The organism is Marinomonas epiphytica, assembly GCF_054780655.1.
On sequence record NZ_BAAGVX010000039.1, the window covers coordinates 57672 to 115342 of the forward strand.

Here is a 57671-nt window from a genome sequence, read left to right on the forward strand (position 1 = left end):
AGAACCCATACCACACATGCTGTATGAGCCTACTTGGCAAAATTGGTGAATCCCCGTATAGCCACCCAAAATAACATTATTGCCTACTTTCACATGGCCAGCTAAAGCCACATAGTTGGCCAAAATATTATGGTCGCCGACTATACAGTCATGGCCTACATGGGTGCTGGCCATAAATAAGTTGTGACTACCAATGCGAGTCACCCCTTGATCTTGAATGGTACCGCGATGGATAGTGGCGTTTTCGCGAATGACATTATGATCACCAACAACCAATTTTGTTGGCTCACCTTTGTACTTTTTATCTTGGTTTGCTTCTCCAACCGAAGCAAACTGATAAATTTCATTATGTGCACCTATCTCAGTATGGCCGTTTATCACCACATGAGATTTTACCTTGGTGTTAGCCCCAATGCGCACATCAGGGCCGATCACCGAAAAAGGGCCTATCTCGACACTGGGGTCGATTTCAGCCTTTGGATCAACAATAGCTGTTGGGTGTATTGCCACTATACTTTCCTGTCTGCACACAAAATAGTTGCGGAACAAGCAAGCTCACCGTCTACGGTCGCTTTACATTCGAACTTCCAAATACCGCGCTTTTCAGTCAAAATTTTAGCTTCCAGTTGTAATTTATCACCTGGTACAACAGGACGCTTAAAACGTAGGTTATCAGAACCGACAAAATAATAAATAGATCCGTCTTGAGGCGTCTTATCCATTGTTTTAAAACCTAGGATTCCCGCAGCCTGTGCCATTGCCTCAATAATTAGTACACCAGGCATTACTGGGTGATCTGGAAAGTGACCATTGAAAAAAGGCTCATTTACCGTAACATTTTTGTACGCAACGATGGACTCACTAATGTTAAGTTCTGTCACACGGTCAACCAATAAAAACGGGTACCTGTGGGGTAAGTATTGGCGAATTTCCTTTACGTCCATCATTTAATTTCAACCTTATCTAATAACTTATTAACTTGCTTTTTTAATTGCAAAACTTGTTTCGCTGTTTCGTCTATGCGGCGTAAGCGAGCCACAGTGCGGCGCCACTTTGAGCTTGGTTCCATTCCCGTACCCGAAGAATAAGATCCAGGCTCAGTAATTGAATGACTAATAAGACTTAAAGCGGTGACATGCACTCGGTCTGTTAAAGATAGATGACCAGCAATACCAACACCGCCAGCAATAGTGCAAAACTGCCCTATCTCAACACTACCCGCTATTAAAACACCACCCGCAATAGCGCTATTATCCCCAATTATGACGTTATGAGCAATTTGAACTTGATTATCAATTTTGACCCCATTGCCAATTTGGGTATTTTCGATCGCGCCACGGTCAATGGTGGTATTCGCGCCGATTTCCACTTGGTCGCCAATGGTCACAGAACCCAGTTGGTGAATCTTCTGCCAACCATTTGATTGGGGGGCGAAACCAAAGCCGTCGGCGCCAATCACCGCACCACTGTGGACAATGCACTGCCTCCCCACACAAACATCGTGATAAAGGGTAACGTTAGGATAAAGCTGACACCCTTCTCCAATTTGACTCCCCCGCGAAAGGACACAACCAGCACCAATGGTAGAACCTGCACCAATAACAACATCGTCGTCTATTACAACGTTTGGGCCGATGACTACCTGCTCACCAATGCTCGCGCTGGAGGAAATCACTGCCGAGTCATGAATTCCCTGCCAACAAACAGTAGTGGGAAGGTAAAGCTGGGTAAGCTGAGCGAAGGCCAGATAGGGGTTAGCCACAACAATGGCATTATTGGTTTGTTTAGCAAGATCTAAGGATTTGACTAAGACAGCACCTGCTGAAGATGTGGCAAGCTGGCTTGCATATTTAGGGTTAGCTAAAAAACTTAATTGTTTAGCATCAGCTGACTGTAGTGTACCTAAGCTTTCAATCATCCATTGAGGGTCACCATATACTTCCCCCTGAACCTTACTTGCCAGCTCTGCCAAACTATAACCCATACAATCAGTTATCCTTGTTAATTTGTTTTACTAGCTCATTCGTAATATCGACATTAGCACCAGCATAAATACTGACTTGACGATTCAGCACTAAATCTAAACCTTGAGCTTCTATTAATGCCTTTAAAGCGGCTTCACCTTGAGGTAACAAAGATCTCAGCGCTTTTTGCTTATCTTGAGCAAGAGCTTGGCGCATTCTTTGAAGCTGTTTTGAGTAGTTATCTCTTGCGTAATTAAAAGCAGTTTGACTCTTTTGCTTGTCTTCCGCACTCATGGTTAACGCATTACGGTCAGCTTCTTCTTTCATGGCCGCTAGTTTCTGCTGAAAGTCTTTCGCCGCACCCTCTATTGTCGTTTCTTGCATTTGCAAATCTTCAACAATGGGTTGACCTATTTTACTACTCCATAAAGCTCTTTCGAAATCCACAACAGCCACTTCTGTTGCTTGTACACTACCGATTAACAGTAAGCAAATAAACGCGGCGTAAAGCTTTTTCATGTTATATCCTTGTTTATAATAGTTTAATTAAAAAGTAGTACCTAACTGAAATTGGAAGAAATCAGTACTGTCGCCTTCTTTATCATTAATCGGTCGAGCGAAATTAAAGGACAGAGGAGCAACAGGCGTGATCCAAGTCCAGCTTAGTCCAACGCTGTAACGAATCTCACCTAAATCCACACCTTCCTCACAATTTTCATTCCCGGTGAAACAGTGGTCTGTAAAGACGTTACCAGCATCTAAGAACAATGAGGTTCGAACAGAGTTATGATCTTCCACCATGGGTAATGGGAAGATTAATTCTGCGGTTCCTGTAATCAGTATATTACCACCAAGAGCAGAAGTGTCTGTATCATCATCGTCATATGAATTCTGCGGCCCTAACGAAGAAGATTCAAACCCTCTTACACTTTGCGAACCACCAGCAAAGTAGTTTTCAAAGAAAGGTAAAGCATCTGTGTCGCCATAGCCAGTGCCATAGCCTAAACGGGTCTTCAAGCGGAATAGCCATAAATTAGAATTACGAATATTCCAATAACGTTGAGAGGTTAATCCTAATTTTGCATATTGCTGATCACCTGCAGGGGTAGCGACCTGTAAGCTAGCACTTGTTGAATAACCATTGGTTGGCAAGATACCACCAATTAAATCGTTATCACTCCAAGTTAATGATGCAATAATGTCATCATAATTATTGCCATTCGTCTCAACATAATCGCTGGTTTCATTAGAAGGGTCATAGCCAAGATTTACCGTAGTTTCTTTTACTGTAACGCCAAAGGTTAATCGTTGGGTACTCGAAATTGGGTAGCCATAAGATAAGCCTACACCGATGCGATCAAGGTCGTAATCTTCCACATCATCGTCGTCATGGTTACTGGTTTGGTAAAAAGCCTGCACACCACGACTTACCCCGTCTACCGTGAAATAGGGGTTGTCATAAGAAATGGAGTAATCTTCTGAGGAATCTGAACGCGAAGCATTGAAAGAAAGCTTATTACCTGTCCCTAAGAAGTTTCGCTTGGACACACCAAAACCTAAAACCGTGCCGTCTTCTTGTGAATACCCTACACTAGCCTGAATACTGCCTGAAGCCTGTTCTTGTACAACCACATCTAGATCTACTTGATCGGTTGTCCCTGGCACAGGGCGAGTTCGTAAATCAACACTGGCGAAGAAGCCTAAACGTTCTATACCACGTTTAGAGGCTTGAATATCTGAATGGCTCGCCAACGCCCCTTCAAACTGGGTCATTTCACGACGCAACACTTCATCTTGGGTTTCGCTGTTACCACTAAAATTAATACGGCGCACATAGACCTTAGGACCAGGGGCAATCTGATAACTTAGGTCCACACTAAGATCGTCGTGCTTATTTGGAATAACATTAACGTTAGCAAATAGGTATCCGCTGTCACCTAGCTCGGTAGAGACATTCTCAATGATCTCGGTCACCTGACTGCGAGAAAAGACATCCCCTGCTTTTTGGTCAATATGTTGCCAAATTCTATCTTCTGTTATCGGTAAACTACCACTCAACGATACATCATTTATGTGGTATACCTCTCCTTCATCGACATTAATAACAACATATACATTTTCTTTGTTAGGCGACAAGCTCACCTGACTAGAAACGACATTAAAATCAAGATAACCGCGATCCAGATAAAAGCTTCTTAACTTTCCGATATCCCCGTCAATTTTCGCTTTAGCATATTCATCAGCTGAACTAAATGGATTCCAGGACCCTGTTCCTGACTCAAAGTCTTTAGTAAGCTCTTCATCAGGGAAACTGTTATTACCCACTATATTGATATGGACAATTTTAGCCGTTTCACCTTCATCAATATCCAAGGTAATGGCCACTCGATTACGAGGCATTTCTTCAAGTTGCAAATTGACCTTCGCACTATAACGGCCAAGGGCAAAGTATTGACGCTGCAACTCTTGCTCTATTTGGTTTAATGTCTGGGGCTGATAAATTTCCCCTTGCTCAAGTCCAGAAAGCTTCAAGCCTCGTTCTAGATCCTCTGTACTAATCAAATCATTACCTTCAATGGTTAGTAAACCAATTGAAGGGCGCTCAGTCACATCAAAAATGAGTAAGTCATTGTCTTCATAGACATCAACGTTACTAAAGTAGCCTGTTTCAAACAGACCATTAATGGCTTGATAGACGTTGCCAGAGTCATACTCTTGCCCCTGTTGAAAACCAATAATATCGAAAGCTCGCTCTGATGGCATTTGCACCAAGCCATCAATACGTACATCTTTTACATTTTCTGCCAAACATTGCGCACTTACCAAAGCAACCAACAGCGCTGAAACAAACTTCACATATACCTCTCTACAAGCGGGCAATATCGTTAAATATGGCGATAGCCATTAAAGCAAACAATAACGAAGCACCAATTCGGTAAGCCAACCCCTGCACTTTTTCAGAAACAGGTTTACGGCGCACCGCTTCAATACCAAAAAATAATAAATGCCCACCATCTAACATTGGAATGGGCAATAAATTCAGCACACCAAGGCTCACACTTAAATAAGCCATAAATTTCAAAAACGGCTGCACCCCAGACTCCGCAGAAGCACTGGCCACTTTCGCAATAGTAATAGGCCCAGACAGGTTATCAACAGAGATAAAACCTTGAACCATTTTTACAACAGAGGATACAGTTAATGAAACCATCCGCCAGGTTTGATTTATACCATAAACAACAGACTCAATTAGGCCGTAGTTGCGTTCTCTAACCAGGCTTTCGTCCCACTGAGGAGGAACCACAGCCAAACCAGCATACCCGATTTCCCTACCATCACGTTCCGTAACCAGGGGAACAAGCAATAACTCCCTTTCTGAGCCTTCTCTTAGCACCCTAACAGACAAAGTCTGTTGAGGACTTTGTTGCACGCGAGCAACCACTTCTGACCAGTTCCTCACGACCTTAGAGTCAATAGCGAGAACGGTATCCCCAGCTAAAAAGCCTGCTTTTGCAGCCGCTCCATTCTCCACCACTCTGGCAATCACAGGAACCAGCTCAGGTTGCCATGGGGAAATACCAAAAGCTTGAATTAAATTACTCGGCTCTTGCCCAACTAACCAACGCTCTAGCTGTACGTCGTCCTCTATCAAACCACTGACATTAGAAGCCTGATAACGAACATTAATAGCTTCACTTTTTCCAATCAAGCTCGCTAACACTAAATTTACATCTTCCCATGAATAAACTTTCTCTCCGTCAATGGAAACCAGCTCATCGCCAGCTTGAATCTGTGTTTGAGATATTGGAGAGTGGTCAAGGATTTGGCCAACTTTAGGTGCAAGAGACTGAATTCCCATCAGTGCAACAATTGCATAAATAGCAATCGCGAGAAGGAAATTGGCCAAGGGCCCAGCCGCCACAATCGCAATACGTTGCCAAACAGTCTTATTGTTGAAGGCTTGAGGCTTTAACGCCTCAGGTACCTCTGCTTCACGCTCGTCCAACATACGGACATAGCCACCTAGAGGAATAAGAGCAAGAGTAAACTCTGTTCCAGCTTTATTGACATAACGGTAGATAGGCTTTCCGAAACCAACCGAAAAGCGCAGCACTTTAACGCCACAACGGCGTGCAATATAGTAATGACCAAACTCATGAAAAGTAATCAGAACACCTAAGGCTACGACGATAGAAAGAATACTCTGGATCACGACAAGTTCCCTTCCGCAATAATTGATTGAGCTAATTGACGCGCAGATTGATCCGCTTCGAAAACACGATCTAATGAGTCGACAGGTTGCACATCATGTAACGCCAAAACCTTAGCGTTAACAGTGGCAATTTGTAAGAAAGCAATTTCTTGCTTTAGAAAAGCAGCGACTGCCACTTCATTAGCAGCATTTAGAGCAGCCATTGCGGTACCACCAAGAGTCCAAGCTTGTGCAGCCAAAGCAAGGTTTGGAAAGCGTTGCAAATCTGGGGCTTCAAAATTCAGTTGCGACACCTTTACCAAATCTAAGGCAGGCACCTGAGTGGTGACTCGATCTGGCCATGTCATTCCATACGCAATGGGAATCTTCATATCTGGGTTACCCATTTGCGAGATAACAGAACCATCTACATACGACACCATAGAATGAATAATGCTTTCAGGATGAACAACGACCTCTACCTCATCAGGGGTAACATCAAATAACCAACAGGCTTCGATTAACTCTAACCCTTTATTCATTAATGAAGCGGAATCAATAGAAATTTTTTGGCCCATTGACCAATTGGGGTGCTGGCAAGCTTGCTCAGGAGTGACTGTTGCCATTTCTTCTAGTGACCAAGTACGAAATGGCCCACCTGAAGCCGTTAAGATCACTTTAGCAACATCGCGCTTATGGGCCCCTACTTCGTTTTGAGGCAGACTTTGGTAAATCGCATTGTGCTCACTGTCAATTGGCAACAAGCAGGCGTTATGGGCTTTCACCTCGTCCATAAAGAGTTTACCGGCTGTGACTAGCGATTCTTTATTCGCCAACAATATACGCTTACCAGCACGGATACCTGCCAGGGTCGGTCGCAATCCGGCAAACCCCATAATAGCGGCCATTAACTGGTCTACTTGTTCATCTGCGGCAATGCTATCAAGAGCCTCATCGCCCCACTCAAATGAAATGGGCAAATCACCACATAAAACTTGCAGCGCATGACTGGCTTGCTCTGAGCCCATAACCACTCGCTGAGGCCTAAATTGCTCACATATAGCGGCCATTTTCTCAACATTAGAATGAGCCGACGCACTTACCAGCGTGAATTTATCAGGATGCTGCGCAATGATGTCTAGGGTGCTTTGGCCTATGGAACCTGTTGCACCGAGAATACAAACTCCTTGCATTACAACCACCCAACTAGATTCATCATAAGTACAAATAATGGCGCTGCGGCTGTTAGGCTATCTACGCGATCCATGACACCGCCATGACCAGGAATCAGCTGACTGGAGTCTTTTACGCCTTCATGTCGTTTAAACAAGCTTTCTGTTAGATCACCCAATACAGAAACAGAGGCGGTCACAAGCGCAATAACAGCCAATATAGGCCACTGCACACTCACACTGGTTAGCGAAGCAAACAAGGCGACACCTAGCTGAGTTAAGACAATTCCGCCAATCACGCCTTCCCATGATTTACCAGGACTGACATGCTTCGCTAATTTTCTTTTGCCAAATAGTTTGCCTGCAAAATAAGCTCCGGAATCGGCCCCCCAGATCAGCCCCATCAGCAAGAGCACCCAAACAACAAAAAGATCCGATTGTCTAAGTACAGCCAATGCGGCCCATGTGGTCACTAGCACAGCGGCACCAAAAAACAAGCGCACTAAGGCATGTTGCCAAACCAGCAAACTTGGATATTGAGTTACCCAGTAAAGAGCAAGCAACCAAAGCAAAGGCGCAATGTACAAACTGATCGAAGCTATTCCTGTGTTTAATAACACCAAACAGGTGCCACCAATAACCATACCATAGAGACAACGCCCTAACTGCGACACGACACCAGCAAGACGAGCCCACTCCCATCCCGCAACCAACACCACAGCAACAATGGCCAATACAAAATTCAACTCATCCAAAACAAAAACAGCACAGATGAATAGTACAGCCATTACGATGGCACTTAGGATACGGGGTAGTAACATGATTTATCGTCCACCAAATCGTCGTTGACGAGACCAAAATTTTTGTAAAGCCTGATCAAAATGAGACTGATCAAAATCTGGCCATAACACAGGAAGAAATACAAATTCTGAGTAGGCTGTCTGCCACAACATAAAATTACTGATTCGCTCTTCACCTGAGGTTCGAATAAGTAAATCAGGCGAGGGGAGGTCAGCTAAACACATTTGCTCTGCGAGCAGGGTTTCATTTATGTCTTCCGCTTGAATTTCACCGAGAGCCACTTTTTGGGCCAATTTTTGAGCCGCTTGAGCTATGTCCCATCGACCGCCATAATTTGCCGCAATCACCAACACCATGCCAGAGTTATCTTTTGTGGCCTCTTCAACCTTGGCAATCTGTTGCTGCAAAGCGGGACTAAAACCACCGACATCGCCCATCACCTGCAAGCGTATACCATACTCACTTAGACGCTTTTGTTCTTTTTTTAAAGAGCGCATAAAGAGACTCATCAAGGCGTCAACTTCTACCTTGGGACGAGTCCAATTCTCGCTCGAAAACGCAAACAAGGTAAGCACTTTAACACCCGCCTTCGCGGCAGCCTCAACGGTTCTGCGCACCGCCCCTGCTCCCGCAGTGTGCCCAGCGATACTCGGTAGATGTTTTTTCTTAGCCCAGCGATTATTACCATCCATAATAATGGCAATATGAGCAGGCACAGGAAGTGTATCATCCCCTATAGATGCCAGATCAGACATAGTATTACCCTATAGAATAAAAAAAACGAGCCAGAGGGAGCCCCCTCTAACTCGTCTTCTTCATTAAATTTCCATTAAGTCTTTTTCTTTCGCAGCAAGACGCTCTTCTACTTGCGCAACAAACTTATCAGTTACTTTTTGCACTTGATCTTGACCACGACGTTCTTCGTCTTCAGAAATCTCTTTTTCTTTTACTAGGTCCTTTAAGTTGCCATTTGCATCACGGCGTATGTTACGAATAGCGATACGACCGTTTTCCGCTTCGCTTTTAGCTTGCTTGAAATAGTTACGGCGAGTCTCTTCTGTTAACGCAGGCATTGGAATGCGGATAAGGTTACCATTTGTAGCTGGATTCAAACCAAGATCTGACTTCATGATGGCTTTTTCGATTTCAGGAACAAGGTTACTCTCCCATGGAGAAACCCCTAGGGTACGGGCATCTTCTACCGTGATATTAGCAACCTGACTAAGCGGTGTATCAGAGCCGTAATAATTCACTTTTACTGAGTCCAAAATACTCGGGTGCGCTCGTCCGGTACGAATTTTTTTGAATGCTGATTCTACAGACGAAACCGCTTTACTCATGCGCTCTTCAGCGTCTTTTAAAATTTCGTTTATCATAATTTCCTCACTTAATCAGAGTGCCTTCATTACCACCTACCATGATATTCACCAAGGCGCCCGGCTTATTCATATTGAAAACTCGAATTGGCATATTGTGGTCACGGGTTAGACATATTGCAGTCAAGTCCATGACGCCTAACTGTTTTTCTAAAACTTCATCATAGCCTAATGTATCATATTTCACGGCTTCTGGGTCTTTCATTGGGTCGGCGGAGTAAACACCATCTACTTTTGTTGCTTTTAACACCACATCAGCATTTACCTCAATACCGCGCAAACATGCGGCAGAGTCTGTAGTGAAAAATGGGTTACCGGTTCCCGCAGAGAAGATCAACACATCACCTTCTTTCATGAGTCGCATGGCACGACGGCGGTCGTAAGGTTCAACAATGCCCGTCATAGTGATTGCAGACATCACTCGTGTTGCAATATTTGCACGCTCTAACGCATCGCGCATAGCCAAAGCATTCATTACGGTTGCCAACATTCCCATGTGATCTCCCGTTACACGATCCATACCCGCTTGACTTAGAGCCTGACCACGAAAGAGATTACCACCACCTATTACAATACCAACCTCTACACCAATACCGCGAAGCTGACCGATTTCAAGGGCAATACGGTTTAATACTTTTGGGTCAATACCAAAGGCTTCATCCCCCATTAGGGCTTCACCACTCAACTTTAGAAGTATACGTTTGTAATTTGGATTTTTTTCGTTGGACATATCAACCTCCGGCAATGGTTTCTTTATAAGAATACCTTATTTAAGACCACAGACTTAACTAAAGTAATTCGCATATCATAAAAAGGGGCAGTAAACTGCCCCTTTTATTTTTCGTACAACAAAGAGTTGGGGCTTAGCCTTTAAGCTGTGCCGCCACTTCTGCTGCGAAGTCTACATCTTCAACTTCAATACCTTCACCCACTTCCAAGCGAACGAATGAAGTAACTGTAGCACCAGCATCTTTCACAAGTTGACCCACTTTGATTTCTGGGTTCTTAACGAAAGGTTGCTCTAGCAAGCTGTTTTCTGCCAAGAATTTCTTGATACGACCAACAATCATCTTATCAACGATTTCAGCAGGCTTACCCGCCATATCTGGCTGCGCACGAATGATCTCTTCTTCTTTCGCTAGGATGTCTGCAGGCATGTCTTCGCCTTTAACAACGCGTGGAGCAACAGCTGTCACGTGCATAGAAACATCTTTAGCTAATTCTGCATCACCGCCTTCCAACTGAGAAAGCACAGCAATTTGACCATTACCGTGTAGGTAACCGCCAATCAGACCACCTTCAATGATCACAGCACGACGTGGCGTGATGTTTTCACCGATTTTTTGAACCAAAGCTTCACGCGCCTCACCGATTTCACCAGCAAGCAAAGTTTCCATGTTAGTTTCTTTTGTTTCGAAAACAACATCAGCAACTTTGTTTGCAAAAGCAACGAACCCTTCGTCACGAGAAGCAAAATCTGTTTCAGAGTTGACTTCAACCAATACGCCGTAAGATGCATCGTCAGCAACACGCATAACGATAGTACCTTCTGCTGCAGTACGACCTGCTTTTTTAGCAGCCTTCATACCACTTGATTTACGAAGCTCTTCGATTGCTACTTCGATATCAGCGTTAGCAGCGACAAGTGCTTTTTTACACTCCATCATGCCTAAGCCAGTACGCTCACGTAGCTCTTTTACTAATGCTGCAGATACTGCGGCCATGTCAATTCCTCTTTAATACAATGCAAATTTAAAAAAGGAGGCAACAACCTCCCTTTTGAAACCATGACACTTTACGTGCTATTACGCTTCAGTAGTCGTTTCTGCAGCAGCTTCGCTTACTTCAACGAATTCGTCAGCGCTTCCAGCTGTTTCCGCACGGCCTTCTAATACAGCATCTGCGAAAGCAGAAACGTACAATTGAACAGCGCGAATAGCATCGTCATTTGCTGGGATGATGTAATCGATACCATCTGGGTTACTGTTAGTATCAACGATACCGATAACAGGGATACCCAATTTGTTTGCTTCTTTGATAGCAATACGCTCGTGATCTACATCAACTACGAACAATACGTCAGGCAGACCACCCATGTCCTTGATACCACCCATAGAAAGCTCAAGTTTTTCAAGCTCACGAGTACGCATCAAAGCTTCTTTTTTAGTCAGCTTGTCGAAAGTACCATCCGTCATTTGTCCTTCAAGGTCACGCAGACGCTTGATTGAAGTACGGATTGTTTTGTAGTTAGTCAACATACCACCTAACCAACGGTGGTTTACGTAAGGCATACCAGAGCGAATAGCTTGCTCTTTGATTGTTTTAGACGCAGCACGCTTAGTACCAACAAACAACACCTTGTTTTTGTTTTCAGCCATTTTCTTAACAAGCTCTAGAGCTTCATTAAGAGCTGGAACAGTATGCTCAAGGTTGATGATATGAATCTTGTTACGAGCACCAAAGATGAATGGCTTCATTTTTGGGTTCCAGTAACGAGTTTGGTGACCAAAGTGTGAACCAACCTGTAATAGGTCGCGCATAGAAACTGTAGGCATTTTACTTTCCTTTCATTTGGGTTATTTAGCTTACCAACTCAAAGCATCAGTCAAACAAGGTTTAAAGCAACCAATGACACCCCAGACACTTCTTTTTTATGTGGCAAGATCGTTAGTTTTTAATAGATTGTCACTTGGCTAACAAGATCGTTATTCAAGCGGGCGTTTTATACCACATCCCACCCAAAACAAAAAGACTTCGCCGTCACATTCTGCACTTAGCTTCTGTTTTTTCACCTAAGGTGGCGATAATCGCAGCTAAGTCATGTAGAATAGCCACCAACATTGATAGCATTAAATTAAGACAGTTTTATTATGAGTAATGAAATCCTACAAAAAGTCGAAGAATTGACCAAAGACGGTCGTTTAACCTGCCCAGCAGCAACACCACGCAGCGCTGCGACACGCTTTACAGATATCAGCGACATTGAGGGCATGCGCACGGCAGGTAAGCTGGCTGCAGACGTTTTGGTTATGCTTGAGGAATTCGTTGTACCAGGTGTTACGACAGAGCAAATAGACATTATTGCCCACAACTACATTGTTGGGACCCAAGGCGCCATTCCAGCGCCCCTGAACTACCACGGCTTTCCAAAATCATGTTGTACATCCGTTAACGATGTCATTTGTCACGGCATTCCAAACGACAAAGCTCTGAAAAAAGGCGATGTGGTTAACATTGATATTACCATCATTAAAGATGGCTACTATGGGGATACCAGCAAAATGTTCTTTGCAGGCCAACCATTGCCTCACGCAGAGCGTCTCGCCAAAATCACTCAGGAAAGCCTATACCTTGCGATCGATATGGTAAAACCAGGCGCACGACTAGGCGACATTGGCGCAGCCATCGCAGCTTATGCTCATAAACACCACTACTCTGTTGTAGAAGAATACTGTGGCCACGGCATAGGGACCACATTTCACGGCGAGCCCCAAGTAGCCCACTATGGAAAACCCGGCACAGGCTATGTACTTGAAGAAGGTATGACATTTACCATAGAGCCAATGATCAATGCTGGTAAAAAATCGGTCAAACACACAGGGTTAGACAATTGGATAGCCAAAACTAAAGATGGTCGCTTGTCGGCACAATATGAACACACTCTTTTAGTCACAACAGAGGGTGTGGAAGTATTAACTCGACGCCCTGAAGAAACGCGCTTTGCCTAGCAAAGCGCCAATTAGGCTGACACAATAATCAGCACAACATGGTTACTTTTCCTTAGCATTTTCCGAGGCATTTGATATGGGTTTCCCTGCTTTTCCAGACGCTCCGCCGCTATTAACACCTGAAGAAATAAAAACACTGTCAGATCCTAATTGTCCTATCAGCTACTATAAACAGGTACTCAAGGAGACAACCGACGCCTATAACGACTTATTTCATTCTCTTTATCCTATAGAAAAACTCGTTAAAGGCCTTTCCATCGTTTATGACGAAGCCCTAAAGGCTGTTTGGATCGCCAAAGGCTTAGATCAAGAAGCACAGGTGAGCTTAATTGCGGTGGGAGGATACGGACGCGGAGAGCTACACCCTAAATCAGATATTGACTTACTCATCCTCAGTGCTGATAAATCAGACCTCCCAACCGAGAAACTCGAAGCTTTTATTACGTTTTTATGGGACATCAACCTAGATGTTGGACATAGCGTGCGCACCATTGCGGAATGCGCCTCACTCGCCGCCGATGACATCACGGTAATCACCAATCTAATAGAGTCTCGCACCTTGTTTGGGCCGGAGCAGATTTTAAACGAACTCAAAGCTCAAGTTGATGTGCAACACATGTGGGATGGCCACTCTTTTTTTCAAGCCAAGCTAGAAGAACAGAAGCAACGCCACAACAAATACCAGAACACCGCTTACAACCTTGAACCTAACCTCAAAGAGTGCCCAGGTGGATTGCGTGATATGCAGGTTATTGATTGGGTAGCAAAGCGCCACCTGGGCACTCACAGACTAAGCCAACTCATTGAAGAAAACTTCCTGTCAGAAGAAGAATACGTGCAGCTAAAAGGTGCAGTGGGTCACTTGTGGCGTATTCGATGGGCCTTACACACCATAGCGGGGCGCAAAGAAGATCGACTGCTATTTGACCACCAAAGAACCCTCGCGAAGCTCTTTGGCTTTGATGACCTAGATCTAAAGCGTAATGTTGAACGCTTTATGCAAGGCTACTACCAAAGTGTTGCTGCAATTCAGCAGCTCAATGACCTATTGCTTCAACATTTTGAAGAAGCTTTTCTTCCTACTAACGCAGAAGAGAATGTCTTCATAATTAACGAGCGCTTCCAAGTGTTTAATAGTCAATTGGAAGCACGAAGAGAAAACCTTTTTCAAGACACCCCTTCTTGCATGCTCGAACTCTACGTTCTGTTTGGACAGCACGAGAATATTCAGGGCATTCGCGCTAACACCATGCGCCAATTACGAGACAACCTAGACCTAATTGATGACGACTTCCGCCAAGACAAGACCAACACAGATCTATTCTTAGAAATAATCGCCAGCCGCTATCGACTTACCAGCATTTTACGCTCCATGAAACACCTTGGCTTACTTGGTCGCTATCTCCCCGAATTTGGCGCCATTATTGGCCAAATGCAGCACGATTTATTTCATATCTATACGGTTGATGCACACACTCTACAGTTAGTAGAAAACTTACGTAGCCTCAGGCTTCCGGAGGCAAGGCAGACATTTCCTATATCTTCACAGGCCATTCGCCACATACCTAATGTAGAACTACTCTACATTGCCGGTTTATATCATGATATTGCCAAAGGGCGTGGCGGAGATCACTCGGAACTTGGTTGCGTTGACGCACAAGCCTTTTGTGAGCAACATGGCTTATCAAAGAGAGACACTGACCTTATCGTTTGGCTAGTGCGCAACCACCTCTATATGTCGGTTACCGCACAACGCAAGGACATTTCGGACCCAGAAGTCATCTGGGAATTTGCCAGTTTTGTGAAAGATCAAGAGCACCTTGATTATTTGTTCATTCTTACCGTAGCAGACATCAATGCAACTAACCCCACCATGTGGAATAGTTGGCGCGCCTCTCTTATGCGCCAATTATATTTGGAAACCAAACGCGCCTTACGACGCGGCTTGGATGCGCCAATTGATGCTGAAATGCTGAGCGATGAGCACAAACAACGTGCACTCGAAATTCTAATTGAAAAAAACATAGATCTCGTCGTTGCCGAGCAGCTCTGGCAAACCATTGAAGACGAATATTTTATTCGCTCCACGGGCGATGAAATTGCTTGGAACACAGAAGCCATTTTGGCTCACGCACCTAGCGAAAAACCCCTTGTGGCCATCACCCCGCTCGGAGGTCGAAATTTTTCTGGCGCCAGTAAAGTCTTTATTTATACCAAGATAAACAGACACTTGTTCGCCGTTATTACGGCTATTTTTGAGCAGCTTGGTTTTACCATTTTAGACGCAAAAATCAGTGTCACTAACACGCATTACTCGCTAGACACTTTTGTGGTGATGGATAGCGACGAGAACAGCACAGATTTACACCTAGATCAAACTCGCATTAACCTCATCCGTGAAACTCTTACCGAACAACTTGATGCCCCTAACTCTTACGCCAGCGTTGTACAACGTCATACACCACGAATTTTAAAGATTTTCAACTCCCCGGCAACTGCCCACTTCGTTAGTCAGCCAGAAGAAGTGTGGTCTGCTTTAGAAGTAACCGCGCCTGACCGACCTGGCTTACTGGCACTCATTGGTCAATTTTTTATGAATCAAAATATTATGCTTCATAAAGCCAAGATCGCCACCATTGGCGAACGAGTTGAAGACACTTTTTATATTACCGAAGAAAATGGCGACCTAATCACTGACAGCGACCAAATGGATAGCATTTGTCAATTGCTTAAAGAAAAGATCGACCGCTTCTCTCAGTCTATGGAATAAACTAAATGAACCCACTTATTCATTCACTGCACCCATACCCGTTTCAAAAACTGGCTGAGCTACTTGCAGATACCCAGCCAAACCCTGCGTTACCGCTCATCAAGCTGACGATTGGTGAGCCCCAGCACCAGCCGCCAGGCATTGTTTTAGATACACTAGCTAAGAGCCTATCTGGTGTGAGCAAATATCCGACCACAAAAGGCGAAAAAGATCTGCGTGACACCATTGCAAACTGGTGTAAGACTCGCTTTTCATTAAAGCAACTAGATAGCGACACACAAGTGCTGCCCGTAACTGGTACTCGTGAAGCATTGTTTGCCATTACCCAAACACTCGTTGGTGGAAAAGCAAATCCTCTAGTCGTCAGTCCTAACCCTTTTTATCAAATTTATGAAGGCGCAGGCATTCTCGCTGACGCTCGCTTACACTACTTACCTTGTGCAGCGGAGCATCATTACAAAATAGACTATAAAAGTGTTAGCGATGAGGTATGGCAAGACTGCGAAATGCTGTTTGTTTGCTCACCAAACAACCCAACTGGCACTGTGACTACCTTAGAAGAATATGCCTACTTACTTGAAAAGGCTAAAACCTTTGATTTCACCATCATTGCTGACGAATGCTACTCAGAGATCTACTTTGATGACACAGCACCTTTAGGCTTGTTAGAGGCTTGTCAGCAACTTGGCAACACAGATTATAAACACTGTTTAATTTTTCAGTCTCTTTCGAAGCGCTCAAATTTACCAGGTTTACGTTCTGGCTTTGTAGCAGGCGATGCTGAACTGTTAAAACCCTTTTTGCTGTATCGTACCTATCAAGGCTGCGCCATGCCAAACCACCATCAAGAAGCCTCTATTACCGCTTGGAATGATGAAGAGCATGTCGTAGAAAACCGCGCAATCTACACTCGTAAATTTCAACAAGTATTGGAGATTTTGTCTCCAGTAATGACGGTTCAGAAACCCGAAGCGGGCTTTTATTTATGGCCACAGCTAGACATGGATGATGAAGAGTTCTGTATAAAACTATACCAAGAAGAAGCCGTATTGGTTTTACCAGGTAGCTATTTAGGACGCGACACAAAAGCAGGTAATCCGGGCAATAAGCACGTACGCATGGCTCTGGTAGCAGAAGAATCAGAGTGCATAGAAGCAGCCCAACGCATTTGCAATTTTGTGAAACGTCATCAGTAATAATTAATTTTAAGCAACAGCAAACATTTTGGAGATAACGAATGAGCGACACTCTTTTCGCCTACGGTTTAGGTATTGGCACACAAAACAAAGAAGGCAATTGGCTAGAGGTCTTCTACCCAACACCTAAAACGCAAATCACTAAAGAAACCCTTGATGCCTTAATTGAAAGCACCAATTACGAAACTGGTAACGACACTTTAGTGTTGGACGAAAGTGATTTAAATCGCCTACATATGAGCTTACTCAAAGCCGGTGACATTGAACAGGCTGAACTGGCGTCTCGCCTTAAAGCTTCTACTCAGCCTGTAGTGTTATGTGTATTAGCCGAAGATAGCGCACCGAGCAACCCTGCTGAAGTGTATCTAAAACTACAACTTATTTCGCAGCGCTTAGTACAACCACACAACACAGTGTTAGACGGCATGTTTGGCTTGTTGGTCAACACCGCCTGGACAAGCGAAGGCCCTATCGATGTAAAAGAGCTCGCCGATCGCCAACTGTCTGCACGTATGGAAGGCCGCACAATTGAAGTATTTAGCGTAGATAAGTTCCCTAAAATGGTGAACTTCGTGGTGCCAACTGGCGTTCGTATTGGTGATGCATCGCGTATCCGTCTTGGGGCACACCTAGGTGAAGGTACTACAGTCATGCACGAAGGCTTTGTTAACTTTAATGCAGGCACATTAGGCACCAGCATGGTAGAAGGCCGTATTTCTGCAGGAGTTGTTGTTGGTAACGGCTCTGACCTAGGTGGTGGCTGCTCTACAATGGGAACCTTGTCTGGTGGCGGTAACATTGTCATTGGCGTAGGAGAGCAATGCCTAATCGGTGCGAACGCAGGTATTGGCATTGGTTTAGGAGACCGTTGCACGGTTGAAGCGGGCCTATATATTACCGCTGGCACCAAAGTAAAAGTGTTAGACGAAGACAATCAACTGGTCTCGACGGTGAAAGCCCGCGATCTGTCAGGCCAAAATGATCTGTTATTCCGTCGCAACTCTCAAACTGGCGCGATTGAGTGCAAAACGAACAAAGCTGCCATTGCTTTGAACGACGCCCTTCACGCTCATAACTAATCTGGACAGGCCGTTTTAAGCGAAGTTAAAGCGGCCTCTTTAAGGCAGAAAATGATCCAAATTTACGGCATAAAAAATTGTGACAGCATGAAGAAAGCCTTTCGCTGGCTGGAAGAAAAGCAACTTGCGTATGAATTCCATGACTACAAAAAAGGCGCTTTGACAGAACAACTAGCACACCAATGGCTCACCGAGCTGGGCTGGGAGGTACTGATTAACAAGCGTGGTACCACTTGGCGTAAACTAGATGATGATGTTAAAAACGCCATGAATGACGAATTGGCGCTTCACATCATACTTGAGAACACATCCATCGTTAAAAGACCTTTAATTCTTTCTAACGGTGAATTTATTCTAGGCTTCAACGAGACAGTATACTGCGAAAAATTTGGCTCTTAACGTAATACCGGTGTATAAATCCTCGGACGCTCTTTGGATCGTCCTGGATTTACATTAGGAGTCACACTTGGAATATAACCAGCAGATGAGATATCCGAGCGAATAACAGGCACAAAATAAGACTCTTGAACCACCGTCTTTTCGGTAAAAAGACTGCAACCGGATAACATCAAAACCAAGAAAAGCGTAGAACCTAATTTCATAACCCCACCTTTAAGGATTGCTCTGCTATTATAGCAAACAACCTATAAGGTAACGAAAACAAACACAAAGGTAAAGAATGACTGACTTGTCTCCAACCCTCAAACTCGCCCTTGATCTTATGTCCCGCCCTTCTGTTACACCTGAAGATGCAGGTTGCCAAGATGTTATGATAGAAAGACTCAAGGCATTAGGTTTTACTGTCGAAGAAATGCCCTTTGGTGATGTGAAAAACTTTTACGCCAAACGGGGCACTTCAGGCCCAAATCTGTGTTTTGCAGGTCATACCGATGTGGTTCCTTCTGGCCCAGAACAGGAGTGGAAAGTTCCTCCTTTTAAGCCAGAAATTATTGACGGCATTTTATATGGGCGAGGTGCGGCTGACATGAAAGGCAGCCTTGCCGCTATGATCACTGCAGTAGAAGGGTTTGTTAAAGCCAACCCAAACCACCCAGGTTACATCTCCTTTTTGATTACCAGCGATGAAGAAGGTCCATTTGTAGACGGCACAACAAGAGTTGTCGACACCCTCATGGAACGAGATGAAAAAATGGAGTGGTGTATCGTCGGTGAACCATCTAGCACCAAGCAGCTTGGCGACATCATAAAAAATGGTCGCCGTGGCTCTTTCAGTGGAGACTTAACCGTCTATGGCAAGCAGGGTCATGTTGCTTACCCACACCTAGCCAAGAATCCAATCCACTTAGCCGCCCCAGCCTTAGACGAAATGGCCAATACACAATGGGACGATGGCAATGACTTCTTTCCTCCGACCAGCTTTCAAGTATCGAATATTCAAGCAGGTACAGGGGCTACTAATGTGGTACCAGGGGAGCTAAAGGCTCAGTTCAATTTCCGCTTTTCTTCAGAGTTAGACTTCGACAAATTAAAAGCGGGCGTCACTCAGATTCTCGATAAACACCAATTAAATTACGATATTGACTGGACCTACAATGGCCTACCATTTTTAACACGTCCAGGGGAGCTGGTTGATGCTATTGTCGATGCCGTTCAAAATACCGTAGATATCACTCCTGAGTTATCTACCTCTGGAGGGACATCGGATGGCCGCTTTATTGCTAAAATGGGTACCCAAGTCGTGGAGCTAGGACCTATCAATGCCACCATCCACCAAATCAATGAATGTGTTGACGCAGAGAGCCTTAATCAGCTGTCTAGCATCTATCAAAAAATCCTTGAAAACCTTTTTACAAAATAAAACATGTCAATTAAAAGGTCTCTTCATCGCCTAGCCCTAAAGCTAGGCAACAATCCAAAACTGGCCATCATGAGAATGGTACAGGGAGGCCTTATTTTTCTCTTTGGCGCCCTGATAATCATGGTTTCTGACAAGGTAATCACCAGCTCCATTAGCCAAGAAGTTCTAGCTTTATTTGGTCTAATCGTTTCTGGAGCTGGTATACTATGGACCCTAATTGGTTACCTTTCTATGAGTGTACTAAGGCTTTATCATATGATCAGCAAAAAGGATGACGATAATGCAACCTGATATTGAAATCTATGTTTTGTCTTGTCCGACCGAGACGATAGTCGAGTGGCTTAATACTGACTTTACCGTCATCAATAAGCAAAACGTAACAAGCGACAGCGTCAAATTAACCCTCTCGCATCAAGGCCAAGAGATCAATGTGACCATTTTGGAAAAAGCTGCAGGAAAACGCTTCACCTCAATTTGGTTTGACTCTGACAAAACACCATGGTCGACAGATATGGAATGCGCTCAACAAGCATTTACCGCTCTTGAGCATGAAGTTCGCTGCAATTACCAAGGTTGGGAAGAAGAAGGCGACCAGGATCCTGATCAATGGTGGCGCGTCAATAAAGACGGCTCAGGGCCCTTTATTTGGAAGTAGCCTGCTAACAAGACACTCCACCTATAAAAAAACCAGCCCTTCAAAGGGCTGGTTTTTAGTTTTCGATTAGTACAAAACTAAGCTAATAAGGCTAATACAGCTTCATAATTTGGCTCATCAGCGGTTTCCGCCACTTGCTCAGTATGGATAACCTGACCAGATTCGTCTACTACAACGATTGCACGAGACAAGATACCCGCCAGTGGACCAGTAGAGAAGGTCACACCATAGTCCTCACCAAAAGACGAACGGAAACTAGAACCAGTATCAACATGATCGATACCTTCTGCGCCACAAAAACGAGCGGCAGCAAATGGTAGGTCAGCAGACACACAGATCACGCTCACATTCTTTAAAGAAGCCGCAGACTCATTGAACTTACGAACTGAAGTCGCACACGTTGGGGTATCAACAGACGGAAAGATATTTAAAACCAATTTTTGGCCTTTATAATCCGCAAGTGTTGCTGTCGAAAGATCTGTTTTAACCAACTCAAAACTTGGCGCAGCAGTGCCAACGGCAGGAAGACTGCCTACGGTTTCAAATGGAGTCCCTTTTAATGTAACTGTTGCCATGATAAATAACCCTTATTCTATGCGACTAACCGCGAATGATTGAAACGTTTTCAGCTTGCTTACCTTTCTCACCTTCGGTGACATAAAAGCGCACTTGCTGCCCCTCAACTAAGAAACGGCGACCACGACCACGAATAGCACGGTAATGAACAAACACATCATCACCATTTTCCATAGTCAAAAAACCAAACCCTTTAGAAGAGTTAAACCATTTTACCGTGCCTTGCTCTCTGTCGTCATCTTCATCACTTTCAGAGGCTGATTGCGTACCTGTGGGTTTGCTTAAACTTAATACCGCTCCCACATAAACAGACACGAATATAAAACCAAAATAAACCAAAAAGTTTGCCGCTATGTCTTGCTTTAATACACTGGCCATAACTACAGCAGAAATTAAGGCAATAACAACACTTACAACTAAGGTGCGAATAGAAAATAAATTTGAACCAGCAGAAGATCCAGTATTGCGCGTAACATTTTCCTGATGATCACTCATAACTATGTCTCTTTATCAAATTAAAAATTAATGTAAATTGAAGCGGCCAAGATTAACAACACACTTCATAATAATGTTTTAATACAGCAAAAATCATTAAACCCATTTAGAAATCTTCATAGGAAGTGGCAACAGATAATAGTAAAATGCCCCACTCTATAGAAAAACAGATTCCTCTTTACTTTACGATTTAGTAAAGACTTTCACATAAAAGCGTACAAAAAGGCTAAATATATAAGGGTTTAACCCTTTAAGGTTACCACACAGATGCCACTAATGAACACCTCAGATACGTTAGAACGTATTGATGAATTAGAAATTAAGCTACAATTTCAAGAAGATGTAATAGACAGTTTGAATACAGCCCTTATTAGCCAGCAGAAAGACCTGTTGCTATTACAAGAAAAACTTACGCTTGTGAGCAAGCAATTAGAAAGCTACCGCCAACAGCAAGAGCAGAATGAGCCTAGCATTGAAAATGAACGCCCGCCCCATTATTAAATATCAGCAGTCTTGATCAAAGGACTTTATTACATAGACATCAAACCGTCCCGATTTACCATCAAGTTGATAAGTAGGGGACGTTTGATTTAAATAAGGGGCAGACTTAGGCCGTTTCACCACTACCCTATATTTGGCAAGTTTAAGAGCCTTCGGCAACAACTCATCCGCATCTAAATCAGCGCCCACTAAATCTCGAAAGAAAGCCATTTCTTTTTTTGCAGCAGCACTGGATTTCTCCATATGTGGAAACATGGGATCTAGGTACACCACATCATACAGTGGATGATCAGGTAGAGCCTGCATCTCTTGCTCAAGCAATGTCATTCTGGCGATGATATCGGCTATTTCAGACTGCTCTAGCCCTCTTAACAAACCATCTTTCAATAAACTTCGTACAAAAGGCACTCGCTCACACAGACTTAATGAACACCCCAAACCAGCTAACACAAAAGCATCGCGGCCTAAACCCGCTGTTGCATCCAAAACGTTGATATTAGCTCGTTTATTCAAACCTACGGCTTTAGCAATATCTTGTCCTTTACCTCCACCAAAACGCCTTCTATGATCTACTGCACCCGAGGCAAAATCTACTTGCACAGGCTTCGGCGCTGCCTTGCCCGTTTTCGCAATAGCAATACCGTCATAACCTTTGAGCAAAAGGTATTCATAGTCAGAAACAAACTTAAGAGGAGCATCGAGAAAAAGAAAGGGTAAGTCGAGCCGTTCCGCTAACGCTTGGCTTGCAACAACCAGATCAGAATGACTGGTTGCTACCGCCAATGAGTGATGATCATGCAAAAATATCTACCCCAACCAAGCTCGCGCGAGGGTTATCAGAGGCTAAGGACTCTGTCGCTTGATAAGCATTTAACGCATTCTGAGTTTGAAAACTAAACTGCCCATAAGGCGAAAAGCGGCTTTCCTGTTGTGACATAACACGATCAAACTCTTGTACCGAACTGCTATTTTGAGCTGATAAAGACTGAGCCTGCACAGCATTAGAAGGTGAGCTGGTTACTGGTAACGAGTGACTAAATCCACCACTGGCAGGAACGGGAAATTGCGAATTTATTTGCAATGCAAGCCTCTTACTTTTCCTAAGATTGATACACGATTAAGAGTAGCAAACCGCCTAATACGAGTCTATACAGCATGAAGGGCATAAAACCTATGGTATTTATCCATTTTAAAAACAGGTAAATACATAAATACGCACTGATAGCAGACAGAAGCACACCATAAAACAAACTTTGCCAGTCCACCGCTATATCAGTTGCCATTAGCTCAAGTAATTTCAAACTGCCTGCCGCTAAAATCAACGGTATCGATAACAAAAAGGAGAAGCGTGCCGAGCATTGGCGAGTAAAACCCAGAAAGCGCGCAGCTGTCATAGTAATACCTGAACGAGAAGTGCCAGGAACTAAAGCCAATGCTTGAGCCAGGCCAATCATTAACACGCTTTTAAAACAAAAGTCTATTTCCGTTTTCTTGCTGGCCGCAAACCTATCTGACATCCACAGCAATACGCCAAAACCAATGGTTGTATAAGCAATAACCTCAATCGAACGTAAATGCAGCTCAATGAAATCACCAAAAACCGCTCCGACCACACAAGCAGGAATTGTCGCTAATATCACCCACCAAGCCAGACGGCTGTTTGCAGTTTGTTGCTTTTCAACTAAAGAGGTACACCAAGCCCGGAAAAGCTGCACTATATCATGGCGAAAATAGCCTACTACGGCAATCAAGGTACCTATGTGCACAGCAACATCAAAAGCCAGCCCTTGATCAGGCCAAGCCAGAACCTGTGCGGGTAATATCAAATGGGCCGAACTCGAAATCGGCAGAAATTCCGTTAACCCTTGAATCAAGGACAGTATAACAATGTGGTACCACAACATGTTTTAGCGTTTCCCTATACGCGGAGCCTGTTTTTCCCAGGTCACTTCATCCCTTAAATAGGTTGGGATAGCCTCATAAGCACTCACCCACTCTTCCCTTTGGTAGGCCAGCATGGCTAACTCGGCCATACAAGCTGCCCGTGGCGCTATGTCTACTAGTATCTGTTCAGGACGAATTGGCATTCGATTTGACAATTCATCTTGATAACACCATCCAGAGCCCACACCACCAAAAGAGTGCTCAAAAGCAGGCAGATCAGTAGGCTTGGCAACGCGTTCTTGAAATAGAGTTTGTATCTGATAGCGTCCGTCTTGCTTATCCAGTAGAAAGCCACCTAAGTAAACCTCTCCCATCCGCGCATCAAGGGCAGATAACCATGCTGGCTGGCCAGTTTTCTGGAATGCCTCTAATGCCATAGCTTCTAAGGTAGAAACAGGAATCACGGGTAAGTCCGCTCCGTAGGCAAGCCCTTGTACGACACCCGCACTGATTCTAAGACCAGTGAAGGAGCCTGGACCACGCCCAAAGGCGATCGCATCTAGATCAGGTAAAGTAAGGCTAGCTTGCGCTAAGAGTTGCTCTATCATAGGCAGTACAAGAGCATTGTGTTGGCGTGGCGCTATGCGAAAGTCTTCAAGAACCACACCATCTATATTCAACGCCACAGAACAAGCTGGCGTTGAAGTGTCAACAGCAAGTATTGCAGTCATAAAAGTATTAAGCCTTTAGAGATGACAACAAGCTTTGCTTAATTTCATTTAGATTACCAACGCCATTTACTGTCACAAAGTTAGGGGCATTATTGGCATCTGCTTTTAGCCAATCTTGGTAATAGCCAATAAGTGGTGCAGTCTGCTCATGGTAAACACCCAAACGTTTACGTACCGTTTCTTCCGTATCATCCGCGCGTTGAATCAGCGCCTCACCTGTTACGTCATCCAGCCCTTCTACTTTAGGCGGGTTGTAAACCACATGGTAAGTACGACCAGACGCTTCATGGACTCGTCGGCCACTCATACGGCTAACAATTTCTTCATCAGCAACATCAATTTCAACCACGTAATCGATTTTTACACCGGCTTCTTTTAGAGCATCCGCTTGCGGAATGGTACGAGGAAAACCATCAAACAAAGCACCTTTCTCACAGTCAGCCTGTGTTAAGCGCTCTTTAACCAAACCGATAATAATATCATCAGACACAAGCTGACCAGCATCCATAACCGCTTTGGCCTTTAGGCCTAATTCTGTGCCAGCCTTAACCGCAGCCCGTAACATGTCACCGGTAGAAATTTGAGGAATCCCAAACTCTTCAGTAATAAATTGTGCTTGCGTGCCTTTACCAGCACCCGGTGCTCCTAATAATATTATTCGCATAACATGTCTCCAAATATCAGCATTTCACTGAAACATAATCATCCTTCTCGATAAGCTTGGTAGTGCTTAATTTCACACCACCGAGCTTTCTCTAACAGATCGATTACAAACTAAAAAAATAATGGTCGCCAAGCATACCCAAGCAATAGCCAATTATGCAAATTTAGCGCAGATTTTTTTCGTATATATTGCGCATATAGTGACTATATGCGCATTTTGTACATAAGTTAGCCTGTATTTTGCATACCACTTGCTATGCCAGCCATGGCAATCATCAATGCTTTATTTACCGCAGGGTTTTCATCGTTCTTACGGCTACGATAAAGCAGTTCAGCTTGTAGATAATGCAGCGGATCAATGTAAGGGTTTCGCACATCGATGGATTGTCGAATGGTTTTATTATCTTCGATCAACCTTTCTTGTTCTTTCAGCTGTTTCACTAAGTTACTGACTTGCGCTAGCTTATTGCGCAGCAATTGACCTAAGCCACACAATTCCTCCGACACCAAACGCTTCTCATAGTATTCAGCAATTTCAGGCTCTGATTTGGCTAGCACCATATCAAGCATGTCTAGATAAGCACCGAAGAAAGGCCAATTTTGATGCATTTCTCTCAGTTTTTCTAAATTCCCAGTTTCAATTGCCTGCTCTAAAGCGCTTTCAGCCCCAAGCCAAGCTGGTAGCATTAAACGAATCTGCATCCAGGCAAAAATCCAAGGAATCGCCCGTAAACTTTCCACTCCGCCATCCGAACGACGGCGCGCTGGACGAGAACCCAATGGAAGTTTTGCCAACTCTTGCTCTGGTGTTGTTGATCTAAAGTAAGGCACAAAGTCTTTGTGACCCCGTACAATGGAGCGATATTGGTTCATACCGACTTCGGCCATTTCATCCATAATGGCACGCCATTCGGCTTTTGGCTCTTCGGCTGGCAACAAAGTTGCTTCCATCACAGCCGAGCAATAAAGCTCTAAAGATCGAACCGCAATATCAGGAATACCAAATTTAAAGCGGATCATTTCACCTTGCTCTGTAACACGTATAGCGCCGTTAACAGATCCTGGTGGCTGAGATAAAATAGCCACATGAGCAGGACCACCACCACGCCCAACGGTACCACCGCGACCGTGAAATAAGGTAAGGTGTACCCCGTGTTTTTTACAGAGTTTGGTCAAGGCCTCTTGAGCTCGGTACTGCCCCCAAGTTGCCGCAATTTGCCCCGCATCTTTCGCTGAGTCAGAGTAACCAATCATGACTTCTTGACGCCCATTTATATAGGCTTTATACCAAGGCAGTGAGAAAAGTTGCTCAATTATAGGCTCAGCATTGTCTAAATCTGCCAAGGTTTCAAACAAAGGAGCAATGCGCATTGGAAAGCTCACTCCGGACTCTTTGAGCATCAAGGCAACGGCTAATACATCTGATGGTGCACTTGCCATAGAAATCACATAGGAACCAAAAGAATTTTCTTCACCTTGAGCAATCATTGCAAAGGTATCGAGCACCTCTCTCACTTCTTCTGTGGGCGTCCATTCCAAAGGCAGTAGAGGTCGTTTTGAGTTTAGCTCGGTTAATAAGAATGCTTGTCTAGAGGCTTCGTCCCATTCTGCGTAATCTCCTAGCCCGTAAAAACGAGTAATGGCAGATAAAGCATCAATATGACGTGAGGCATCTTGACGTACATCGAGCTTGGCAAGTGTCATACCAAAGGTGGCTGCACAACGAATTAGGTCTAATAACGAACCATTAGCAATCACCTTCATACCTGAGTCAATCAAAGATTGATAACACAGCACAAGATCATCAATAAGCTCTTTACTGGTTAGCATAATGCCTTGGGTTGACACATTCTTACCATCTAAACAATTTTTTGCCCATTGTTTTGTGGCGATCATTCGATTCTCTAGATCCCGCAATACCTCACGGTAAGGCTGAGCACTGTCACCGACACGGTCACGTAAAGCCTGATTGCACTGAATCATTGAGAATTCAGAACGAAGCTCCGAGAGATCTTTAATATACAAATCCGCTGCCATCCAACGAGCCAGTAAAGAAACCTCTTTGGTCACTTTATGAGTCACGTTAGGGTTACCATCGCGATCCCCTCCCATCCAAGTAGCAAATCGAATAGGCGCTAAATCCAGTGGCAAATGCTCATCTTGAGAGTATTGGCTAAATTGCTCATCAAGCTGACGAAAAAAGCGTGGCACGGCTTGCCATAAGGATTGTTCAATAACGGCAAAACCCCATTTAGCTTCATCCACAGGGGTTGGTCTTTCTTCACGAATCTCATCCGTATGCCAAGCTTGAGTGATAATTTCTTTTAAGCGACGTATATGCTTGGTCTCTTCAAGCGGCAGAATGTTGTCTTTATCAAGGGCTTCAAGCTCATTTGAAATGTTGTCGTACTTTCGAATTAAAGAACGACGAACCACTTCAGTCGGGTGAGCAGTAAGCACAAGTTCTATTGACTGCGTTTGTAACGCTTCTACCATTTGCTCTGCACTATGGTTTTGCGCCGCGAGGCGTTGCAACAAATCGCCAATAGGGTTTTGGTATACCCCCAAACTCTCATTGGTACGGCGACGATGCACACGGTGATATTGTTCAGCAATATTAGATAAATTTAAAAACTGATTAAAGGCACGTGCAACCGAAACAATCTCACCATCATCTAGGTCCTCTAATGCGGCAATCAATGCAGAAGAGTCACCTGTTTGGCGTCCATCTTTAGAAAGCTGGCGGATGTTCTCCACTTTTTCCAAGAACCCTTCCCCTAAATGATTACTCATGGTTTCACCTAAGCAATCCCCTAGTAATCTGACATTTTCTCTTAATGATGCCTGACGATCGTTCACATTACCCTCCTACTTAAAATAGGACACACCAAACGAAAATGAACATATTAGAGTCCTTCCGTTTTGGCCTGCTCCCAATAATGGTCTAATTCTTCCAATGACATGTCTTCAAAGCACTGACCAGAAGACAGCACCAATTCTTCAACACGCCCAAATCGGCGGCGAAATTTTGCATTTGTTTTACTAATGGCAATATCTGGCGATACATTCAAATGACGAGATAAATTCGTAACAGCAAATAAAAGATCTCCCATTTCCGCCTCCGTATTCAATGCATCGCCTTGTAGAAACGCCTCTTCCAATTCGTCCAGTTCTTCACGTATTTTGGCAAATACAGGACCGAGCTCAGACCAATCAAAGCCCACTTTTGCGGCTTTCTTTTGCAGTTTAACCGCTTGCATTAAGCCAGGCATACTATTTGGCACTTCATCTAATAAGCTTGTCAGCGGTTTCTTATCTGCTTTTTCTTGTTGCTTGATTTGCTGCCAAGCAAGCGAGATATCTTGCTCCGATAATGAAGAAGGCTCGCCAAAACTTTCTAGGCTTCCATCTGGAAAGACATGAGGGTGCCGGCGCAGCATTTTCGTTACTATGCCATCAACAACATCGTCAAAGCAAAAGGCCTGGCTTTCTTTTGCTATTTGCGCATAAAAAACGATCTGAAAAAGCAGATCTCCCAGCTCTTCTTTAAGGTGGCAAATATCACTTTCTGCAATCGCATCGACAACCTCATAAGCTTCTTCTAGCGTATATGCCGCTAAACTTTGGATAGTCTGCTTTCTATCCCAAGGACAACCAAATTCAGGGTCTCGTAAATACGCCATTAAGGTTAATAATGGTTGAATTCTTTGACTCAATGGTCTTTTTCCCTAAATACATTTAAGACATTAGGCAATTGGTTAATACGTTGTAGTAACTTACTCAATACAGCCAACTCGCCCACTTCAATAGTAAAACGAATACAGGCGGTGTTATTTTCTTGTGCTGACAAGGTATTCATGGAAAGCAGGTTCACTTTTTCGTTCGCTAACAAACCTGTTATATCGTTCAACAAGCCAGTTCGATCATAAGCCTCTACTTGAATGTTTACCGGATACAGGTTATCTAGCTCTTCTCCCCAACTGACTTCCACAATACGTTGAGGCTCATCTAAATTAAGCTGAGCTAAATTAACACAGTCTTGCTTATGAATCGAAACTCCCCGCCCTTGTGTAATAAATCCTGCAATGCTGTCCCCTGGAATAGGAGTACAACACTTAGCCATTTGTGTCAGGAGTTTGCCGACCCCTAGAATTTGAATATCATCATCGGATGACTTATGGCGACTTTTACGGACACGCACAGGCCGTGCAGAATTCGAATCACCGTCAAGGTGGTAGATATCATCTATTGTACGTAACACCCGAGCAAGCAAGATATCTCCAGCACCCAAGGCCACATAAACTTCTTCAGGATTTGAAAAGTTAAAGCGCGCAGCGATTTTTCCAAGATCTATTTTAGTGTCATCCATTCCTAAACGCTTGAGCTGTTTATCTAACAGCTGCTTACCTGCATCAAGGTTCTTTTCTCTATCTTCTTTTCTAAACCAGTTTTGAATTTTAGCCCGTGCTCTGTTTGTTTGAACATAACCTAGCGATGGGTGTAGCCAGTCTCGGCTTGGCGTTCCTTCTTTGGTGGTAATGACTTCCACTTTATCACCAGTACTCAACTGAGTAACCAAGGAAACCATTTTTCCGTTGATCTTTGCTCCGCGGCAGCGGTGCCCTATTTCAGTATGAACACGGTATGCAAAATCCACTGGCGTTGCATTAACGGGTAAGTCCACCACATGACCGTCCGGAGTAAATACGTAAATACGATCTTGGTCAATGTCGCTTTTCACCTGTTCAGATAGGGACTCCAAATCCCCCTGCACTTCATGGAAATCTAAAATGGTTCTAAGCCATTGGAGCTTTTCTTCATAGCTAGAGCTATTTGAACTTAAATCCGTGCCCTTGTACTTCCAGTGTGCACAAACACCCAGTTCAGCATCTTCATGCATTTTATGAGTGCGTATTTGTATCTCTACAGCGCGTCCGTTTGGACCAATCACCGCCGTGTGCAACGATTGGTAACCATTGGTTTTAGGGTTGCTAATGTAATCATCAAATTCTTGTGGAATAGGCGTCCAAAGATTATGAACAATACCTAATACCCCATAACATTCCATGGGTTCGTCCACTAAAATTCTTACGGCTCTAACATCATAAACTTCTTCAAAACTGATGTTCTTGCGTTTCATTTTGCGCCAAATACTGTAAATATGCTTAGCACGCCCCATGAGATCCGCATGGATATTAATGGCTTTTAAGCGGGTATCCAGCAAATCAATTACATCATCAATAAACTGCTGACGATCAAGACGTTTTTCATCTAAGTTCTTTGCAATCCGCTTGTACTCATTTGGGTAAAGATAACGAAACGAAAGGTCTTCCAATTCCCATTTGATATGGCCGATTCCTAACCTGTGCGCTAAGGGGGCATAGACACTTTGCACTTCCAAAGCGACGGTTACTTGGCGGTCTTCGTCTTGATATTTGGCTTCTTTAATCGCACAAGCTCGTTCGGCCAGTTTGATCAAAACCACCCGAACATCATCAATGATGGAAACCAGCATTTTACGCAGTGATTCAAGCTGATTTTCGCTACTACCTAGTACTTCCGCTGCCGAATCAGCACTGAGGTTTTTTGACACCTCTCCCATACGTATGACTCCCTCAACTAAAGAGGCCACTTTGCGCCCAAACATATCAGTCACACGACTGATTGGCAGCAAGTCTTCACGGACACTACGATACAGTGCCGCGGCGACTAAAGAATCTTGGTCTGCTCTGAAACTCGATAGAATTTCAACCATTTCAAGCCCAGCACGAAATGTACTAGCTTGCGCCCCCCAGTATGAGGGTTTATTGGCTTGTTGTTCTGCTTGGCGCGACACTTCACATGCCATGCGCAATGGAACTCGCGAAGACTCATCTATTTTGTCTGAAAATTGAGCCATCCAGGCATCAATATCAACACTACCATCGGCTGTAATTGGGTGATCTTTTCTTACCGTTACCATTTGTTCGCCTTAAACTTACTATGTTTTATGTAGCAACATCATGGTCTCGACGTGGGAAGTTTGAGGAAACATGTCCATCAACCCCGCCTTAACCACTTTATATCCCTTCGCTACTAAATACTCAGCGTCCCTTGCTAATGTAGATGCATTGCAAGAAACGTACAAAATTTGCTGTGGTGCCATTTTTATTAACGTATCAAGGCATTCAAATGCCCCAGCACGAGGAGGGTCTAATAACACCTTAGTGACACCAAGCTTTATAAATGTCTTAGAAATTGGCTGTGTTAAGTCAGCGGTTACAAAAGAGGCATTTGTTAATCGATTACTATCTGCATTTTTTTGCGCCGCTTCTACCATTGTTTGCTGTAATTCTACACCTATTACTTTCCCAGCCTTTTTAGCCAGAGGCAATGAAAAATTACCCACTCCACAAAAAAGATCCAACACCACATCCGACTGGCTAGGCTGAAGCCACTCCAAAGCTTGAGCGACCATTTTATCGTTCATGGCTGCGTTTATTTGCACAAAGTCTTGTGGGTGATAGTGCAATGTTAAACCTTCTAATGAATAACTCCGCAACTGTTGATGAGCGACTATGGCCTTTTGCTCATGGCTATGTTGCCAATATAGCTGCCAGCCCTGCTGTTCACACCAAACCTCAAAAGAAGATTGCTCAGGCTGTTCCATACTGCCAGTTAGACGAAATAGAACACTGACACCAAGCTGGTCTTCGAGCAGTTCAATATGACCTACATTTGCGGCCCACTTAACCGTTTTTAATTTCTCATAAAGCCCGTGCAAAACTTCTTGAAGCGCCGTAGTGAGCACATGACACTGTGTAATAGAAACAATATTTTGACTGGATGAGGCTCGAAAGCCCATCTTCAACTGACCTTTTTTCGACTGGATTGAGATTCGAGCACGCCGCCTGTACTGATAGAACTGATCCGATAGAACCTCTAATGAACCATCATATACTTTTCGAAGCTGACCTTGCAGCCAAGTGCTTTTGGCTTCTAATTGCTGTGGGCTAGCCAAATGCTGAAAGCGACAACCACCACATTCTTGAAAGTGTTGGCAGGGTGGAGATACTCGAGAGGGGCTGGCTTGCACAATCCGTTTAACGACTGCTTCATCAAACCGTCGACCGGTTTTGGTAATATTTGCCTCAACCCGCTCCCCAGGCAAAGCACCTTCCACAAAGGTCACCTTACCTTGGCTACGAGATACGCCTTTTGCATCGTGTGTTAAGCCGTCTACATCAAACAGCTTCACGGGGCCTAAACGGGGCTGAGGCTTTTTTTTTCTAGCCGTGTTATCTCTTCTCAAATGAGACTCTCTTTCATTAAATCAGTCACTTAGGGGCAACATTCTAGCTTAAATTATGATTCTTCCAAACTCTTAATGAATAAGTTTACACACGACCTAGAGACGCAGACACTTAACAGATAGTCACTTAACGGCTTCTTCAAATACTCCGGTAGAAAGATAACGGTCACCGCGATCACAAACAATAGCGACAATTACTGCATTTTCGAGTTGCTTAGATAACTCTAATGCGGCATAAACCGAACCACCTGAAGAAACACCACAGAATATCCCTTCCTCTTTTGCTAAACGGCGCATCGTGACTTCAGCATCCTGCTGACCAATATCCATCACCTGATCGACTCGATTGGCATCAAAAATAGAAGGAAGATACGCTTCGGGCCAACGCCTTATCCCAGGAATACTTGCCCCTTCTTTTGGCTGCAAACCAATAATTTGCACCTGTTCATCCTGCTCTTTTAAGTATTGAGAAACCCCCATGATGGTACCAGTTGTACCCATAGAGCTCACAAAATGCGTCACATTCCCAGATGTTTGCTGCCAAATTTCGGGTCCTGTACTTATGTAGTGAGCATTTGGGTTATCCTGATTAGCGAATTGATTTAGCACAATACCAAGACCTTGCTCTTGCATTTCGTAAGCCAAATCACGAGCCCTCTCCATGCCCTCTTCCTTTGTCACTGTATGTAAGACAGCGCCGTAAGCTGTCATTGCAGCCTTACGTTCAGCACTCATGTTGTCTGGCATAATAAGGTGCATCTGATAGCCCTTGATGGCTGCCGCCATAGCCAAAGCAATCCCCGTGTTACCGCTAGTAGCTTCAATTAAGCTATCACCGGGTTTAATTGCACCACGCAATTCTGCTTGATTGATCATATTAAGCGCAGGGCGATCTTTTACCGATCCTGCAGGGTTCTGACCTTCAAGTTTAAGAAGTATCTCATTGGATGGATTAGGGTTTATTCGTTGTAAACGAACAAGGGGGGTTTGCCCTATTAAGGACTCTATACTAGGATATTGAATCATAAAAACTTCATTGACATTAATGACGTAGGGATTGAAAATTAGTGTTATTGCTTATTAAAAAGCACTTTAGCACTACTGTACAATAAGAAAGCGTTATAAACTTAGTTTATATTTATTAGCGGAGTAAACAATGCGAGCTTTTAGCACCATAGCACTATTACTAACAACGATTACGCTCGCTGGTTGCGATATGTTTGGTGGCCCTTCAGCAGATATCCCAGATACAGAATTACGCTCTAAGTGGCGTGAGTGCAAATATATCAGTGAGCCATCTCGCACTAAAGCACTAGCCTGCGAAAACTATACTCGCGAATGTGAACGTCGTAAAGATAACGGCAACTTTGTTTGCTATTAGTGTTTAGCTAATTTAAGGGTGATTGTGGGAAGCCAAAAAGGTCTGCGTCAACTCTCCGTTCGGCTCAAGCTATTTTGGCTCCTATGCATTCCAGCCTGCCTAATCTCAATAATCGCCTGCTGCCTACTACTGTTTTTTCGGTATACTGATTTAAACTCAAAGCTTATCGAAACGTCCACTCAAGTCGCAGAACAAGCTGCTCTCAGTAGCGAGTATGCCATTGTCTTTTCTGACGACACAATGATGACAAAAATCCTACAGACTGCGTTTAACCAAACGTCAATTAGCTATGTAAAACTACTTGATGGTGAACAAAAAACGCTCGCAGAACTCGGAACCAGTCTAGCCAATACGACTCAAACTTTAGATATACCGCTTACCCTTGAATCGGCAGAGTTTGTCATAGTTACTGCTCCGATTTATTACAACTACAACTCCCTGGACAATATTTTTCAATCAGACGATGGCGCTGATAATGACACCTCTGGAAGCAATATTTTAGGCTGGGTCATCGTTGAGTCTTCTAAAGCCGAGACAAACTTATCAATCTGGCGTTACTTTTTTGTACTAATTCTGTGTGCGCTCGTATTTATTATATCGATGACGCTTCTCTCATGGCGCATTGCAAAACATTTCGCAATGCCTATCAACAAACTTGATGGCGCTTTAAGGCATTTAATATCCGAAGACTATGACAGCGCTAAAACCATCAATCTCACAAAACCCTATCAACACATACAAAAAAGCCTAGTCGAAATTGCAGGGCGCATGGAAGGGCACTCCCAAGAACTCTTATCAGGCATTGAGCAATCCACTGCGGATATTCAACGTAATATGGACAGTTTAGAGGAAAAAAGCGCCCAACTTTATATTGCTAATAAAGAGGCAATGGAGTCAAACCGCCTTAAATCACAATTTCTAGCAAACATGAGTCATGAACTTCGCACACCTCTAAATGCCATTCAAGGCTATACTAAAATCCTCAAACAAATAGAAAGCGATGCTCAAAAGCGTTTATACCTTGATACTGTAGACAAATCTGCCAACAATTTACTTTCCATTATCAGTGATATATTAGACTTTTCTAAAATTGAAGCTGAGAAGTTAACCTTTGTTTACTCAGACTTTAACTTACGTGAGCTTCTTGACGAGGTTTACCAAACCCTTAGCGCAAACCTCTTTGACAACAATAAGCAGCTAGACTTAATTCCTGAAATACACCCTAAAGTCCCTGAATGGTTAATTGGCGATACGACTCGTATACGACAGGTCTTGACCAATTTAATAGGAAATGCTGTAAAATTTACCCATCAGGGGCATGTTAAAACCCAAATTTCAGTCTTACATGACGACAGTGAATCCTTACAACTCTCCTTTAAAGTTATCGACACTGGCATAGGTATTCCATCAAGTAAGATCAAGAATTTATTTAAACCCTTCTCTCAAGCTGACTCAAGTACGACCAGGCAGTTTGGTGGCACAGGATTAGGGCTGGTAATCACTAAAAAGCTAATAGAACAAATGCAAGGCAGTATTGAATTAACCAGTACGCCAAATATAGGGACAACATTTCACTTTACCCTTCAACTTCAAACGTCTCAAAAAGCGAATACCATTATTGAAGGACTCGACTTAACAACTCTTTTATTCGAGCCTAGTAATAACTACAAACTATACTTAGCCAAATATTTAGAAAGCATTAACGTTTCTGTAAAAAGCCACACAAAATTTGAAGCACTGATAAATCAACTGACATCGGAATGTGATGACATCGACGCTCTACTAATAGGCTCTTCTAGTAATGAATTAAACAGCCTTACCGAAACCAAAGAGCTAATAGAGTATGCAAGCCAGGAACTCAAAATTCCTTGTATTCTAATGCTACAATCTGCGAGCCAACTTGCCCTTGATGACAAATTGAAATCGTTAGCGAGCGATGTACTTTTAAAACCCATCAGTCACCGCCGATTATACGAAAGTCTGAAAAAACTCACTCTCACCAATCAAGCGATAACTGAACTTTCCACCCAACCCAAAATACAACTTAGCAAGCTAAAAGTACTCGTGGTTGATGACACTAAGATCAACCTTGAGTTAGTCAAGCATTGGCTAGTTCCCCATAAAATCCAAGTATCTTTGGCTCTTAGCGGGCATCAAGCCATTGAAATGGCAACCAAAGAAACATTCGATCTTATTTTTATGGATATCCAAATGCCAGACCTAAATGGCATGCAAACCACGCAAAAAATCAGAGCAATGGCCGCTTATGAAGCCATTCCTATTATTGCTCTTACTGCGCACGCTTCAGGTAATGAGCAGCGACAGATTCTCAATAGTGGAATGAACAGTTACCTAACCAAGCCTGTTGATGAAGACACCCTACTCAATACCATTGAAAAATGGTGCTCATCATCTGAAACTATTCAGCAACAAGTTGATACCCAAATAGAAGAAATCTTTGATTTAGATAGAGCCTTAGAAATTGTAAAGGGCAGCACTAAAATGGCCAAAGAGATGTTTGAAATGCTAAATGGAACATTACAAGAAGAACATAAATTATTGCAGCATTTCTATCAAAGCGAAGAGTTAGACAAACTTATCCAGACGGTACACAAAATCAATGGCGCGGCTAAATATACTGGTGCAGTGAGTCTCAGTAAACATGCTGGATTCTTAGAGACTCACCTCAAAGAGCTAGGTTTTGAAGAGGTAGAGGGTGTATACCAAGATTTCATAGAAGAACTGGAACGCTTAATGACGCACCAACAACTTATCCCTTGGCCTCAAGAATAACAAAAGCTTGAGCGTATTTTCTTTCATCCGTTATACTTAAATGCCAAACAGTTTCCACATCAAAGCGCGCCTCGATGCTAGCTTCAACCTCTAAGTAAGGTTGACCACTGGTTTTGTTTTTGATCGTAAAATGCTGAAAACTGACGCCTTGACCAATCCCAGTACCTAAGGCTTTTACTGCGGCTTCTTTTGCGGCAAAACGCTTTGCAATAAAGGCATTCGCTTTCCCTATATGGCTTAATTTCCTCCATTGCTCAAGCTCATATGCCGTCAAAATACGTTTAGCGAAACGCTCTCCTAGCTTTTCCATAGACTGCTCTATTCGCTCAATTTCTACTAAATCTGTACCAATACCTATAATCAACGCTATTTCACCTTACGTTAAGCCTGATAACGAAACACGGGAACGCCATAAAGGCGCTCACCCTGATATTCTTGCTTCGATAATAATTGCCTTGTCATGATGTCGCGTCCATTCAGCAGACTATCCAACCAATAACGATGTAACTCTTTAGCAAGAGCCAGAACAGACTTATTTGTCCACTGCCCCTGTTGGTAACCTTGTGCCGTCGCGCCATCTAGATACAAAGCAGGTAAAACCTTAGGTCGCTCACCATAATAAGGCTGTAAACCAAATTTTAGATGAAATTGATAAAGCTGCGATACATCGATTGTTTGGCCTCTCGCTGTTGCAGAAAGATCAATCTGAACTCCTAGTTCGGCAAACATCCCCACTTCAAAGCGCCTTAAAATAGGGGCTACAGGTAGGTTATTCGCCAAGCCGTTAATTAGCCACTCATAGAGTTCAAAAACGGCCTGCAATGGCAGATTAAGAGGGACTAACTTACTAATCAATTCATGAATATACAGACCCGCATAGAGAGTAAGCCCCTCCAACCTTTTTGGCGCATCGACCGACTCTAAACTGCGTAAACTCTTTAACTCAGTTCGACCGGAAAACTCAACATGAAAAGGCAAAAAAGGCCCAGGAATTACCCGAGCCTCTTTTTTTGGCAGACGCCAAACCCCTCTGATTAAACCATGCTCTTGCGTTAACAAATCAAGCAGGATTTTACCATCTTGAAATGGCCGCGTATGAATGACATAAGCAATGTCACGCATTGGGATTAATCTTCCTGATAGCCTAAACTTGCTAAGGCTCGTTCATCATCAGACCAGCCAGAACGAATTTTAACCCATAAATTCAGCATTACTTTTTGTTGGAACAGATCTTCCATGTCAATGCGAGCTTCTTTACCAATGAGCTTAATTTTTTCACCTTTATCACCGATAATGATGCGTTTTTGACCATTTCGCTCCACTAAAATCAAGGCACTTATATGAATAACGTGGCCTTCATAAACAAATTCCTCGATCTGTACAGCCACTTCATAAGGCACTTCCTGACCAAGCTGACGTGTGATTTTCTCGCGCACAATTTCAGAAGCCAAAAAGCGCGAACTGCGATTGGTAATCTGATCTTCAGGATAAAATGGCGCGCTTTCAGGAATAAAGCTTTCTACAATTGACTCTAAGCGATCAAGGTTGTTATTACGCAGGGCTGAAATGGGTACAACATGAGCAAACTCCATGCGTTCTGATAGATTAGCTAAGCGAGGCAATAGGTCATCAGGGTGCGATAATTGATCCACCTTATTGGCCACCAAGATCACTGGGCAAGAAGCATATTGTACTTTTTGCAATACAGATTCGTCTTCTTCGGTCCAACGATCGGCATCTACAACAAATAACACGACATCAACATCTTTTAGCGCTGAGGTGGCAGTTTTGTTCATGATGCGGTTAATGGCTTTGGTTTCGCCCAGGTGTAAGCCAGGTGTATCCACATAAATCGCTTGAACATGACCTTCGGTTTTGACCCCTAAGATTTGATCACGAGTTGTTTGCGGTTTACGAGAAGTAATAGAAAGTTTTTGCCCTAATATGTGGTTCAATAATGTGGATTTACCCACATTTGGGCGACCCACAATGGCCACATACCCGCAGTGGGTCACTTCTATTTCAGACATCTTTATTTTCCAACATTTTTAGTGCTTTTGCCGCAGCATTCTGCTCGGCAATACGACGACTACCGCCCTTGCCTTTAACAGGCTCATCATACACATCAATATAACAATCTACATAAAATGTCTGGTCATGAGGATCCCCTAAAATATCGACAACCTCATAATTGGGCAAGGCAAATTTACGCCCCTGTAAATATTCTTGTAAACGTGTTTTGGCGTCCTTGGTGACGACCTTCAAAGAGGTAGCATCAAGACGGCTTTTATACCAAGTTAGAATTTTATCTCGGCAAGTATCCATGCCAGCATCAAGGTAAATAGCGCCAATCACACCTTCTACCGAGTCGGCAAGAATAGAGTCTCGACGAAAGCCGCCACTTTTCAATTCACCTGCACCCAGCTTTAGAAAGTCACCCATTTTAAATTCGCGGGCCAGCTCAGCAAGAGTATCACCTTTTACTAAAGAAGCTCGCAAACGGCTAAGCTCTCCTTCCTTCGCTTTAGGGAAGCGATGAAATAGGTCTTCAGCAATAACATAATTTAGTATGGAATCGCCTAAGAACTCTAAACGTTCATTATTTTTTCCACCGAAACTACGGTGAGTAAGTGCTAATTCAAGCAAACCTAGGTCAGCAAAAAAATAGCCTAAACGCCGGCTTAATTTCTGATAATTTGAACTCAAAACGTCTCCCAGAAGACTTAGTTAATTAAACCGTTATTTTTAAAGCTTGGGAGACTAAACAACTCATCCCAATGCATCCAGACATAAAAAGCGCGGCCTTTCATGTACTCCTTAGGCACGAAGCCCCAAACACGACTATCGGAGCTATTATCACGGTTATCGCCCATGACAAAATAAGCACCATCAGGCACTACCCACTCGCCTTCTAAAGGGTTATCACGGTAGCTATTGTATATTTCATGAGGAGCACCATTCAGGTTTTCCAACAAAAGTTTAGCCGGTTCTTTATTTGGATTTAAAGAAGAACTTAAATCAGCCAACAAGTTGGTTTCCACAAGCTCGCCATTCACCCACAATTTCTTCCCCTGATAACGGATTGTATCTCCCGGAAGCCCTACCATACGCTTAATAAAATTGAGATTTGGGTCCACCGGATATTTGAATACAACCACATCGCCTCTTTCTGGCTCATTTGTGGGGATAATGGTTGTATTGAGCACAGGCAGCCTTACGCCATACTCAAATTTATTCACCAAAATAAAGTCACCGATTTTCAAGGTCGGTAGCATAGAACCCGACGGTATTTGAAACGGCTCCACAACAAAAGATCTTAAGCCAAAAATAATCGCAATAATAACAAAGTAAGATTTAACCTCTACAACCATTTTTGGTGTTTGAGCTAAGCGCTGTACAGCGTCTTTATCGATAGTTTTACGGGCATCATCTGACATGGTCGCCAACGCTTGTTTACGTTTTGGTAAATAGACAACTCTGTCGTACAACCAAACTGCTCCAGTCACTAAAAAGGCAATGGCTAAGATCAGCTCAAAATCAAAATTCATACTAGCACTCCGCTGAGGCCCTAACGACACAGGGCTCTTTTATCCGTTTTTTCTAGCTATCTATTTGTAAAGCCGCTAAGAAAGCTGATTGAGGCACTTCAACATTCCCTACTTGCTTCATTCGTTTCTTACCTTCTTTCTGCTTTTGCAACAATTTCTTCTTACGGCTCACGTCACCACCATAACACTTAGCTGTTACATTCTTACGTAACGCTTTTACCGTGGTTCGAGAAATGACTTTGGCACCTACAGCACCTTGAATCGCCACATCAAACATTTGTCGCGGAATCAGGTCCTTCATTTTTTCACACAAAGCACGCCCCTTAAATTGGACATTGTCTTTATGCATAATCAATGCAAGTGCGTCAACACGCTCACCGTTAATTAAAATATCCAGACGACATAGAGGTGCAGCACTAAAGTGACTGAAACTATAATCAAGAGAAGCAAAGCCACGACTACATGATTTGAGCTTATCAAAGAAGTCCATCACCACTTCATTCATAGGAAGCTCATACCTTAGCTGCACTTGCTGCCCGACATATTGCATATCTTTTTGAACGCCTCGTTTCTCAATACAAAGAGTAATAACATTACCTAGGTATTCTTGAGGAACAAGAATATTTGCTTCAACAATAGGTTCGCGCATTTCACGAATGGAACCAGGATCAGGCATTTTAGAAGGACTATCAACGTTAATGACATCACCATTATTAAGCTCTACCTCAAACACTACGGTGGGCGCAGTTGTAATAAGGTCAAGGTTGTATTCCCTTTCTAAACGCTCTTGAATGATTTCCATGTGTAACATACCCAAGAAACCACATCTAAAACCAAAACCTAATGCATCAGAGCTTTCAGGCTCAAAGAACAAAGAAGCATCATTCAGGGTAAGTTTTTCTAAGGCTACACGGAAGTCTTCATAGTCATCAGAGCTTACAGGAAACACACCGGCATATACTTGTGGCTTAACTTTTTGAAAGCCTGCTAACTGTTCAACGTCTGGTGTAGAGGCATGGGTAATAGTATCACCAACAGGTGCACCGTGAATGTCCTTAATACCCGCTACAACATAGCCCACTTCACCAGCCTTTAAAACCCCCGTCTCTTTACGCTTAGGGGTAAAAATACCAGCCATATCAACAGGATAAGTTTGCTTAGTAGATTTAATAAAAATCTTGTCTTTCTTCTTTAAAGTACCTTGTTTAATTCTGACTAAAGAGACAACACCCAAATAGTTATCAAACCAAGAATCAATGATCAAAGCTTGTAACGGAGCATCTATATCACCTTCCGGCGAAGGTACGGTAGCGACTAGTCGCTCAAGCACATCTTCAACACCCATACCGGTTTTCGCCGAGCAAGTAACGGCGTCCATGGCATCAATACCAATAATTTCTTCTATTTCTTCACAGACTCGCTCAGGCTCAGCTTGGGGCAAATCAATTTTGTTTAGAACAGGCATCACTTCAAGGCCTTGCTCTATGGCAGTGTAACAATTAGCGACTGACTGAGCTTCAACACCTTGCGCGGCATCCACAACCAAAAGAGCCCCTTCACAAGCAGCTAACGATCGAGACACCTCATAAGAAAAGTCAACGTGGCCAGGAGTATCGATAAAATTAAGTTGGTAAGTTTCACCATCACGAGCATGATAATCAAGCGTTACACTCTGAGCCTTAATGGTGATGCCTCGTTCTCGCTCAATATCCATTGAATCAAGGACTTGTGCTGACATTTCACGCTCACTTAAGCCCTCACATGTTTGAATGAAGCGATCAGCCAATGTTGACTTACCATGGTCAATATGGGCGATGATTGAGAAATTACGTATGTGCTTTAAATTCTTAGACGACACTTTATACTCACATTGTATTAGGCAGTAGCTCTGGTGGTGGCTAATACCAACATTTTATCCACACTTTTAAGCAACCTGTACTTTAGGCCGATGAAAGTGAAACATAATTAATAGAAACATTGATTTTCTGATTAGAAATTTGCGAGCATTCTACCGAAAATCCTTTCTTTACACCATTGCTTTCATTCTGTTCAAGGTGACAAAGTAGATAATTTAAACGAACTTTACTGTTTAGCAGCCAGAATACGTTCAACAGTGTCGACTGTTGCTTGAGTATGAGCATCAATTTCCAAGTTCACTAAATCACCCACTTTTAGTGAGCCAAAAGTAGTCAGTCTGAGAGTTTCTGGGATCAACGACACTTCGATCCAATTTTCACCAATATCACTTATAGTCAAACTGGCACCGTTTAGCCCTACATACCCCTTGTCAAAAAGATAACGTTTTGCATCGACTTTATTTTGGTTATTAGTAACAAAGCGTATGTGAACACTTTCAGCTATTTTCTCTACTTTTGACACCTGCACGGTGGTCATAATATGACCCGACATAATATGGCCACCAATTTCATCGCCAATTCGAGCGGCACGTTCAAAGTTCACCAGGCTTTCAGGTGTTAGATCACCAATATTTGTTAAAGCTAAGGTAGTGTCTATAACATCAAACACCAAGGTATCATTTTGAATTTCTGCCACTGTCAAACACACGCCGTTTATCGCGACACTCGCGCCAAGTTGCTGCCCTTGCATACTTGCAGCAGGAAAACGGATTACTAATTTTTTATTGCGTCCTTCTTCACTTATTTGGCTCACTTGAGCAATACCTTGAACAATACCAGTAAACATTTATTACACCTCAAAATTGTCAGACCAGCCTCTACTTACACTCAGTTACAAGAATGAAGAAGAAATAAACACTCCTAAGCAAAGCCCCGCCATTACAAGCTTTGCGAGAGTTATCACTAACTCACCAATAGGGTTATCCACAGCTTGAGTGGATAACATAGCCGTCAATAGATTTAAAAATAATTCCTTACTCTATAAGGTCTGTGAAACCAAACAACAAGTCAATATGGCGATCTTATTATAAAAAAGCCGAACTCAGAATGAGCTCGGCTTAATGCCATCTTTCTTGGAAAGAGGGTTTACTTAAAGCTTTTCTATCATCTCTTGGGTAACGAGTGTGATGCCATCTTCATTACGATAGAAGCGTGCTGCATCAAACTCTGCATCTTCTCCAATCACCGTTCCTTCTGGTAAACGGCAATCCGAGTCGAGTACCACTTTTGTTAAACGACAATGGCGGCCAATATCACACCTAGGCAAAATCACAGAACGATTCACATTAGAATAAGAGTTGACCCTTACATTGTTAAACAGAATCGATTTTTCAACCGTAGAACCGGATACGATACACCCTGCGGATACTACAGAGTTTAGCGCAGTTCCGATGCGTTCTTCATAATTGTAATTAAATTTTGCAGCGGGACGTTGGTACTGAGCCGTTCGGATTGGCCAAGATTCATCGTATAAATCCAACTCTGGAATTAATCGCGTTAAATCCATATTAGACTCCCAATAAGCAGTTAAAGTCCCTACATCACGCCAGTATGGCATATCATAGCTTGGGTTCTTTATGGCACTTTTGGAAAAATGATGGGCTTTAACTTTACAGCGCCCCACAAAATAAGGAATTAGATCTTTACCAAAGTCATGACTGGAGTTTTTATCTTGCGCATCAGACCGTAGCCTTTCGCAGAGAAAGCGTGTATTGAAAATGTAGATTCCCATACTAGCAAGGGATATTTCAGGATTATTTGGCAATGTAGGCGGGTTCTCAGGCTTCTCCTCAAAAGCGATAATATTATCGTCTTCATCAACATGCATAATGCCAAATTGATCAGCTTCTTTCACAGGCACTTCAATACAAGCAACAGAAACATCCGCTTCGCTGTCAATGTGTTCTTTCAACATTTGACTGTAATCTTGCTTATAAACATGATCCCCAGCTAAAATGAGAATATACTCACTATCAAGCTCTTCAATCATACTAAGATTTTGATAAACCGCATCTGCGGTTCCCTGATACCAATCCCCTCCGGTTTGTTGCTGGGCTGGCCACAGCTCAATAAACTCATTGAAGTCTGAACGTAAGAAATTCCAGCCCCGCTGAACATGCTGATTAAGAGTGTGTGAGCGGTACTGCGTTAAAACTGCAATGCGTCTCATACCTGAGTTCACACAATTAGAAAGCGGAAAGTCAATAATTTTGTATTTACCAGCAATTGGCACGGCTGGCTTTGAGCGGTTATCCGTTAATTGCTTCAGCCTTGAACCTCGACCACCAGCCAAAATAATAGATAACGTCTTCATGCACGCTGTATTAAGATCCATAGTACTCCCTTATCTGGTGATTTCTTATAAATATTTATAACTACCCACTCTAACAACAACCTAACTTAGGTATACTTCTATCACAACACAACCTGAATAAGATCACAATATGATTAAAGTACTCTTTGCAGCTTCAGAAATTTACCCCTTAATTAAAACGGGTGGCCTTGCCGATGTTGCTGGCGCACTTCCTATTGCCATGCGTAAACAAGGATACGATGTCCGTTTAATCATGCCAGCTTATCAAGGCATAGTGGAAAAAGTTGGGCCAATTCACAAGCGAGTCAATCTTGGCAACCCCTTTGGTTACGGGGACTTGATACTACTTGAAACCAGCATTAAAGAATCAGATACGCCTTTATGGCTAGTTCAATGCCAAGGGTTATTCGAACGCCCTTTTGGACCTTATGTTGATCAAAATGGACTAGACTACCCTGACAATCACATACGCTTTGCTGCTTTTTCTTGGGTCACTGCACTCTTAATTACAAACAGTAACATTGCTAATTGGCAAGCTGATGTATTGCACCTAAACGACTGGCAAACTGGGTTTGCAGCTGCCTATTTAGAAAGTTGGCAAAACAAAAGTGTGCCTGTGATCACCACAGTACACAATTTACGCTATAACGGCAGCTTTGAAATGAGCCAATTTTCAGATTTACAGCTATCCAACCATTTGCTTAACATGCACGGTATGGAATTTTACGGTCGTTTTTCCGCTCTTAAAGCAGGGTTAGTGTATGCAGATGCCATCACAACCGTCAGCCCAAGTTATGCCAATGAGATTTTAACACCTGAATATGGTGACGGTTTAGATGGCACATTAAGAGCCCTTGAAAGCAAGCTATCTGGCATTTTAAATGGTGTTGACTACGATGAGTGGTCGCCAGAAAATGACGCTCATATAGCCAAAAACTACAGCCCTGACACCTTGCAAGACAAGCAAGCCAATAAGCACGCGCTATTAACTGAATGTGGTTTGCCAGCCATTATGGATAAACCCGTTTATGGGGTGGTTAGTCGCTTGACAGAGCAAAAAGGCTTAGATCTAATTTTGCAAGCTTTACCAGAAAGCCTAGCTAAAGGCGCGCGCTTTATTTTATTAGGCTCAGGAGACGGCAATTTAGAACAAGCCTACCTTGATTTGCAAAAGCAATACCCAGAACAAGTGTCTATCACAATAGGCTATGACGAAAGCTTCTCTCACCGTTTGCAAGCAGGTGTAGACTGTTTGCTGATCCCTTCTCGATTTGAGCCCTGCGGGCTCACTCAGCTTTATGCTCTAAAGTACGGCACCTTACCTTTAGTTCGCCATACTGGGGGGCTTGCCGATACGGTTTTTGAAGGCTCAAACAAACCCAATGGTTTTGTCTTCCATGAAGCAACCGTTGCTGACCTATGCGATGCTTTAAGTCGTAGTATGGCGTGTTTTGACGATTCTGCGGAATGGCAAAAACGCCAACTGAACGCCATGAGTTATGACCACAGTTGGCAAGCAGTAACAGGGCAATGGGGAGAGCTCTACACCCGCCTACTAGCTGCTAAAAGTTAAAACGGCCATAAACAGGATGTTTTTTCTTGAGGCTGAGTCCCCAGAATAAAGGCTAAACGTGTTTGCCCCTCACATCGGGGGGCTGCGATTTCAAACTCCTCATTTAACACATTAAAATGAAATGCCCCTTCGGGTAACTCCTCACTGATAGAAGCTTGTGGCAGGTGCTTGGTAAAATCGATCCAGACTTTCTGAGCGCCACTGCTGCCGGTAATACTTAATGGCGTGTTGTCGTCCATGCCAAGCCAAACAGTGCTAGAAAGATCCCCCGTGATACCCACATACCAGCTATCTCTTTGGTTATTAGTGGTTCCTGTTTTAGCTGCAAAACGCAGTCCAGGGAACTGCCTTTGCGCAGCTCTTGCAGTACCAATTTCAGGAGCTTTTGTCATGCCATCAAGGGTGACAGCTAACAATGCATCTGTGTAAGATGTTGAGCCTTTACGCTCAAATCTTTTGATCAGTGTGCCTTGTTGATCCGTCACGGAAAGAACGACTCCAAGCTCACTACTTTGCCCTGTAGACGCGATAGGCTGATACAATCTTGCTACTTCAAAAGGTGACAGTTCTAAGGCGCCAAGGGTAGTTGATGGCCGCATAGTAAATGGACGCTTTACCCCTAAACTTCGAAGTGCATCAGCAACTCGGTCAAAACCAATTTCATGAGCTAAATTTACCGTAGCCAGGTTGTATGACTTAGCCATTGCTTCATACATGGGGATGACACCGTGTACTCTACGGTCATAGTTTTCAGGTTGCCAAACTTCGGCACCAACTTTAAAACGCAAACGTTTATCTTCAATAGGTGACCACCAAGTATATCGCCCTGTTGCCAATGCCGCCAAATAGATGGGTGGCTTAACTAATGAACCAATAGGACGGACTGCCCCTAGGGCGCGATTAAAGCCAGTATAGTATTGACCACTAGAGCCAACCACAGCCCTCACCTGACCATTTTGAGAGTCTGTGACAACCATTGCAGCCTGCAGCCCCGATAATTTTTTGTCACCTTTGACGAGCGTTTTTACTTGTCGCTGAACCGCTTCATAAGCAGCATTTTGCGCACGAATATCTACCCCTGTATAAATACGCAAATTTTCAGTCGCCAAAGTCGTTTCGTCAAAATCTCTGGCGAGTTGCATAGCCACTAAATCTAGGTAATCACCATATACAGAGCGAGACCTTGGTTTGTCGGCCAAACGAATTGGCCTTCTAGTCAGTGTTTGGTAGTCTTTTTCAGTTAACCTTTGCTGGTCTTTCAAAATAGCCAAAACCGTATTTCTACGCTGCAAGGCGCGCTTCGGGGAGCGTTGAGGGTTATATAATGAGGGGCCTTTCACCATACCAACAAGTAGAGCAAATTCATCAATATTAAGTTCGTCGAGAGGGCGGCCAAAGAAATGCTGACTCGCTGCAGCAAAGCCGTGCAGTCCATTATTACCGACTTGAGCAAGATAAACCTCGTTTACATAAGCACTGAGAATGTCTTCTTTGGAGTAATGATACTCCAGCAGCAGGCTCATGATGATTTCTGTAATTTTTCGGGTATAAGTTCGTTCAGAACTCAAATACATATTTTTAACAAGTTGCTGCGTCAAGGTAGAGCCACCTTGGCGACGCGACCCTTGTGAAAAATTCACCCACACAGCACGAGCAATTCCCGTCAGAGATATACCCCAATGCTGATAGAAATCTCTATCTTCGACGGCCATCAATATATCGGTAAGGGTGGATGGGATTTCTTCATATCTTAGAATCTGACGTTGCTCAGTATTACCACCATAAAGAAAACCAATTCTTTGGGGCTCGATACGGGCAGTCGCCACTTGCTCCCCAGTGAGCTTTTGAATGACGAGTCGATTATTCTCAAAGGAAAAAATCCGCCTTGCTGACGGATGATAGCCCAAATGATCCGCATAAGACCGCAAATAAGCACTCACTTTTGTACTGCTGCGAGCTGCCCAACCCACTTTTTGACTGTTTTTACCGAATCGATAACCCGCTTGAAGTAGCAAGGCTTCCAGCTGTTTTTTTGACCATGTAGAACCACTGGTTAACACAATAGGTGCACTATAAACTTCGGAAGGCACCTGCCATTTTTGCCCTTCAAATTTAGCCACTACCTGACTGTTTAGCCACCAAGTCCAAATACCAAATGGGATACTTAGCAATAAAGCACAGATCACCCCCCATTTTATAAGGGTGGCCAGTACACGAGAAAACAGCGACTTTTTGCGTCTGGATTTTACGCTTTTAGTACGGCGTTTAGTCGGACGAGAAGGAGGCTTTCGAGAGGGCTTGGAGGTCGTTTTTTTTACCATAGTTAAAAGTATAATGAGCTTGGCATGGACATTCAATGACAAGGCGAGAGTATCGCACTTTCTCCATCTTGACTCAGCCATGTTTGCACTTTAGAGTCTTTCCTTGCATTTATTACATTAAGCTTACAAATTCATTCTTCTGATGAATTGAGAAAAAAATAAGAAAGAGTCACAATCCGTTGGCATAACAACTAAATAAAAGTGTAGTGATCACGTGTTTAACAAGCATCTTATTCCTAACGTAAAAGACCTCCCTGAAGGCGGAGCTCTCGACTTACAAGTTGAGAAGCATCATTTTTTAATTACTCGACAAGAAGGGGAGATTGTCGCCTACCAAAATACTTGTCCACATCAAAACAAACCACTGGTCTGGAACTCTGCTGGCGCCTTTGATGAAGGTGGAGATTACTTTAAGTGCCAGCATCATGGGGCACTCTTTTCACCAAGAGATGGCAGTTGTATAACAGGGCCATGCCAGGGTAGACATTTATCTAAGGCCACCGTTGGTATTCACAAGGGCGATTGTTATTTACTCATTGCCTAGCGAGTGCCACCCGCTAGTGCATGAGCGCTTTTGATCTCACCATGCAGTTCTGGCATTTTAACAAAACCTTATTTAATAACGCACTCGCTTTAGTTATAGGTTTATGTCTTAGTCATGTTGCTTTAGCGGCCGATATTCGTGTAGGCGTAGCCTCCAATTTCATCACGCCTATGCAATACATTAAGCAAGCGTTTGAAGAGCAGTCTAACCACACTCTATCGTTATCTTTCGCTTCAACCGGCAAACTTTACGCGCAAATAAAACACGGTGCCCCCTACGATGCTTTTTTTTCTGCTGACTACAACACCAGTGCCCGCCTTATTAAAGAACAGTTAGCCCAATCGGAAAGCCTATTCACCTACGCAACAGGCCAGCTAGCTATTTTGAGCATATTGCCAGAGCAAGATATTTCCAGCCTTCTTAAGCAGTCTAAACACATAGCAATAGCCAATCCTAAGCTGGCGCCTTATGGGCAAGCTTCACAGCAATTACTGACAAAACTGGATCTGTGGCAGCCTAATCAAAAAAAATTGGTATTGGGTGAAAATGTAGCCCAAGCACTGCACTTTATTCTTACAAAAAACGCTCAAACAGGCTTTGTTGCCCTTTCGCAAGCTTTATCTGTCGAACAGCAGCGCACTGCTCTTGGTATAAACATGTTAATCTTGCCCCAAGCCTTATATGATAAAGTTCAGCAAACGGCCGTAATCCTTAACAGTAGCCAGCACCAACAAGCTGTTCGAGAGTTATTTGCTTTCATTCAACAACCTAAAATACAACAAGCCATTAGTGAGTTTGGCTATGCTTCAAAATAGCCTTTGTACGGAGAGTAAGCGTGTCTTTAAACTCAGAAGATTTATCGGCCATATGGTTAACACTCAAGCTTGCCAGCCTTGTTACTCTACTACTGATTGTATTTTGCACGCCTCTTGCGTGGTGGCTAAGCCGAACGCCCTCACGCCTAAAAGGGCCAATTAACGCGATTGTCGCCATGCCTCTTGTGCTCCCCCCCACGGTGTTAGGCTTTTACTTACTCATTTATTTAGGCCCTAACAGCTTCATTGGTAGTAGCTTGGCTAGCCTAGGCATTGCGCCACTGCCTTTTAGCTTTACAGGTCTAGTCATTGCTTCTATGTTGTACTCACTGCCGTTTGTCGTGCAACCATTAACACAGGCTTTCAGTAATATTGATGAGCGTTACCTAGAAGCCGCTGCAACATTACGGGCCAGTCCATTTGATTGCTTTATTAATCTCGTGCTTCCTCTCGCAAAAAAAGGTTACTTATCCGCAGCGGTATTAGGCTTCGCCCATACTGTTGGAGAGTTTGGTGTGGTGTTAATGATAGGTGGGAATATCAATGGCGAAACCAGTGTCATTTCTGTAAAAATTTATGAACACGTTGAGGCTTTTGAATACCATCAGGCTCATGCACTTTCATTCATAATGGTGGCGTTTTCATTTGTCGCTTTAAGCCTGCTCTACTCTATTCGAGTAAAAGAGGGACAGAAGACAAAAGGTAGCAGCATCTTATGAGCCAAGACTTTTCTTTAGAAATCGATGTACACAGAAAATATGCGAATTCTACCTTTGAGCTACGCACTAAAATAAGCTTAACTCAACCGGGTGTCACGGCCTTATTTGGCTCTTCTGGCTCAGGGAAAACCAGCCTATTGAGAGCCATTGCTGGTTTGGACAAAGAGGTCACTGGAAGAATTCAATTTAGAGATACAACTTGGCTCGGCTCCAATACCAGAGTCGCCCCACATAAACGGCCGGTCGGGTATGTTTTTCAAGAAGCCAGTTTATTTGAGCACCTAAGCGTTGCGGACAACCTAAAATTTGCCATGAAACGCGCCCCAAAACCAACAGACAGCCAACAATACTCTGGTATTATCTCTCTGTTGAAAATCGGGAATTTGCTTCAACAAGCGCCAAAACAATTATCCGGTGGTGAACGCCAAAGAGTCGCCTTGGCTAGAAGTCTACTCATTCAGCCCGAATTACTGCTGCTTGACGAACCGCTGTCGGCACTTGATGACAAGCTTAAGCAGGAAATCATGCCTTACTTAGAAGCGTTATGTCATCACACTCAACTGCCAATTTTATATGTCACCCACTCATTAGATGAAGTTTGTCGGTTAGCAGACCAAATCTGCTTATTAGAACAAGGAGTATTAATTGAGCAAGGTGACACTGGTAGCGTGCTCGCAAAACTCAATCATTATGACCAATATCAGAATACCAGCGCACTCATACGCTCACGAATAGACTATCAGGATGAACACTGGGGATTGTGCGGCATTAGCATTGCCGGCCAGCCTATTGTGTTTAAAGCTGGGGAGCAAAAAATGGGAGATGAAGTCCGCCTAAGACTGCCAGCCAAAGATATCAGCATCAGCCTACATAAAGATCCAGAATCCAGCATTATTAACCAGTTATCAGCTCAAATTACCCACATTCAGGCACATCCTATGGATATTGCCAGCATGATACTCACTCTAAAAGTAGGAGACGCGGAATTATTTGCTCAGGTCACCCGATTCTCGGTACATCAGCTCAGTTTAACCACTGGCATGCATGTGATAGCTCAAATTAAATCCGCGGCGATTGTGGGCTAAAGCTCGGTTTTCAGTGCCGCTAAAAAGTCTCGCATGACTCGCTCTCGCTTCTGGCCTTCAAGGCGTGCAGAGGTTGTATTCAAACTGTCTGTGATGTTAAACAGTTTGCTGTAGAAATGGTCTATCGTATAGCACTTATCATCTGGCTCTCGTTGCTCACAAAAGGCATCGTCTGAAGCGTAAAGCGACCTATTTAAAGACGCACTTACCTGGATACAGCGGGCGATCCCAATTGCCCCTAGTGCATCTAATCGATCTGCGTCTTGGACAATCTTAGCTTCCAAGGTTTGCGGCGAGCAGTTCGCACTATAGCTATGACTCACGATGGCGTGATGAATCCCCGCAAGTAAACCTTGTGAGTATTTGATTTGAGTAAGAAAATCAACGGCCCTGTCTGCCGCGTATTTTGAAGCAAACTCGCGATCTGGATGATTTTTAGGCAGAGACACACAATCGTGTAACCAAGCCGCTGGAATCACAACAGCCAATACAGCTTGCTCCTCTTGGGCCAACTGTTTAGCCGTGCTCACCACTCTACGTATATGAGTCAAGTCATGGGCGTCATCAAAAGAGTGACACTCATCTTGTAAAAACTGAATGGCCTTTTGTTCAAATAAATAAATGTCTTCTTCTGTCATGTTTGGCCCTTAAGAGAACAGTGAAAGCTGCGCATTTTACAGAAAATTAATGCCAATACGAGCCCACCACTAGATTAAAATCTAGCAAGAACAACATTAGTAAACCTATAAATATTTTTAGGTAAACTAATTTACCAATTTTTATTAAGCAGTTAGAATAACGCCAACTTTTAAATAGGAACGATTTTCATGTACATATTATTAGCCGTCACCTTGTTGTGGGCTTTTTCCTTTAGTCTAATTGGCGTGTATTTAGCAGGTCAGGTTGATGCTTGGTTTTCTGTATTGATGCGTGTTGCACTGGCCACATTCGTTTTTCTGCCCTTTTTAAAGTTTAAGCAAGTTAGCAGGAGAACGGCGTTTCAATTAATGGTCTGCGGTGCTTTTCAACTCGGCATTATGTACGGTTTCTACTATCAGTCATTCTTGTATTTATCGGTACCAGAAGTTCTACTGTTTACCGTGATGACCCCTATCTACATCACCCTATTCAATGACATTCTTGATCGTAGGCTGAACATTGGCTTTATAATAAGTGCTTTATTAGCTGTTATTGGTGCGGTAGCCATTCGTTATCAAGGTATTGATGATGGCTTTATTAAGGGGCTATTGATTGTTCAAGGAGCAAATATCTGTTTTGCCGTCGGTCAAGTAGGCTATAAACGCATTATCGCCAAAGAAAACCCGAACTTACCTCAAAGAACCGTATTTGGCTGGTTTTTCATTGGTGCCTTGAGCGTAGTGATCCCATGTTTTTTACTGTTAGGAAATACCGACAAGCTTCCTACCACTCACTTACAGTGGTCTATTCTCGTTTACTTAGGGGTCGTAGCCTCTGGATTGGGATATTTTGCTTGGAATAAAGGCGCAACTTTAGTAAATGTGGGTACTCTAGCCGTCGCCAACAACCTTTTAATTCCTGCAGGGATTATAGTCAATCTCGTATTTTGGAATAGAGATGCCGATGTATTACGCCTCACTATAGGTGCAGCCATCATCCTTGCCGCGTTATGGGTAAATGATAAATTCAACCAGAAAGCACTTATGAAAAGTTAATTACTAAATAGACCTACACATTTCACATCACTTCCCATATCTGCAACATTTTCTTATACTGCTGTAGATATGGGAATAAAGCTGAAGTGAAAAGGTCACAAATCGATAGTAGTAAGCAACTGAATCATAAACTGACCTTACGTATTACTTCTTTCATTCTAGTTCTACTAGCAACAACCTGTATTATTCGACCTATCTTTGTTTCCCTTCCTTGGTATTTTACTTTTCAAAACATTGCAAATTTCCTAATGTTTTTAGGTGTGTACTTCTTTATTCGTTCAGAAAAGCACCCTAAATATGAAGTAACCTTACTGCTCTCCTGTTCTATTATAGCCATTACTCCCTCTATTCTTCTCTCTGGAGGGGTCAATAGCCAGTTCACGAGCCTTTTGCCTCTTTATCCGATTTTAGCTGCTTTATTAGGTGGACGGATAGAATCTATTTCTGCAGGAATAACTCTGACAATTGGTGTTTTCTTATGCACTCTGTATGGTGAGAATATACAAGACTTAACTAACGACATTTACACCAGTGAAAAGTCCATTCCGAGAGGGATCTGGTTAATGGTAGCAATATTATTCAGCACGTTTTTTGGCCAAGTATTTCTTACTAGACATAAGCATTTCACACAAAAACTACAGCAAGAGAGCATTTTAGACCCTCTCACTAGTGTGCTGAACCGACGAGGCTTTAACCAAATCTTAGCCAAAGATTTTCAAAGAGCGTTAGTTAACCGAAGCGATATTTGTATCATACTGATTGATATTGATTTTTTTAAAAATATCAATGACACCTATGGTCATAAAATTGGTGACCAATGCTTAATTGAAATTGCCGACACGCTTTCTAAGTCTCTTCGTATTACAGATAGTATCGGGCGCTTTGGCGGGGAAGAGTTTATTGTATTGTTACCAAGAACGGCACTTTTATCTGCGGTGAAAGTTGCTGAGCAGCTTAGACAAGACATCGAGCAGCGTACTTTCAGCGATGAGAAAATTAGCTTAACAATAACCGCTGGCGTATCGACATTTGATAGTCATGATTATGATGAAAACAGTATCATCCAACGAGCTGACATAGCCTTATATGAAGGAAAAAAATTAGGTAGAAACCTGGTAATAAAAGGCTAATAACGCTTCCTATTATCTCTTAATCTCTCGCAGACTTTCTGATATTGCTGCCAGTTACAGTCGTATTTCTACCTCTTGCCTTAGCCACATATAAACAGGAATCCGCTCGTTTTAATACATCAGAAAAGTCTTCGTCAGCTTGCTTGCTTGCAATACCGGCACTGATAGTAATCTTCACATCATGCCCATTAATCTGCTCAAAGTTATGCGCTGCCACTGACAGCCTTACCTTCTCAGCCAGGCTTACTGCTTCACCTTCTCCCACTTGCAAAAGCGCGACAATTTCTTCCCCCCCATAACGAAAAACTTCTTTATGAGGGAGTAATTCACTTTTTATGATGGTACTCACTTCTTCCAACACGATATCACCATATTTATGGCCATATTTATCGTTAATATCTTTAAAAAAGTCGATATCAAGAAATACGATAGAAAAATCACCATTTGCACTAGATTGAAAAAATTGATCTCCCATTTCATCCATATAGTCTCTGGAATAGAGTTTTGTTAAACCATCAGAAACCGCTTTATAACGAAAGGCTTTTAAATATTTTTTCGACATCCGCAGCGAAACATACATACCAGCTAAAAAAAGCACAACAAGAGAGAAAAAACTAAAGGTAAAATGGTCTAACACTGCTGCATTTAAATCGTCTAAATTCGCGCTGGATACTATGACCAATTGCCATGGAGCAAAAGCTTTTGCGTAGCCTCCTCGATCCGGCATTTGATTAGTTTCAGAGCTTCCCCAATTATAAGAAACAAACCCACCTAGTTCAGACGCTTTAATAATATCTCTGACAAAGAAGCGGCCATTTTGATCTTTCAAGTCAATGACTGAGAGTGTCGTTTCCCATTTAGAGTTAGGGTGCATAATTACTTTACCTTGCTGGTTTAACACCCAAAAATAGCCATTTTTTTGATAGCGCAACGCCTTCAAGGTTCGCACTAATTGTTCCCTAGCTTCTGCCTGAGTTATCTCGCCATGCAACGCCTGCTGATACTTATAATTTGCTAAGTTTACGGCACTTTCTACTTGAGATTGAACCATTCTTTTACGCTCGTTATAAACAGTATTTTGCATTTGCCAAACCACAACAGCGAGTAATAACAACATATTAACTAAGCTGATAATGGATAATTTAACAAGATGATTTCGATAAGCCGCACGATGCATGATAGAAAAGAGAACCTTTCTTTTAACATTCAAAAAAACAGGACACAGTCCTTTGTAATTCACATTGTATACGGATGAAACAAACGAACAAGCAGGAAAGATAAGATAGAGTAATATTTTCGAATCTAAATAAAAAAGGCCGACAAAATAGCGGTATTGCCGGCCTAAAAAAGGGAATTTTATTGACTGCTACAACGCAGCAAACTGGTTCATTGTATTATCTTTCCCAGATGCCTTAAGGGCATTAGAGCCTGAAAAATACTCTTTATGATCGTCGCCAATGTTCGAGCCTGACATATCTTGGTGCTTAACACAGGCTAGCCCTTGGCGAATTTCTTTTCTCTGTACTTCCTGTACATAAGCCAGCATACCTTTATCACCAAAGTAATCTTTCGCTAGATTATCTGTTGATAATGCTGCGGTATGATAAGTCGGCAACGTTATCAAATGATGGAATATACCCGCTTGTTCAGCAGCCTCCTTTTGGAAAGCCTGAATTCGCTTATCCGCCTCTTGTGCCAGTTCGGTAGTATCATACTGAACCGACATAAGCTGCTCTCTATTGTATGAAGTCAGATCACGACCCTCTTCACTCCATGCGTCAAATACTTGCTGCCTAAAGTTTAACGTCCAGTTAAAGGAAGGGCTGTTGTTATATACCAGCTTGGCATTCGGCATAACCTCACGAATACGATTCACTAAGCCTGCAATTTGGCCAATATGAGGCTTTTCCGTTTCTATCCAAAGCAGATCTGCGCCATTTTGTAACGAGGTAATACAATCTAATACCACTCGATCGCCCCCCGTATTGGGTTTAAAACGTACTAACCCATTTGGTAAGCGCGTTGGCTTAATGAGACGACTTCCTTGTTTTATCAACATATCACCTGACTCAATACTTTCTAAATCCGTCACCTCTTCACCATCAATAAAGGCATTATATTGATCAGCAAGATCTCCAGGGGTTTGTGAAACAGGTATTTTTTGAGTCAAACCAGCACCTAAAGAGTCTGTACGAGCAACAATCACACCGTCTTCAACACCCAGTTCCATGAAGGCGTATCGAACCGCATTAATTTTTGCCAAGAAATCTTCATGGGGAACCGTAACCTTGCCATCTTGGTGACCACATTGTTTTGCATCAGACACCTGATTTTCAATCTGTATACAGCAAGCTCCTGCTTCAATCATTTTTTTCGCCAATAAATAGGTCGCTTCTTCATTACCAAACCCGGCATCAATGTCTGCAACAATAGGTACAACATGGCTCTCGAAATGATCAATTTTATCTCGCGCAGCTTGAGCTTTCAGCTCATCGCCAGCGCTTGTCGCATCATCAAGCTCTTTAAATAGATGTTGTAACTCACGAGCATCTGCTTGCTTTAAGAAGGTATACAGTTCTTCAATCAATGCAGGAACAGACGTTTTCTCATGCATAGATTGGTCCGGTAATGGCCCGAATTCAGAGCGCATGGCAGCTACCATCCAGCCTGATAGGTATAAGTATCGGCTACGCGTACTACCAAAATGCTTCTTAATAGATATCATCTTTTGCTGACCAATAAATCCATGCCAGCAACCTAGAGACTGGGTGTACTGTGCAGGATTATTGTCATACTTAGCCATGTCTTCACGCATTATTTTGGCGGTGTATTTGGCAATATCTAAACCACTTTGAAAACGGTTCTGTAGTTGCATACGCGCAATGTGTTCAGGATTCATCGCTGCCCAAGTGGGACCTTGTTGACTCACAGTCGCAGCGGCTTGT

At 43.2% G+C, this 57671-nt stretch carries 56 protein-coding genes (2 of these 56 cut by a window edge); 18 read left to right on the forward strand and 38 right to left on the reverse strand.

Annotated features, from left to right (window positions below):
- The 13 genes from lpxA to rpsB form a co-directional block, all read right to left on the reverse strand.
- A protein-coding gene (gene lpxA / locus ACYVGZ_RS14740; RefSeq protein WP_460757227.1) for an acyl-ACP--UDP-N-acetylglucosamine O-acyltransferase crosses the window boundary here: on the reverse strand, positions 1–510 show its 5' portion. Its footprint begins 267 nt before the window's first position; only the first 510 of its 777 coding nucleotides appear in the window; its start codon is at positions 508–510; the stop codon falls past the left edge of the window.
- The gene (gene fabZ / locus ACYVGZ_RS14745; protein WP_460757230.1) at positions 510–947 is read right to left on the reverse strand and encodes a 3-hydroxyacyl-ACP dehydratase FabZ; all 438 of its coding nucleotides are present in this window, start codon (positions 945–947) and stop codon (positions 510–512) included. Before fabZ ends, lpxA begins: the two co-directional genes overlap by 1 nt.
- Positions 944–1984 (reverse strand): UDP-3-O-(3-hydroxymyristoyl)glucosamine N-acyltransferase, encoded by a 1041-nt coding sequence (lpxD, locus tag ACYVGZ_RS14750; protein ID WP_460757233.1) that lies wholly within the window; start codon positions 1982–1984, stop codon positions 944–946. The genes fabZ and lpxD overlap by 4 nt, the downstream gene beginning before the upstream one ends.
- A 4-nt stretch (positions 1985–1988) precedes the next feature.
- Positions 1989–2483 carry an OmpH/Skp family outer membrane protein gene (locus tag ACYVGZ_RS14755; RefSeq protein WP_460757236.1) on the reverse strand — a complete coding sequence of 165 codons (495 nt, stop codon included), beginning with the start codon at positions 2481–2483 and terminating at the stop codon, positions 1989–1991.
- A gap of 27 nt (positions 2484–2510) precedes the next feature.
- Entirely contained in the window at positions 2511–4820 is a 2310-nt protein-coding gene (gene bamA, locus ACYVGZ_RS14760; RefSeq protein ID WP_460757239.1) for an outer membrane protein assembly factor BamA, read from the reverse strand.
- A 10-nt stretch (positions 4821–4830) separates the two neighbouring features.
- Positions 4831–6177: an RIP metalloprotease RseP gene (gene rseP / locus ACYVGZ_RS14765; protein WP_460757240.1), complete on the reverse strand. Its 1347-nt coding sequence runs from the start codon at positions 6175–6177 to the stop codon at positions 4831–4833.
- Positions 6174–7349 carry a 1-deoxy-D-xylulose-5-phosphate reductoisomerase gene (ispC, locus tag ACYVGZ_RS14770; RefSeq protein WP_460757243.1) on the reverse strand — a complete coding sequence of 392 codons (1176 nt, stop codon included), beginning with the start codon at positions 7347–7349 and terminating at the stop codon, positions 6174–6176. Before ispC ends, rseP begins: the two co-directional genes overlap by 4 nt.
- Positions 7349–8149, reverse strand: a complete 801-nt coding sequence (locus tag ACYVGZ_RS14775) for a phosphatidate cytidylyltransferase (RefSeq protein WP_460757246.1) — start codon at positions 8147–8149, stop codon at positions 7349–7351. The genes ispC and ACYVGZ_RS14775 overlap by 1 nt, the downstream gene beginning before the upstream one ends.
- Before the next feature lie 3 nt (positions 8150–8152).
- Positions 8153–8884, reverse strand: coding sequence for a polyprenyl diphosphate synthase (uppS, locus tag ACYVGZ_RS14780; RefSeq protein ID WP_460757249.1), 732 nt, complete (start codon positions 8882–8884; stop codon positions 8153–8155).
- Positions 8885–8947: 63 nt separating this feature from the next.
- Complete coding sequence (gene frr / locus ACYVGZ_RS14785) at positions 8948–9505, reverse strand: ribosome recycling factor (RefSeq protein ID WP_460757252.1); 558 nt, start codon at positions 9503–9505, stop codon at positions 8948–8950.
- A gap of 7 nt (positions 9506–9512) precedes the next feature.
- Positions 9513–10235: a UMP kinase gene (gene pyrH / locus ACYVGZ_RS14790; protein WP_460757255.1), complete on the reverse strand. Its 723-nt coding sequence runs from the start codon at positions 10233–10235 to the stop codon at positions 9513–9515.
- 133 nt (positions 10236–10368) lie between these two features.
- Entirely contained in the window at positions 10369–11229 is an 861-nt protein-coding gene (gene tsf, locus ACYVGZ_RS14795) for a translation elongation factor Ts (protein WP_460757258.1), read from the reverse strand.
- An 81-nt stretch (positions 11230–11310) separates the two neighbouring features.
- The gene (gene rpsB / locus ACYVGZ_RS14800; protein WP_460757261.1) at positions 11311–12060 is read right to left on the reverse strand and encodes a 30S ribosomal protein S2; all 750 of its coding nucleotides are present in this window, start codon (positions 12058–12060) and stop codon (positions 11311–11313) included.
- A gap of 315 nt (positions 12061–12375) precedes the next feature.
- Between rpsB and map the strand changes: the two genes are divergently transcribed.
- The 5 genes from map (at position 12376) to ACYVGZ_RS14825 (ending at position 18677) form a co-directional block, all read left to right on the forward strand.
- Complete coding sequence (gene map / locus ACYVGZ_RS14805) at positions 12376–13233, forward strand: type I methionyl aminopeptidase (RefSeq protein WP_460757263.1); 858 nt, start codon at positions 12376–12378, stop codon at positions 13231–13233.
- A gap of 76 nt (positions 13234–13309) precedes the next feature.
- Positions 13310–16003 (forward strand): [protein-PII] uridylyltransferase, encoded by a 2694-nt coding sequence (gene glnD / locus ACYVGZ_RS14810; RefSeq protein ID WP_460757265.1) that lies wholly within the window; start codon positions 13310–13312, stop codon positions 16001–16003.
- 5 nt (positions 16004–16008) lie between these two features.
- Entirely contained in the window at positions 16009–17199 is a 1191-nt protein-coding gene (dapC, locus tag ACYVGZ_RS14815; RefSeq protein ID WP_460757267.1) for a succinyldiaminopimelate transaminase, read from the forward strand.
- Positions 17200–17240: 41 nt separating this feature from the next.
- The gene (gene dapD, locus ACYVGZ_RS14820) at positions 17241–18278 is read left to right on the forward strand and encodes a 2,3,4,5-tetrahydropyridine-2,6-dicarboxylate N-succinyltransferase (protein WP_460757270.1); all 1038 of its coding nucleotides are present in this window, start codon (positions 17241–17243) and stop codon (positions 18276–18278) included.
- A 51-nt stretch (positions 18279–18329) separates the two neighbouring features.
- Positions 18330–18677 carry an ArsC family reductase gene (locus tag ACYVGZ_RS14825; RefSeq protein ID WP_460757272.1) on the forward strand — a complete coding sequence of 116 codons (348 nt, stop codon included), beginning with the start codon at positions 18330–18332 and terminating at the stop codon, positions 18675–18677.
- On the opposite strand, the gene ACYVGZ_RS14830 is transcribed toward ACYVGZ_RS14825, so the two are convergent.
- Positions 18674–18880 carry a hypothetical protein gene (locus ACYVGZ_RS14830; protein WP_460757275.1) on the reverse strand — a complete coding sequence of 69 codons (207 nt, stop codon included), beginning with the start codon at positions 18878–18880 and terminating at the stop codon, positions 18674–18676. The two genes, ACYVGZ_RS14825 and ACYVGZ_RS14830, sit on opposite strands and share 4 nt — an antisense overlap.
- 77 nt (positions 18881–18957) lie before the next feature.
- Between ACYVGZ_RS14830 and dapE the strand changes: the two genes are divergently transcribed.
- From dapE to ACYVGZ_RS14845, 3 genes are read left to right on the forward strand one after another with little or no spacing between them, the layout of a single operon-like run.
- Complete coding sequence (gene dapE, locus ACYVGZ_RS14835; protein WP_460757278.1) at positions 18958–20097, forward strand: succinyl-diaminopimelate desuccinylase; 1140 nt, start codon at positions 18958–18960, stop codon at positions 20095–20097.
- Positions 20098–20100: 3 nt separating this feature from the next.
- A complete protein-coding gene (locus ACYVGZ_RS14840; protein ID WP_460757281.1) occupies positions 20101–20388 on the forward strand; it encodes a hypothetical protein in 288 nt (95 codons plus the stop codon).
- On the forward strand, positions 20378–20752 hold the full coding sequence (locus ACYVGZ_RS14845; RefSeq protein WP_460757282.1) for a hypothetical protein: 375 nt from the start codon (positions 20378–20380) through the stop codon (positions 20750–20752). Before ACYVGZ_RS14840 ends, ACYVGZ_RS14845 begins: the two co-directional genes overlap by 11 nt.
- A gap of 77 nt (positions 20753–20829) precedes the next feature.
- Here the strand turns inward: ACYVGZ_RS14845 and tpx are convergent, their stop codons facing one another.
- Positions 20830–21327 (reverse strand): thiol peroxidase, encoded by a 498-nt coding sequence (gene tpx / locus ACYVGZ_RS14850; protein WP_460757284.1) that lies wholly within the window; start codon positions 21325–21327, stop codon positions 20830–20832.
- Positions 21328–21352: 25 nt separating this feature from the next.
- Entirely contained in the window at positions 21353–21823 is a 471-nt protein-coding gene (locus tag ACYVGZ_RS14855) for a cold-shock protein (protein ID WP_460757287.1), read from the reverse strand.
- Between the two features lie 276 nt (positions 21824–22099).
- On the opposite strand from ACYVGZ_RS14855, the gene ACYVGZ_RS14860 reads away from it, so the two are divergent.
- Complete coding sequence (locus tag ACYVGZ_RS14860; protein WP_460757290.1) at positions 22100–22324, forward strand: SlyX family protein; 225 nt, start codon at positions 22100–22102, stop codon at positions 22322–22324.
- Positions 22325–22327: 3 nt separating this feature from the next.
- On the opposite strand, the gene ACYVGZ_RS14865 is transcribed toward ACYVGZ_RS14860, so the two are convergent.
- The 10 genes from ACYVGZ_RS14865 to cysM all read right to left on the reverse strand — a co-directional run bounded on the left by ACYVGZ_RS14865 (position 22328) and on the right by cysM (position 33919).
- Positions 22328–23125, reverse strand: coding sequence for a class I SAM-dependent methyltransferase (locus tag ACYVGZ_RS14865; protein WP_460757292.1), 798 nt, complete (start codon positions 23123–23125; stop codon positions 22328–22330).
- The gene (locus ACYVGZ_RS14870; protein ID WP_460757295.1) at positions 23118–23405 is read right to left on the reverse strand and encodes a hypothetical protein; all 288 of its coding nucleotides are present in this window, start codon (positions 23403–23405) and stop codon (positions 23118–23120) included. Before ACYVGZ_RS14870 ends, ACYVGZ_RS14865 begins: the two co-directional genes overlap by 8 nt.
- A gap of 19 nt (positions 23406–23424) precedes the next feature.
- Positions 23425–24228, reverse strand: a complete 804-nt coding sequence (locus tag ACYVGZ_RS14875) for an undecaprenyl-diphosphate phosphatase (protein WP_460757297.1) — start codon at positions 24226–24228, stop codon at positions 23425–23427.
- 3 nt (positions 24229–24231) lie between these two features.
- Positions 24232–24939, reverse strand: coding sequence for a tRNA (adenosine(37)-N6)-threonylcarbamoyltransferase complex dimerization subunit type 1 TsaB (gene tsaB / locus ACYVGZ_RS14880; RefSeq protein WP_460757300.1), 708 nt, complete (start codon positions 24937–24939; stop codon positions 24232–24234).
- Between the two features lie 7 nt (positions 24940–24946).
- Positions 24947–25603, reverse strand: coding sequence for an adenylate kinase (gene adk, locus ACYVGZ_RS14885; protein WP_460757302.1), 657 nt, complete (start codon positions 25601–25603; stop codon positions 24947–24949).
- A 227-nt stretch (positions 25604–25830) separates the two neighbouring features.
- Positions 25831–28461 carry a phosphoenolpyruvate carboxylase gene (gene ppc / locus ACYVGZ_RS14890; protein ID WP_460757305.1) on the reverse strand — a complete coding sequence of 877 codons (2631 nt, stop codon included), beginning with the start codon at positions 28459–28461 and terminating at the stop codon, positions 25831–25833.
- 47 nt (positions 28462–28508) lie between these two features.
- Complete coding sequence (gene mazG / locus ACYVGZ_RS14895; RefSeq protein ID WP_460757308.1) at positions 28509–29318, reverse strand: nucleoside triphosphate pyrophosphohydrolase; 810 nt, start codon at positions 29316–29318, stop codon at positions 28509–28511.
- Positions 29315–31564: a GTP diphosphokinase gene (gene relA, locus ACYVGZ_RS14900; RefSeq protein WP_460757311.1), complete on the reverse strand. Its 2250-nt coding sequence runs from the start codon at positions 31562–31564 to the stop codon at positions 29315–29317. The genes mazG and relA overlap by 4 nt, the downstream gene beginning before the upstream one ends.
- 18 nt (positions 31565–31582) lie before the next feature.
- Positions 31583–32893 (reverse strand): 23S rRNA (uracil(1939)-C(5))-methyltransferase RlmD, encoded by a 1311-nt coding sequence (gene rlmD, locus ACYVGZ_RS14905; protein ID WP_460757314.1) that lies wholly within the window; start codon positions 32891–32893, stop codon positions 31583–31585.
- Positions 32894–33016: 123 nt separating this feature from the next.
- Positions 33017–33919, reverse strand: a complete 903-nt coding sequence (gene cysM, locus ACYVGZ_RS14910) for a cysteine synthase CysM (RefSeq protein WP_460757316.1) — start codon at positions 33917–33919, stop codon at positions 33017–33019.
- 130 nt (positions 33920–34049) lie between these two features.
- On the opposite strand from cysM, the gene ACYVGZ_RS14915 reads away from it, so the two are divergent.
- Positions 34050–34274: a hypothetical protein gene (locus tag ACYVGZ_RS14915; RefSeq protein ID WP_460757319.1), complete on the forward strand. Its 225-nt coding sequence runs from the start codon at positions 34050–34052 to the stop codon at positions 34272–34274.
- Positions 34275–34298: 24 nt separating this feature from the next.
- Positions 34299–37067, forward strand: a complete 2769-nt coding sequence (locus ACYVGZ_RS14920; RefSeq protein WP_460757321.1) for a response regulator — start codon at positions 34299–34301, stop codon at positions 37065–37067.
- Here the strand turns inward: ACYVGZ_RS14920 and acpS are convergent.
- From acpS to glgC, 8 genes are all read right to left on the reverse strand, one after another.
- Entirely contained in the window at positions 37045–37431 is a 387-nt protein-coding gene (acpS, locus tag ACYVGZ_RS14925) for a holo-ACP synthase (RefSeq protein WP_460757324.1), read from the reverse strand. The two genes, ACYVGZ_RS14920 and acpS, sit on opposite strands and share 23 nt — an antisense overlap.
- Positions 37432–37448: 17 nt before the next feature.
- The gene (gene recO / locus ACYVGZ_RS14930) at positions 37449–38189 is read right to left on the reverse strand and encodes a DNA repair protein RecO (protein WP_460757326.1); all 741 of its coding nucleotides are present in this window, start codon (positions 38187–38189) and stop codon (positions 37449–37451) included.
- A gap of 5 nt (positions 38190–38194) precedes the next feature.
- Positions 38195–39097 (reverse strand): GTPase Era, encoded by a 903-nt coding sequence (era, locus tag ACYVGZ_RS14935; protein ID WP_460757329.1) that lies wholly within the window; start codon positions 39095–39097, stop codon positions 38195–38197.
- On the reverse strand, positions 39090–39773 hold the full coding sequence (rnc, locus tag ACYVGZ_RS14940; RefSeq protein WP_460757331.1) for a ribonuclease III: 684 nt from the start codon (positions 39771–39773) through the stop codon (positions 39090–39092). The genes era and rnc overlap by 8 nt, the downstream gene beginning before the upstream one ends.
- 17 nt (positions 39774–39790) lie before the next feature.
- Positions 39791–40615, reverse strand: coding sequence for a signal peptidase I (gene lepB, locus ACYVGZ_RS14945; RefSeq protein ID WP_460757334.1), 825 nt, complete (start codon positions 40613–40615; stop codon positions 39791–39793).
- A gap of 52 nt (positions 40616–40667) precedes the next feature.
- Positions 40668–42473 (reverse strand): translation elongation factor 4, encoded by a 1806-nt coding sequence (gene lepA / locus ACYVGZ_RS14950; RefSeq protein ID WP_460757336.1) that lies wholly within the window; start codon positions 42471–42473, stop codon positions 40668–40670.
- A 224-nt stretch (positions 42474–42697) separates the two neighbouring features.
- Positions 42698–43318 carry a riboflavin synthase subunit alpha gene (locus tag ACYVGZ_RS14955; protein ID WP_460757339.1) on the reverse strand — a complete coding sequence of 207 codons (621 nt, stop codon included), beginning with the start codon at positions 43316–43318 and terminating at the stop codon, positions 42698–42700.
- Positions 43319–43621: 303 nt separating this feature from the next.
- Positions 43622–44866: a glucose-1-phosphate adenylyltransferase gene (glgC, locus tag ACYVGZ_RS14960; RefSeq protein WP_460757341.1), complete on the reverse strand. Its 1245-nt coding sequence runs from the start codon at positions 44864–44866 to the stop codon at positions 43622–43624.
- Positions 44867–44975: 109 nt separating this feature from the next.
- On the opposite strand from glgC, the gene glgA reads away from it, so the two are divergent.
- Positions 44976–46418: a glycogen synthase GlgA gene (gene glgA, locus ACYVGZ_RS14965; RefSeq protein WP_460757344.1), complete on the forward strand. Its 1443-nt coding sequence runs from the start codon at positions 44976–44978 to the stop codon at positions 46416–46418.
- Here glgA and mrcB read toward each other — a convergent pair.
- Entirely contained in the window at positions 46415–48820 is a 2406-nt protein-coding gene (gene mrcB, locus ACYVGZ_RS14970) for a penicillin-binding protein 1B (protein WP_460757347.1), read from the reverse strand. The genes glgA and mrcB overlap by 4 nt on opposite strands.
- 133 nt (positions 48821–48953) lie before the next feature.
- Between mrcB and ACYVGZ_RS14975 the strand changes: the two genes are divergently transcribed.
- From ACYVGZ_RS14975 to modC, 4 genes are read left to right on the forward strand one after another with little or no spacing between them, the layout of a single operon-like run.
- Positions 48954–49283 carry a Rieske (2Fe-2S) protein gene (locus ACYVGZ_RS14975; RefSeq protein ID WP_460757349.1) on the forward strand — a complete coding sequence of 110 codons (330 nt, stop codon included), beginning with the start codon at positions 48954–48956 and terminating at the stop codon, positions 49281–49283.
- A 20-nt stretch (positions 49284–49303) separates the two neighbouring features.
- A complete protein-coding gene (gene modA, locus ACYVGZ_RS14980; RefSeq protein ID WP_460757352.1) occupies positions 49304–50098 on the forward strand; it encodes a molybdate ABC transporter substrate-binding protein in 795 nt (264 codons plus the stop codon).
- A gap of 20 nt (positions 50099–50118) precedes the next feature.
- Positions 50119–50817, forward strand: coding sequence for a molybdate ABC transporter permease subunit (gene modB / locus ACYVGZ_RS14985; RefSeq protein ID WP_460757355.1), 699 nt, complete (start codon positions 50119–50121; stop codon positions 50815–50817).
- Complete coding sequence (gene modC / locus ACYVGZ_RS14990) at positions 50814–51902, forward strand: molybdenum ABC transporter ATP-binding protein (protein WP_460757357.1); 1089 nt, start codon at positions 50814–50816, stop codon at positions 51900–51902. The genes modB and modC overlap by 4 nt, the downstream gene beginning before the upstream one ends.
- Here modC and ACYVGZ_RS14995 read toward each other — a convergent pair.
- Entirely contained in the window at positions 51899–52540 is a 642-nt protein-coding gene (locus ACYVGZ_RS14995; RefSeq protein ID WP_460757360.1) for an HD domain-containing protein, read from the reverse strand. The genes modC and ACYVGZ_RS14995 overlap by 4 nt on opposite strands.
- Before the next feature lie 189 nt (positions 52541–52729).
- On the opposite strand from ACYVGZ_RS14995, the gene ACYVGZ_RS15000 reads away from it, so the two are divergent.
- Both ACYVGZ_RS15000 and ACYVGZ_RS15005 read left to right on the forward strand, forming a co-directional pair.
- Positions 52730–53596, forward strand: coding sequence for a carboxylate/amino acid/amine transporter (locus ACYVGZ_RS15000; protein WP_460757362.1), 867 nt, complete (start codon positions 52730–52732; stop codon positions 53594–53596).
- 86 nt (positions 53597–53682) lie between these two features.
- Positions 53683–54726: a GGDEF domain-containing protein gene (locus ACYVGZ_RS15005; protein WP_460757365.1), complete on the forward strand. Its 1044-nt coding sequence runs from the start codon at positions 53683–53685 to the stop codon at positions 54724–54726.
- 19 nt (positions 54727–54745) lie between these two features.
- Here the strand turns inward: ACYVGZ_RS15005 and ACYVGZ_RS15010 are convergent, their stop codons facing one another.
- A complete protein-coding gene (locus ACYVGZ_RS15010; RefSeq protein ID WP_460757368.1) occupies positions 54746–55903 on the reverse strand; it encodes a sensor domain-containing diguanylate cyclase in 1158 nt (385 codons plus the stop codon).
- Between the two features lie 189 nt (positions 55904–56092).
- Positions 56093–57671, reverse strand: partial view of an isocitrate lyase gene (locus ACYVGZ_RS15015; RefSeq protein ID WP_460757370.1) — the 3' portion only. Its footprint extends 26 nt past the window's final position; the window shows 1579 of its 1605 coding nt (coding positions 27–1605); its start codon lies beyond the right edge, outside the window — the gene reads right to left on this strand; the stop codon is at positions 56093–56095.

Excerpts from the sequence above, each read along its gene's own strand:
- fabZ (WP_460757230.1), bottom strand. The coding sequence starts at position 947 with ATGATGGACGTAAAGGAAATTCGCCAATACTTACCCCACAGGTACCCG.
- lpxD (WP_460757233.1), bottom strand. The coding sequence starts at position 1,984 with ATGGGTTATAGTTTGGCAGAGCTGGCAAGTAAGGTTCAGGGGGAAGTA.
- ACYVGZ_RS14755 (WP_460757236.1), bottom strand. The coding sequence starts at position 2,483 with ATGAAAAAGCTTTACGCCGCGTTTATTTGCTTACTGTTAATCGGTAGT.
- ispC (WP_460757243.1), bottom strand. The coding sequence starts at position 7,349 with ATGCAAGGAGTTTGTATTCTCGGTGCAACAGGTTCCATAGGCCAAAGC.
- ACYVGZ_RS14775 (WP_460757246.1), bottom strand. The coding sequence starts at position 8,149 with ATGTTACTACCCCGTATCCTAAGTGCCATCGTAATGGCTGTACTATTC.
- uppS (WP_460757249.1), bottom strand. The coding sequence starts at position 8,884 with ATGTCTGATCTGGCATCTATAGGGGATGATACACTTCCTGTGCCTGCT.
- frr (WP_460757252.1), bottom strand. The coding sequence starts at position 9,505 with ATGATAAACGAAATTTTAAAAGACGCTGAAGAGCGCATGAGTAAAGCG.
- pyrH (WP_460757255.1), bottom strand. The coding sequence starts at position 10,235 with ATGTCCAACGAAAAAAATCCAAATTACAAACGTATACTTCTAAAGTTG.
- tsf (WP_460757258.1), bottom strand. The coding sequence starts at position 11,229 with ATGGCCGCAGTATCTGCAGCATTAGTAAAAGAGCTACGTGAGCGTACT.
- rpsB (WP_460757261.1), bottom strand. The coding sequence starts at position 12,060 with ATGCCTACAGTTTCTATGCGCGACCTATTACAGGTTGGTTCACACTTT.
- map (WP_460757263.1), top strand. The coding sequence starts at position 12,376 with ATGAGTAATGAAATCCTACAAAAAGTCGAAGAATTGACCAAAGACGGT.
- glnD (WP_460757265.1), top strand. The coding sequence starts at position 13,310 with ATGGGTTTCCCTGCTTTTCCAGACGCTCCGCCGCTATTAACACCTGAA.
- dapC (WP_460757267.1), top strand. The coding sequence starts at position 16,009 with ATGAACCCACTTATTCATTCACTGCACCCATACCCGTTTCAAAAACTG.
- dapD (WP_460757270.1), top strand. The coding sequence starts at position 17,241 with ATGAGCGACACTCTTTTCGCCTACGGTTTAGGTATTGGCACACAAAAC.
- ACYVGZ_RS14825 (WP_460757272.1), top strand. The coding sequence starts at position 18,330 with ATGATCCAAATTTACGGCATAAAAAATTGTGACAGCATGAAGAAAGCC.
- ACYVGZ_RS14830 (WP_460757275.1), bottom strand. The coding sequence starts at position 18,880 with ATGAAATTAGGTTCTACGCTTTTCTTGGTTTTGATGTTATCCGGTTGC.
- dapE (WP_460757278.1), top strand. The coding sequence starts at position 18,958 with ATGACTGACTTGTCTCCAACCCTCAAACTCGCCCTTGATCTTATGTCC.
- ACYVGZ_RS14840 (WP_460757281.1), top strand. The coding sequence starts at position 20,101 with ATGTCAATTAAAAGGTCTCTTCATCGCCTAGCCCTAAAGCTAGGCAAC.
- ACYVGZ_RS14845 (WP_460757282.1), top strand. The coding sequence starts at position 20,378 with ATGCAACCTGATATTGAAATCTATGTTTTGTCTTGTCCGACCGAGACG.
- tpx (WP_460757284.1), bottom strand. The coding sequence starts at position 21,327 with ATGGCAACAGTTACATTAAAAGGGACTCCATTTGAAACCGTAGGCAGT.
- ACYVGZ_RS14855 (WP_460757287.1), bottom strand. The coding sequence starts at position 21,823 with ATGAGTGATCATCAGGAAAATGTTACGCGCAATACTGGATCTTCTGCT.
- ACYVGZ_RS14860 (WP_460757290.1), top strand. The coding sequence starts at position 22,100 with ATGAACACCTCAGATACGTTAGAACGTATTGATGAATTAGAAATTAAG.
- ACYVGZ_RS14875 (WP_460757297.1), bottom strand. The coding sequence starts at position 24,228 with ATGTTGTGGTACCACATTGTTATACTGTCCTTGATTCAAGGGTTAACG.
- tsaB (WP_460757300.1), bottom strand. The coding sequence starts at position 24,939 with ATGACTGCAATACTTGCTGTTGACACTTCAACGCCAGCTTGTTCTGTG.
- adk (WP_460757302.1), bottom strand. The coding sequence starts at position 25,603 with ATGCGAATAATATTATTAGGAGCACCGGGTGCTGGTAAAGGCACGCAA.
- relA (WP_460757311.1), bottom strand. The coding sequence starts at position 31,564 with ATGGTAACGGTAAGAAAAGATCACCCAATTACAGCCGATGGTAGTGTT.
- cysM (WP_460757316.1), bottom strand. The coding sequence starts at position 33,919 with ATGATTCAATATCCTAGTATAGAGTCCTTAATAGGGCAAACCCCCCTT.
- ACYVGZ_RS14915 (WP_460757319.1), top strand. The coding sequence starts at position 34,050 with ATGCGAGCTTTTAGCACCATAGCACTATTACTAACAACGATTACGCTC.
- recO (WP_460757326.1), bottom strand. The coding sequence starts at position 38,189 with ATGCGTGACATTGCTTATGTCATTCATACGCGGCCATTTCAAGATGGT.
- era (WP_460757329.1), bottom strand. The coding sequence starts at position 39,097 with ATGTCTGAAATAGAAGTGACCCACTGCGGGTATGTGGCCATTGTGGGT.
- lepB (WP_460757334.1), bottom strand. The coding sequence starts at position 40,615 with ATGAATTTTGATTTTGAGCTGATCTTAGCCATTGCCTTTTTAGTGACT.
- ACYVGZ_RS14955 (WP_460757339.1), bottom strand. The coding sequence starts at position 43,318 with ATGTTTACTGGTATTGTTCAAGGTATTGCTCAAGTGAGCCAAATAAGT.
- glgC (WP_460757341.1), bottom strand. The coding sequence starts at position 44,866 with ATGGATCTTAATACAGCGTGCATGAAGACGTTATCTATTATTTTGGCT.
- glgA (WP_460757344.1), top strand. The coding sequence starts at position 44,976 with ATGATTAAAGTACTCTTTGCAGCTTCAGAAATTTACCCCTTAATTAAA.
- mrcB (WP_460757347.1), bottom strand. The coding sequence starts at position 48,820 with ATGGCTGAGTCAAGATGGAGAAAGTGCGATACTCTCGCCTTGTCATTG.
- modA (WP_460757352.1), top strand. The coding sequence starts at position 49,304 with ATGAGCGCTTTTGATCTCACCATGCAGTTCTGGCATTTTAACAAAACC.
- modC (WP_460757357.1), top strand. The coding sequence starts at position 50,814 with ATGAGCCAAGACTTTTCTTTAGAAATCGATGTACACAGAAAATATGCG.
- ACYVGZ_RS14995 (WP_460757360.1), bottom strand. The coding sequence starts at position 52,540 with ATGACAGAAGAAGACATTTATTTATTTGAACAAAAGGCCATTCAGTTT.
- ACYVGZ_RS15000 (WP_460757362.1), top strand. The coding sequence starts at position 52,730 with ATGTACATATTATTAGCCGTCACCTTGTTGTGGGCTTTTTCCTTTAGT.
- ACYVGZ_RS15010 (WP_460757368.1), bottom strand. The coding sequence starts at position 55,903 with ATGCATCGTGCGGCTTATCGAAATCATCTTGTTAAATTATCCATTATC.